Origin of the sequence: Streptomyces sp. PA03-3a (assembly GCF_033792735.1) — a bacterium.
Lineage (GTDB): Bacteria > Actinomycetota > Actinomycetes > Streptomycetales > Streptomycetaceae > Actinacidiphila.
Genome location: NZ_JARAVM010000030.1, coordinates 1 through 57,671, shown reverse-complemented (window position 1 = coordinate 57,671; position 57,671 = coordinate 1). Strand labels below are relative to the sequence as shown.

33 protein-coding genes and 1 pseudogene are annotated in these 57,671 nt (G+C 73.3%); 21 read left to right on the top strand and 13 right to left on the bottom strand.

The window, feature by feature from the left end; all coding sequences use genetic code 11:
• Nucleotides 1-214: 214 nt before the first annotated feature.
• A complete protein-coding gene (locus PV342_RS30480) occupies nt 215-1,561 on the top strand; it encodes an outer membrane protein assembly factor BamB family protein (protein WP_500319492.1) in 1,347 nt (448 codons plus the stop codon).
• 23 nt (nt 1,562-1,584) lie between these two features.
• Here the strand turns inward: PV342_RS30480 and PV342_RS30475 are convergent, their stop codons facing one another.
• Both PV342_RS30475 and PV342_RS30470 read right to left on the bottom strand, forming a co-directional pair.
• The gene (locus PV342_RS30475) at nt 1,585-1,812 is read right to left on the bottom strand and encodes a hypothetical protein (RefSeq protein ID WP_406261192.1); all 228 of its coding nucleotides are present in this window, start codon (nt 1,810-1,812) and stop codon (nt 1,585-1,587) included.
• Between the two features lie 83 nt (nt 1,813-1,895).
• Entirely contained in the window at nt 1,896-2,561 is a 666-nt protein-coding gene (locus PV342_RS30470) for a DUF1707 SHOCT-like domain-containing protein (protein ID WP_500319490.1), read from the bottom strand.
• A gap of 218 nt (nt 2,562-2,779) precedes the next feature.
• Between PV342_RS30470 and PV342_RS30465 the strand changes: the two genes are divergently transcribed.
• The gene (locus PV342_RS30465) at nt 2,780-3,187 is read left to right on the top strand and encodes a cupin domain-containing protein (RefSeq protein WP_026251689.1); all 408 of its coding nucleotides are present in this window, start codon (nt 2,780-2,782) and stop codon (nt 3,185-3,187) included.
• Between the two features lie 232 nt (nt 3,188-3,419).
• Here PV342_RS30465 and PV342_RS30460 read toward each other — a convergent pair whose 3' ends face one another.
• Complete coding sequence (locus PV342_RS30460; protein WP_500319488.1) at nt 3,420-3,662, bottom strand: universal stress protein; 243 nt, start codon at nt 3,660-3,662, stop codon at nt 3,420-3,422.
• 208 nt (nt 3,663-3,870) lie between these two features.
• Nucleotides 3,871-3,984, bottom strand: a pseudogene (locus PV342_RS30455) (hypothetical protein); the annotation flags it as partial.
• 236 nt (nt 3,985-4,220) lie between these two features.
• Between PV342_RS30455 and PV342_RS30450 the strand changes: the two are divergent.
• The 5 genes from PV342_RS30450 to PV342_RS30430 all read left to right on the top strand — a co-directional run bounded on the left by PV342_RS30450 (nt 4,221) and on the right by PV342_RS30430 (nt 9,820).
• Complete coding sequence (locus tag PV342_RS30450; RefSeq protein ID WP_400803735.1) at nt 4,221-4,631, top strand: SAV_915 family protein; 411 nt, start codon at nt 4,221-4,223, stop codon at nt 4,629-4,631.
• Between the two features lie 13 nt (nt 4,632-4,644).
• Complete coding sequence (lysA, locus tag PV342_RS30445) at nt 4,645-5,982, top strand: diaminopimelate decarboxylase (RefSeq protein ID WP_500319486.1); 1,338 nt, start codon at nt 4,645-4,647, stop codon at nt 5,980-5,982.
• Between the two features lie 188 nt (nt 5,983-6,170).
• Nucleotides 6,171-8,315, top strand: a complete 2,145-nt coding sequence (gene kdpB / locus PV342_RS30440; protein WP_500319485.1) for a potassium-transporting ATPase subunit KdpB — start codon at nt 6,171-6,173, stop codon at nt 8,313-8,315.
• Between the two features lie 125 nt (nt 8,316-8,440).
• The gene (locus PV342_RS30435; protein ID WP_500319483.1) at nt 8,441-9,226 is read left to right on the top strand and encodes an alpha/beta fold hydrolase; all 786 of its coding nucleotides are present in this window, start codon (nt 8,441-8,443) and stop codon (nt 9,224-9,226) included.
• Between the two features lie 150 nt (nt 9,227-9,376).
• Nucleotides 9,377-9,820, top strand: coding sequence for a VOC family protein (locus PV342_RS30430; RefSeq protein WP_018562813.1), 444 nt, complete (start codon nt 9,377-9,379; stop codon nt 9,818-9,820).
• Nucleotides 9,821-9,877: 57 nt separating this feature from the next.
• Here PV342_RS30430 and PV342_RS30425 read toward each other — a convergent pair whose 3' ends face one another.
• Nucleotides 9,878-10,498, bottom strand: a complete 621-nt coding sequence (locus tag PV342_RS30425; protein WP_386995923.1) for a TetR/AcrR family transcriptional regulator — start codon at nt 10,496-10,498, stop codon at nt 9,878-9,880.
• Nucleotides 10,499-11,043: 545 nt separating this feature from the next.
• On the opposite strand from PV342_RS30425, the gene PV342_RS30420 reads away from it, so the two are divergent.
• From PV342_RS30420 to PV342_RS30405, 4 genes are all read left to right on the top strand, one after another.
• Nucleotides 11,044-11,958, top strand: a complete 915-nt coding sequence (locus PV342_RS30420; protein WP_329189981.1) for a LysR family transcriptional regulator — start codon at nt 11,044-11,046, stop codon at nt 11,956-11,958.
• A 103-nt stretch (nt 11,959-12,061) separates the two neighbouring features.
• Nucleotides 12,062-12,775: an SDR family NAD(P)-dependent oxidoreductase gene (locus PV342_RS30415; RefSeq protein WP_400803743.1), complete on the top strand. Its 714-nt coding sequence runs from the start codon at nt 12,062-12,064 to the stop codon at nt 12,773-12,775.
• A gap of 136 nt (nt 12,776-12,911) precedes the next feature.
• Nucleotides 12,912-13,541 (top strand): ATP-binding protein, encoded by a 630-nt coding sequence (locus tag PV342_RS30410; RefSeq protein ID WP_500319479.1) that lies wholly within the window; start codon nt 12,912-12,914, stop codon nt 13,539-13,541.
• A 78-nt stretch (nt 13,542-13,619) separates the two neighbouring features.
• Nucleotides 13,620-14,123 (top strand): hypothetical protein, encoded by a 504-nt coding sequence (locus tag PV342_RS30405; protein WP_400803747.1) that lies wholly within the window; start codon nt 13,620-13,622, stop codon nt 14,121-14,123.
• Between the two features lie 61 nt (nt 14,124-14,184).
• On the opposite strand, the gene PV342_RS30400 is transcribed toward PV342_RS30405, so the two are convergent.
• A complete protein-coding gene (locus PV342_RS30400) occupies nt 14,185-15,459 on the bottom strand; it encodes an MFS transporter (RefSeq protein WP_500319478.1) in 1,275 nt (424 codons plus the stop codon).
• A gap of 172 nt (nt 15,460-15,631) precedes the next feature.
• Here PV342_RS30400 and PV342_RS30395 point away from each other — a divergent pair, with 172 nt between their 5' ends.
• Entirely contained in the window at nt 15,632-16,390 is a 759-nt protein-coding gene (locus PV342_RS30395; RefSeq protein ID WP_400803752.1) for a site-specific integrase, read from the top strand.
• A gap of 42 nt (nt 16,391-16,432) precedes the next feature.
• On the opposite strand, the gene PV342_RS30390 is transcribed toward PV342_RS30395, so the two are convergent.
• A complete protein-coding gene (locus tag PV342_RS30390; RefSeq protein ID WP_500319476.1) occupies nt 16,433-17,266 on the bottom strand; it encodes a class II fructose-bisphosphate aldolase in 834 nt (277 codons plus the stop codon).
• Between the two features lie 132 nt (nt 17,267-17,398).
• On the opposite strand from PV342_RS30390, the gene PV342_RS30385 reads away from it, so the two are divergent.
• Entirely contained in the window at nt 17,399-18,187 is a 789-nt protein-coding gene (locus PV342_RS30385; protein WP_018562805.1) for a DeoR/GlpR family DNA-binding transcription regulator, read from the top strand.
• A gap of 165 nt (nt 18,188-18,352) precedes the next feature.
• Complete coding sequence (locus PV342_RS30380; protein ID WP_400803757.1) at nt 18,353-19,300, top strand: SIS domain-containing protein; 948 nt, start codon at nt 18,353-18,355, stop codon at nt 19,298-19,300.
• Nucleotides 19,301-19,389: 89 nt separating this feature from the next.
• Here PV342_RS30380 and PV342_RS30375 read toward each other — a convergent pair whose 3' ends face one another.
• Nucleotides 19,390-20,382, bottom strand: coding sequence for a ricin-type beta-trefoil lectin domain protein (locus tag PV342_RS30375; protein ID WP_400803760.1), 993 nt, complete (start codon nt 20,380-20,382; stop codon nt 19,390-19,392).
• A 178-nt stretch (nt 20,383-20,560) separates the two neighbouring features.
• Between PV342_RS30375 and PV342_RS30370 the strand changes: the two genes are divergently transcribed.
• The 3 genes from PV342_RS30370 to PV342_RS30360 are packed head-to-tail and all read left to right on the top strand — an operon-like array spanning nt 20,561 to nt 26,818.
• Nucleotides 20,561-21,148: a sigma-70 family RNA polymerase sigma factor gene (locus PV342_RS30370; RefSeq protein ID WP_361010787.1), complete on the top strand. Its 588-nt coding sequence runs from the start codon at nt 20,561-20,563 to the stop codon at nt 21,146-21,148.
• Nucleotides 21,145-22,302 (top strand): hypothetical protein, encoded by a 1,158-nt coding sequence (locus PV342_RS30365; protein WP_500319474.1) that lies wholly within the window; start codon nt 21,145-21,147, stop codon nt 22,300-22,302. The genes PV342_RS30370 and PV342_RS30365 overlap by 4 nt, the downstream gene beginning before the upstream one ends.
• 19 nt (nt 22,303-22,321) lie before the next feature.
• Nucleotides 22,322-26,818: an FtsK/SpoIIIE domain-containing protein gene (locus PV342_RS30360; RefSeq protein WP_386995946.1), complete on the top strand. Its 4,497-nt coding sequence runs from the start codon at nt 22,322-22,324 to the stop codon at nt 26,816-26,818.
• Nucleotides 26,819-26,924: 106 nt separating this feature from the next.
• Here the strand turns inward: PV342_RS30360 and PV342_RS30355 are convergent, their stop codons facing one another.
• Both PV342_RS30355 and PV342_RS30350 read right to left on the bottom strand, forming a co-directional pair.
• Entirely contained in the window at nt 26,925-27,224 is a 300-nt protein-coding gene (locus tag PV342_RS30355; protein WP_158689870.1) for a hypothetical protein, read from the bottom strand.
• A 49-nt stretch (nt 27,225-27,273) separates the two neighbouring features.
• Nucleotides 27,274-28,140 carry a hypothetical protein gene (locus PV342_RS30350; protein ID WP_500319472.1) on the bottom strand — a complete coding sequence of 289 codons (867 nt, stop codon included), beginning with the start codon at nt 28,138-28,140 and terminating at the stop codon, nt 27,274-27,276.
• Between the two features lie 182 nt (nt 28,141-28,322).
• Between PV342_RS30350 and PV342_RS30345 the strand changes: the two genes are divergently transcribed.
• Entirely contained in the window at nt 28,323-47,561 is a 19,239-nt protein-coding gene (locus PV342_RS30345; protein ID WP_500319470.1) for a hypothetical protein, read from the top strand.
• Nucleotides 47,562-47,573: 12 nt separating this feature from the next.
• On the top strand, nt 47,574-50,108 hold the full coding sequence (locus PV342_RS30340; RefSeq protein ID WP_500319468.1) for a right-handed parallel beta-helix repeat-containing protein: 2,535 nt from the start codon (nt 47,574-47,576) through the stop codon (nt 50,106-50,108).
• Between the two features lie 171 nt (nt 50,109-50,279).
• Here PV342_RS30340 and PV342_RS30335 read toward each other — a convergent pair whose 3' ends face one another.
• Nucleotides 50,280-52,049, bottom strand: coding sequence for an MOSC domain-containing protein (locus PV342_RS30335; protein WP_500319466.1), 1,770 nt, complete (start codon nt 52,047-52,049; stop codon nt 50,280-50,282).
• A gap of 195 nt (nt 52,050-52,244) precedes the next feature.
• Between PV342_RS30335 and PV342_RS30330 the strand changes: the two genes are divergently transcribed.
• The gene (locus tag PV342_RS30330; protein ID WP_500319464.1) at nt 52,245-52,988 is read left to right on the top strand and encodes a GNAT family N-acetyltransferase; all 744 of its coding nucleotides are present in this window, start codon (nt 52,245-52,247) and stop codon (nt 52,986-52,988) included.
• A gap of 102 nt (nt 52,989-53,090) precedes the next feature.
• Here PV342_RS30330 and PV342_RS30325 read toward each other — a convergent pair whose 3' ends face one another.
• The gene (locus PV342_RS30325) at nt 53,091-54,143 is read right to left on the bottom strand and encodes a sulfite oxidase (protein ID WP_500319529.1); all 1,053 of its coding nucleotides are present in this window, start codon (nt 54,141-54,143) and stop codon (nt 53,091-53,093) included.
• Nucleotides 54,144-54,243: 100 nt separating this feature from the next.
• Nucleotides 54,244-55,554, bottom strand: a complete 1,311-nt coding sequence (locus PV342_RS30320; protein ID WP_500319462.1) for an AfsR/SARP family transcriptional regulator — start codon at nt 55,552-55,554, stop codon at nt 54,244-54,246.
• A gap of 173 nt (nt 55,555-55,727) precedes the next feature.
• Between PV342_RS30320 and exaC the strand changes: the two genes are divergently transcribed.
• Entirely contained in the window at nt 55,728-57,251 is a 1,524-nt protein-coding gene (gene exaC, locus PV342_RS30315; protein WP_400803785.1) for an acetaldehyde dehydrogenase ExaC, read from the top strand.
• Nucleotides 57,252-57,671: the final 420 nt, after the last annotated feature.

The window sequence follows — 57,671 nt, the reverse complement described above, 5'->3', positions numbered from 1 at the left end:
GCGCGTGTTCGGAGACGGGCCGTTCGCCGAGATGGGAGAGCCCGCGTCGGCCGTTGTCGACGACACGTCGCGGCTCGTGGCCGTGGGCGGGGACCTCGGCGCCCTTCAGTGGAGGGGCAGCGGGACCGGGAATTCCAGATGGACGGGGCACCGGGTCGGCGTGTACGAGCGGGACGGCCTGCGGTGCAGGCATCTGGTGCGGTCCCGTCACCCCGTGCGAACCCTCGCGTTCCACCCCGTGCTTCCCCTGCTCGCCGTCGGCACCGGCCGTTACGACGGCGGCTACTGCTTCGAGGGCGAGCTGCTGCTGATCCACCTCGACACCGGTGACGTCGTGTCCGTCCTGCACCACAGCCGGGAGGTGCTCCACGCGGAGTGGCTCAGCGGAACGGCACTGCGGCTGGTCCTGGCGCCGTCCGACGACTGGGACAACCCGCGCGCACACGAGCAGGGGCATGCGGTCGTCGTCACACGCGCGGACTGGGGCTCGGTCGGGCGGAGGACGGTCGGCGCCGACGAACTGGCCGCCCCCGCGGTGCCGGCGCCCAGGCAGGACCACCGAGCGGACGCCCGCCGGCTCCTGGCCGACCTCGCGGCCGCCGCCGGCCGCACGTGGTTCGTACGCCGAAGGGTGTGGGCCGTCGAAGGGCTGGAGGACGGCCGCGTCCTGGCCGCGCTGGACGGGGTGCTGGCGGAGGCGTGGCTGCCCTCGGGCGAGCGGCACTGGGCGGTAGAGGACGAGGAAGGAGGCCGGCAGCTGCTCATGGCCTCCGGCGGCGCGTCCGTGTGGGCCAACGCCGAACGCGGAGCTCGTCGCAGGGGAGGACGCCGGGAGACGTCCGCGCCTCGCCTCGCCCGGATCTCCGCGGACACGGGGCAGGTGCTGGAGACCCTGAGTACGGGCGTGTTCTCGATTCTCGTCGCCGGCGGCGGCCGGGCGGTCCTGCGGCCCGTGGAGGACCGCCGCAACAGTCGCAGCCGGCTGACGATGTTCGACCTCGAGGGTCCGGCCGACGGCCCGGAGGCCGGCCCCTTCGACCTCGTCAACCACCCGTTCGCGGTCCGTGGCGCGAGCCGTCCCTACGTCCTGGTGGGCACCGACCCGGACAAGCCCCACAGGGACAAGTGGGTCGCGGCCCTCGGTGCCGACGGGGAGTTGCGGCGGCTCTACCCGCACTCCTGGGTGCCGGCGGAGCATCACTTCGGAGGTCCCGCGGTCGAGATCGGGCAGTCTCTGGTGTACGCCGGGGCCGTCCACCACGGCCATGGGCTGCAACCCGGTGGAGCCTACGTCGTACGCAGGTCCCCGAACGGAGCGGTGCGGTGGCAGCACCGGAGCGATCACCCCGTCACCGCCCTGGAAACCGACGGGGACACCGTCTACGCCGCCTGCAACTCCGGTGCCCTCACGGCGCTGGACGCCGGCGACGGTACGGTGCGATGGCACACCGACCTCGCGGTCGACGGCGCGCCGACCGCCGCCCTGTCCCTCGCGGTGACGCCCCTGGGACGCCTGCTCGTGGGGACCGTCGACGGCCGTGTACTCGAGTGCGCCCTCTGAACCGCACGCTCTGAACCGCCGGGTCAACGGCGGTGGCGGGCCCGGCGTTTGGGGGAGCGGCGGTCCGTCACCAGGAAGAGGACCAGCAGCGCCGCGACGACGCAGATCGCCACCGTCTCGGCCGTGAAGAGCAGTTCGCCGATCCCGCGGTCCCTCGCCTCCACGGGAGGGACGTAGACCTCCCGCGACGGGCCGCCGGAGGGCGCGCCGTGGGGCAGGAGGAGGCGCGGGGGCGCCGTGCGGAGGCTCATCGCCGACCAGTATCGCGGCTTCGGTCCCGCCGCGGGACGAGTCGGCCGGCAAGGGGGCGCCCGGGCCGGCGCCGCGCGCCGGGTCAGTCGGTGAGCGCCGGGTGCGCGGCGGGGCGGCGCAGGAGCCATCGCAGGAAGGTCCGCCGCGGCGGCCGCGCCCGCACCTTGCCGAACTCCAGCCCGCCCGCCAGTTCCACGCGCAGTCCGACCGGTGTCGCCGGGCCTGCCGCGGGCCGGATGTCCACCGTGCCGAATGCGACGGTCAGTTCGTCGGCGTCCACCACGATGCCGGGCCGGGTCACGAGCACCAGGGAACTTCCGCGGACGTCCATGTCGATGCGGAGGGTGTCCTGAGTGATCACTGCGTGGGTGAAGTCCAGCACCACCTCGCCCCACTCCGACCGGACCTCCATGCGCCGCGGCACGACCCACCGGTCGACGCGGCGGTACGAGCCCCCGCGGTTGTCGACGCGGACCACGTCCTTGACGTCCGGGGCGGCGGTACGCGGTGTCCCGGCGGCGGCCGGCAGGTCGGCGGTGAGCGGGGCCAGTTCGTCGAGCGTACGGGCCGACAGGGCGGCCTCCAGGCGCTCGTCCAGCTCGGCGGCGGACAGCAGCCCGTCGCCCGCGGCCACGGTCAGGACGTCCACGACCCGGTCCCGGTCCGCGTGCGAGGCCCGCAACGGGGGCGGCCCGGGCGGGGCGCCCGTAGCGGACGGCACACCGGTGGGCCGGATCTCTCCCGGCATGTCCCCACCCCGTTCCGGTCGGCGCCTCCGGGGAGACGCGATACACCATTCGCGAACTAACGCTATATCGCGTCATGGGCGCACGCCAAGCCCGCACCCCGCTCCACGCCGGGAGGGGGAACACCGGTGCGCCCGCGGCGGGTTTGCCGCCTGGGAGATGTCACAGACGGGGCGGCCGTCTTGTCCTTCCTGTGCACAGTCCCTGTTTGGAGGAACGCATGAGCGCTGAGCACGCACACTTGCCCCCGGGCGTCGAAGTGGTCGCGACCCTGCCCGAGGCGGCGGGCCGGATCCCGGCCGGCGCCGAGGCCAGGACGATCCGGGTCACCCTGGCGCCCGGTGACCCCGGAGCGCCGCCGCACCGCCACCCCGGGCCGGTCTTCGGCTACGTCACCGAGGGCGAGATCCTCTTCGAGCTGGAGGGGCAGCCGCCCCGGGTGCTCAAGGCCGGTGACGCCCTCTTCGAGCCCGGAGGCGACGTGATCCACTACCAGGGCGCCAACAACCTTCCCGATGCGCAGTCCCAGCTGGTGGTGATGATGTTCGCGCCTCCCGGCAGCCCGGTGCTGACCGTGGTCGGCGAGGAGGAACTGGCCGAACGGCGGCACCTGCGCGTCACGTCGTGAGGTTCCGCCGCTGAGTAGTCCTCGGCGGCGGGCCGGGTACGGGAAACCGTGAGGCTCCGGGTGGACCGGCCGTCGACCGAGTCCGGCTCGTCCGCCCGGAGCCTTTCATGCCGTCCGGGCCGGCTCGGGCCGATCGCCTTCGCTCATCCGGCACGGCGTTCACGGCGCCGGCGGCCGTCACCGGGCCGCCACGACGGACCGCGATCCGGGCGACGCCGGCAGCGTGCGGCAGTCAGGGGACGACGAAGCCGGGCCCGCGCCTCCCGGCGCCGAACCGCCGGCCGTCACCGCCACCGCGGCCCGGGCCGCGGGCCGACGAAACGCCCGGCGGCACGGACGGCAGGGACGGCACGGCCAGGACCGGGCAGCGGGCGTACGCGAAGCAGTGGGCCGCGACCGACGGCGCGAAGAGCCGCTGCCAGGGGCCGTGGGAACCGGCACCCACCACCAGTAGCGCCGCCCCGTCGCCGGCCACCTCCACGCGCCGGGCCCGGCCGCCCCAACGCCAGGACCGGGCGCAGCGACGGGTCCAGGGGCAGGTCGCCCTCGAAGACGGCGTCCAGGGCCACGAGCAGCCGGCGCCGGGCGAGCCGCCGCCACCGGTCCGGCTCCGGAGGGACAGGCGGCCATCGGCTCCGCGTCCCACCGGCACCGTCCCACGCCGCCTCCCAGGCGGTGACCACGGTCAGCACACACTCCCGGCGCCGGGCCTCCGCCGCGGCACGGCGCAGTGCCGCCCGGCTCCCGGGGGAGCCGCCGACGCCCACCACGACGCACTCTTCACGGACCTCGTTCATGCCTCCATCGAACTCCCCGGAGCGCGCGGACCGGAGGCCCTTGTCGCGATCCTGACGCCCCCCGCACGACCCGGGCGACCCGCGCCGTTAACGTTCGCGCGCTCACCGTCAACGTCGCGTCAGGGAGCACGGTCACCCCCCGGACCCCGGGCATAGCGTCCCTGATGCGTCCCGGACCGCCGGCCCCGGCCGGGGCGCCCCAGGAACCGCAGCGGGTGCCGCACCAGGAGGAAGCCATGACAGAGCTCACGTACGGGGACGACCCGGAGCCTTCGGATCCGTCCCCGGCCGGACGACACCGGGAGACGTTGTACGTTCCCGTCCGGCCGGGACCCGTGGGATGCGTCGCGCGCATGTTCCGCACGCCCCTGGGCGGCCGTACGGCCGTCGGCTTCACCACCGCGGAGCGTCTCGCGGAGACGCTCGGCCCCGACCAGCAGTGGATCCCCCTGTCGGAATCCGCGCTGCGGTCGCTGGCCCGCCCGCTCGGCGTCACGGCACTGACCGTGGACCCGCAGCTCGCCGCACCCGCCGTGTCGGACGTGCCGGAGGAGACCGGTCGCCGGCTCGACCCCCAGACTCTCGGGGTCCTCAGGGTCACCGGCGCGGTCGCGCTGGTCGACGCCCTCGCCCTGTGGATCGGCTGAAAGGAGCGCCGTCATGACTGCCGTCACCGAGCACTTGGAGACCGCGTACCCCGACGCCGACCTGTCGGTGTGGCCCGCGTCCGCCTCCTCCGCCCCCCACGGTGAGGTCACCGTGGGCGGGGTCGCCCTGACCGAGGTCGCCGAACGCTTCGGCACCCCGGCGTACGTCCTGGACGAGGGCGAGGTACGCGACCGCTGCCGCGCCTACCGCGCGGCCTTCCCCGACGGCGACGTGCTGTACGCCGCCAAGGCCTTCATGTGCCGTGCCATGGCCCACTGGGTGGACGAGGAGGGCCTCGGCCTCGACGTCTGCTCGGCGGGGGAACTGGAGCTCGCGGTCGTCACCGGCTTCCCGCCGGAGCGCATCCTGCTCCACGGCAACGCCAAGAGCCCCGAGGACCTGGCCACGGCACTGCGCCTGGGCGTGGGCCGGATCGTGATCGACAGCACCGGTGAGATCGCCAGGCTGGCCGCCCACGTCCCGCCGGGGGACCGGCAGAAGGTGCTGCTGCGCATCGTGCCAGGCATCGCCGCCGGTCACCACAACGCGGTGCGCACCGGCACCGACGACCAGAAGTTCGGGCTGTCCCTGGCCGACGGATCGGCCCAGCACGCCATCACGCGTGTGCTGGAGCAGCCGCGCCTCGAACTGGTCGGCCTGCACTGCCACCTGGGCTCGCAGATCAGCAGCGTCAAGCCGTACCTCGCGGCGGTGCGCCGGCTGGTCGGGCTGCTGGCCGCCGTGCGCAGGCAGCACGGCGTCACACTGCCGGAGCTGGACCTCGGCGGCGGGCACGCGGTCGCCTACCGTCCGGGTGAGGCGGCGATGGACCTGACGACGCTGTCCGCGCGGATACGCGCCGAACTCGCCGAGGGCTGCGCGGCCGCCGGGCTGCCGGTGCCGCGGCTGACGGTGGAACCGGGCCGCGCGATCGTGGGCCCCGCAGGTGTCGCGCTGTACCACGTGCTGTCGGTCAAGCGCACCGGCGGCCAGACCTTCGTCGCGGTCGACGGCGGCATGAGCGACAACCCCCGGCCCGCGCTGTACGGGGTGCGCTACACCCCGCGGCTGATCGGCCGTCACTCCACCGAGGAGCCGGTGCTGGTGACCGTGGTCGGCCGGCATTGCGAGGCCGGTGACATCCTCGCCTCCGCGGTGCCGCTGCCCGCCGACGTCCGGCCCGGGGACCTCCTGGCGGTGCCGGTCGCGGGCGCGTACCACCTGTCCATGGCGTCGACGTACAACCTCGTCGGCCGTCCGCCGGTCGTCGCCGTCCACGAGGGGCGGGCGCGACTGCTGGTCCGCCGCGAGTCCCTGGCCGACTTCCGCAACCGCGACATCGGGCTCTGAGCCCGCGCGTCGTCCGACGCCCCCCGAGCGCCCTCCGGGCAGGTGATGTCCCCGCGTCCCCCTGCCCGGAGGTGCGACATGCCCGATTCCGGTGCGCGAGTTCCGGTCCACGAGTTCCGATCCACGAGAAGAGAGAGTCCGGTGAGTGTGGAGCACACCGTCCGCCCGAGCGTCGCGGAGGGCATCAGATGACCTCCGCACCCGCACCCGTCAGGCCGGACCGTGAAACCCCCGCCCTTCCCCCCGAGGCCGGCGGGCAGCGCGGTGCGGGCACCCGCCCGCTCGCCCCGGTCCAGCTGTGGCTCGCCCTCCCCGAGGCCCTGCGCAAGCTCGACCCGGTGACGCTGGTCCGCAACCCGGTCATGTTCGTCACCGGGATCGGCGCCGCCCTGACCACCGGGCTCGCCGTCGTCCACCCTTCCGTGTACGGGTGGCTCATGACGGTCTGGCTCTGGCTCGCCGTCGTCTCCGGCAACCTCGCGGAGGCCGTCGCCGAGAGCCGCGGCAGGGCCCGGGCCGACGCCCTGCGCCGCGCGCGCCGGATCACCACGGCCCGCCGGCTGACGAAGGACGGCGAGAAGGACGTGCACGCGATCGCCCTGCGCCGCGGCGACACCGTCGCGGTCGAGGCCGGGGAGACGATCCCTGGTGACGGCGACGTCGTGCAGGGTGTCGCCGCCGTCGACGAGTCGGCCGTCACCGGCGAGTCCGCACCCGTCATCCGCGAGGGCGGCGGCGACCGTTCGGCCGTCACGGGCGGCACGAAGGTGCTGTCCGGCCGCCTCGTCGTGCGCGTCACACGGCAGTCGGGGGAGAGTTTCATCGACCGCATGATCGCCCTGGTGGAGGGCGCCGACCGCAGGAAGACACCGCACGAGATCGCGCTCAACCTGGTGCTCGTGCTGCTCACCGTCGTCTTCCTCGTCGCCGTCGTGACCCTGCGGCCCATGGCGATCCTCTCCGAGGACCCGGGAAGCGCCGCCCTGACCGCCGACGGCGCCACCGCGATCGCCCTGGTCTCGCTGCTGCTCTGCCTCGTCCCGACGACGATCGCCGCCCTGCTGTCGGCCGTCGGCATCGCCGGCATGGACCGCCTGGTGCAGCGCAACGTCCTGGCGGCCTCCGGCCGGGCCGTCGAGACCGCCGGGGACGTCAGCACCCTCCTGCTCGACAAGACCGGCACGATCACCCACGGCAGCCGCCGGGCCGGTGCGTTCCTGCCGCTCGGGGACGTCGATCCGGAGTGGTTCGCCCAGTCCGCGCTGCTGTCGAGCCTCGGCGACGGCACCCCCGAGGGGCACTCGATCGTCGCCCACGCCCGCGAGCACTACGCGCTCTCCCACCACAAGGCCGACGAGATCGACCTGCCCGACGCCCGGTGGGTGCCCTTCAGCGCCACCATCCGCATGTCCGGGGTGGACCTCCCCGGCGGCAGGCGGCTGCGCAAGGGCGCTCCCGCCGCCGTCGCCGCCTGGGTCCGCGAGCGTGAGGGCACCGTCCCCGCCGGACTGGACGTCTACGTCGAGCAGGTGTCGTCCGCCGGCGGGACACCCCTCGCGGTCGCCGAACTCCCGGCCGCGGGCGGCCCCGCGCGCGTACTCGGCGTCATCCACCTGAAGGACGCCGTCAGGCCCGGACTGCGCGAGCGCTTCGAGGAGATGCGCCGGATGGGCATCCGCACCGTCATGGTCACCGGCGACCATCCGGTGACCGCCCGCGCCATCGCCGAGGAGGCGGGCGTGGACGGCTTCCTCGCCGAGGCGACCCCCGAGGACAGACTGGCCCTGATCAAGCACGAACAGGCCGGCGGCCACCTCGTCGCCATGACGGGCGACGGCACCGACGACGCACGGGCGCTGGCCCAGGCGGACGTGGGCGTCGCCATGAACACCGGCACCTCGGCCGCCAGGGACGCCGGGAACATGGTCGACCTCGACTCCGACCCCACGAAGATCGTGGAGATCGTCAAGGTCGGCAAGCAACTGCTCGTCACCCGCGGCGCGCTGACGACCTTCTCGATCGCCAACGACATCGCCAAGTACCTCGCGGTCCTCCCCGCGGTGTTCGGCGGGGCGTACCCGGCGCTGGACGCCGTCGACGTCCTGCGGCTGCACTCACCGGCGTCGGCGATCCTGTCGGCCGTCGTCTTCAACGCCGTCGTCATCCTCGCGCTGATCCCGCTCGCCCTGCGGGGCGTCCGTTACCGGCCCGGCAATGCCGCCTCGCGCCTCACCCGCAACCTGTGGGTCTACGGCCTCGGCGGGGTCGCCGCGCCGTTCCTGGCGATCAAGCTCATCGACCTCGCCCTCGCCCGGCTCGTCCCCGGGATCTGAGGACGCTCCGCACCGCGACGCCGCCCGCGCGCCGGCCCGTGGTGCCGAGGGCGGCCCCCCGGCGGAGGGGGCCGTCCGTGCGAAATGCGCGGGCGCGCTCTGCGGCGTCGTGCGAGCATCTGCGGATGCTCACACTCGCCGACGAACTCGGAAGTCTCGCCTGCACGGTGACGGGGGACGGGCCGCCCGTGGTCCTCGTGCACGCCGGTGTCGCCGACCACCGCATGTGGGACGACATCGTGCCCGGCCTCGCCGAACACCACACCGTCATCCGCTACGACATGCGCGGCTTCGGCCAGTCCCCGCCACCGGCCGGCCCGTTCAGCGAACACGACGACCTGCGGCGCGTCCTGGACCACTTCGGCCACGAGCGCGCCCACCTGGTCGGCGCCTCCTTCGGAGGCCGTGTGGCGCTCGACTTCGCGCTCGCCCACCCGGCGCGCGTCCGCTCCCTGGCCGTGTTCGCCCCGCCGTGGCCGGGGTACGACTGGTCGCCGCAGATGATCGCCTACGACGCCGCCGAGACCGAGGCCCTCGCGGCGGGGGACCTCGACGCCGCGGTCCGCGTCAACCTCGGCATGTGGCTGTACGGCCCGGCCCGGGGACGGGACGACGTACCCGCCGCGTCGGCCGACCGGCTGCGCGGGCCGATGCGGACCGCGCTGAGCCACCAGGGCGCGGTCGAGGCGCACTCCCGCGGCCGCGCGGACGGCGACGTCGCCACCCTGTCCGTACCCACCCTGGTCGGTGTCGGCCTCCTCGACGTGCCGGACTTCCAGGACATCGCCCGGCGCTACGCCGTCACCATCCCCGGCGCCACCCTGGTCGAGTTCCCGGCCGCGGCCCACCTCGTCGCCGTGGACGCCCCCGCCGACCTGACCGCGGCGCTGCTTCCGTTCCTCGCCCTGTAGAGCCCTTCGGGCGCTCGCACCGCCAACGCGGTGGACCTCCGGTCCGCACCGACCGCGCGCCGGGTCGCTGGGGTATGGATCCTCCCCACGGACCGTGGGCGTCCGACGTGCCACGCACGCCGGACGGGGCTAGGGACAGGAGCAACGCCTGTGGACATGAAACTCGAGGTCGTGGTGGTGCCCGTCGCCGACGTCGACCGGGCCAAGGACTTCTACACGGGCCTCGGCTGGCGGCTCGACGCGGACGTCACCACCGGCGAGGACTTCCGCGTGATCCAGGTGACCCCGCCCGGCTCGCTCTGCTCGGTCATCTTCGGCACGGGGGTCAGCGCGACCGAACCGGGCTCGGCCAGGGGGCTCCACCTGACCGTGGAGGACGTCGTGGCCGCCCGGGAGGAGCTCGTGGGCCGCGGGGTCGAGGTGAGCGAGGTGTTCCACGACGCCGGCGGGGTGTTCCACCGCGCGGAGACGGAAGGACGTGTGGCCGGCCCCGACGCCGAGCGGCGCAGCTACTGCTCGTTCGCGTCGTTCAGCGACCCCGACGGCAACGAGTGGGTGTTCCAGGAGATCACCGAGCGGCTTCCGGGCCGCTGACCGCCGCCCCCGGCGGCGCGGGCGCACCGCAGGCGGTGCGCCCGCGGTGCGGCACCCTCACGCGCCGGCCATGGCCTCCGGCAGCGCGGTCACACCGAGGATGGCGAGGCAGTTCGTCCAGAGCGGGCTGAGGCGACCGGTGTCGTTGTACAGCTTCGCGAAGAGCACCTGCCCCTCGAGCTGCGCGACGATCGACGCCGCGGCCGCGTGGGTGTCGGCGACCGTGACCTCGCCGCGCTCGCGGGCCTCGGTGACGACCTCGTCGATCATTCCGACCTGCATGTCGAAGATCTCCTGCAGCCGGCCGCGGATGGACTCGGTCTGGTTGCTCATCTCCAGCGTCAGGTTGCCGAACATGCATCCCGACACGGTGCCGCACGACTGCTGGCCCGCGTGCTGGATCTCCTCGGTCGCCTCGAACAGCCGGCGCAGCCGCTCCAGGGGTGCCGCGTCGGCGCCCAGGATGCGGGTCCACTCACGCCTCTGCGCCGCCCAGTGCTCGTCGACGACAGTCAGGGCGAGGGCTTCCTTGGACTCGAAGAAGTAGTAGAAACTGCCCTTGGGCACCCCGGCCGCCTTGCAGATCTCGGCCACCCCCAGGGCGGAGTAGCCGCGCTGCTCGATGAGCGTCTGCGCGGCAGTGATGATCTTCTCCCTGGCATCACTCGTGCGTCCCATGGCACCAGTATACGACCGATCGACTATTTTCTCGTCGACCGGCCGGGACCGCTGCTCCACCAGGCCGGGAATCCCGGCCGGCCCCCATGGTGGGTCGGGGGGCGGCGCGCCCGCCAGGACCCGTTTCCTCCCTGCTGCGAGGCGGGGACTCCCACCCGCTCTGCGAGCGTGGCCGCGGATCTCCAGGCGCCGTCCGGCGACGGGCAGGGGACGCGCCCGCGCCGGGAGCTCCGCGGCGTCTCGGAGATCCGGGCCAGGCCTCAGGCCGTGTCGTCACGTGCCCTCCGCCGACCTTCGGCCGGGGGTGCCCCCACCCAGCGGCGCCTGGCAACGGCGCTCCCCCAGCTCCGCTGGGCCCCCACGCTGCGTTGCCGAATCGTCCGAGCAGCCCACTACGAGGACGATCCTCCGCCTTGCGACGCACCGCAGCTGGGGTTCCCTTCGTGCGTCAGATGGGGGAGCCGCTGAGCCCCCCTTCGGGCGGTGGGGCCCCTCCCAGCGGTAGCCGGGGGAGGTCATCCGACGACAAGGCCTAGCATGGCGGCGTGGAGCTGCGTCAACTTCGGTACTTCGTCGCGGTCGCCGAGGAGCTGAACTTCGGCCGGGCGGCCGAGCGGCTCCTGATCGCCGGGCCCTCCCTGTCCCAGCAGATCAAGGCGCTCGAACGCGACCTGGGGGTCCGGCTCTTCGATCGCGACCGCCGCTCGGTGTCCCTCACCCCGGCGGGCTCGGCGCTGCTCCCGCACGTCCGGGCGCTGCTGGAGCGCGCCGACGACGTGGGGCGCAGGGCGAAGCAACTGGCGGGCTCGGAGGCGGTGCGGCTCGGCTACGCCAACTGGCTTCCCACCGACCTGGCGGCCCGCGCGTCGGCGGTCGCCCGGCTGCACGTCGACGCGTGGATCGCGCCGTCCCACACCCAGGCGGCCCGGGTGGCCGACGGCAGCCTGGACCTCGCGGTCTGCTGGGTGCGGACCGAGGACCTGCGGCGGCAGGGCCTGCGGTCCCGGCTCCTGGGCGCGGACCTGCTCTACGCGGTCTCGACCGGCGACGACACCGGACCCGTGCGGGCCGAGGACACCGCCGTCCTCCTCGACGACGACAGCACCTCCTGGCTGTCGTGGAACCTCTACGCGGAGCGGCTCGCCGCCGACACGGGAGCCCGAGCGGTCCGCATCTCCGACGGCGGAGTCACCGGCAGCGGGTTCTTCGACCACGTCCGCCGCTGCCGGGGGCCGGTCGTCAACTGCCCTAAGGGCCAGACCGCCCCTCTTCCGCCCGACCTGGTCAAGCGGCCGGTGCTCGGCCCCGAGGTCTACTGGACCTGGTCGCTGGTCTGGCGGGCCGACGAGGTCCGCGGCACGGTGCTGGCCGTCGTGGACGCCCTCACCGAGGGCGTGGGCGACCTCGGACTCCACCGTTCGGACGTCTGGCTACCCGACGGCGATCCCTACAAGCGATAGATTGCGGCAATATGCCGGAATTGTCGTCAGGTCGTCCATGTTGTAGCTGACCGGTCGGCTACAACGCCGGAGTCCGTTCACCCCCAGTCATCGGGAGCAGGTCATGAGCGTTCAGGGTCAGAAGGTCGCGGTCGTCACGGGTGCCTCGCAGGGCATCGGCGCGGGGCTGGTCGAGGGGTACCGCAAGCTGGGGTACGCCGTGGTGGCCACCTCGCGGAACATCGGCCCGTCGACGGACCCGGGAGTGGTGGCGGTCCCGGGGGACATCGCCGAACGGGACACCGCGGAGCGGGTGATCGCGACGGCGGTGGAGCGCTTCGGCCGGGTGGACACGCTGGTCAACAACGCGGGGATCTTCGTGGCGAAGCCGTTCACGGAGTACACCGAGGAGGACTACCGCGCGGTCCTGGGTGTGAACCTGGACGGGTTCTTCCGCATCACGCAGCTGGCGGTGGAGCGGATGCTGCAGCAGGGCGGCGGCCACGTCGTCCAGATCTCCAGCAGCCTCGGTGACCAGGCGGACGCGAAGGTGACGTCGGTGCTGGCGTCGTTGACCAAGGGCGGTCTGCAGGCGGCGACGCGGGCGCTGGCCATCGAGTACGCGAAGCAGGGGATCCGGGCGAACGCGGTGGCGCTGGGCACCATCAAGACCCCGATGCACCCGGTGGAGACCCACGAGGCACTGGCCGGGCTGCACCCGGTGGGCCACATGGGGGAGATCGACGACATCGTCGAGGCGGTGCTCTACCTGGAGCGGGCGCCGTTCGTGACGGGTGTGACCCTTCCCGTGGACGGCGGCCAGAGCGCGGGCCGTTGACATCCCGCGACCTCCGCCGTGGTGGGAGGCATGGCCTTCCACCACGGAGGACGCCGGTCGTGGCGTGCGCCGGTCCCCGGGCGCACCGTTGAGGCCAGGTCGCGCCCCCTCCCTCCCGCACTCCACCGAGGTCCTCATGTCGACGTACGCACCAGCCCGGCCGACGGGCCGTCCGGTCCGGGACGGCCTGGAACGGCTCCTGGGCGTCCTGCCCGCGGTGCCCTGCCCGTGGCGGGCACGCCGCACGGAGGCACCCGGTGTGGATCTGCGCCTTCCCGTCCCGCACGACCCTCGCCAACTCGGCCCCCTGCGCCGCGAGGTGCGCCGCGCCCTGGATCGGTCGGCGGTTCCGGAGCACGCGGCGGACGAAGCCGTCCTGGTCGTCTCCGAGCTGGTCACCAACGCCGTCACACACGGCACGTCGCCCGCCGAGCTGCGCCTCGTCCTGGGGTGGGAGAGCCACGGCCTGCGCGTGGAGGTCACCGACGCCGGGCCGGCCCCGTGCGGCGACCGGGAGGGCGTGCCGCCGGACGAACACGGGCGCGGACTGCCGATCGTGGCAGCCCTCGCGTCCGACCACGGCGTGAGCGTCCGGCCCGGCGGCACCACCTGCTGGGCCGACCTGCCCCTTGACCGGCCCCTTGACCGGCCCCGGCGGCACGGCGAAGACGCCGGCCCGATCGCCTTCGTCGTGCCGGCGACGGCCTTCTCGTTGCTTCTGCTGGTCGCGGTGTTCGCGGCGGCCTGTCTGCTGCGCCTTCCCTGAGCCGGGCCGGCAGGACCGCCCAGCCCGGACCGGTGCCTCACGGGCCGGACCCGCCAGGGTATTTGGCATCATGCCCGGATGGACCTCGACCTCCTTCCACCCGTCGGCGTCGGCCGCCTGCGGATCGGAATGGCCCGCGAAGCCGCCGACGACGCCCTGGCATCCTTCCGCGACCCGGCCGCCGTCTCGGAGTCCGACCGGCCGGGGCAGCACGTGTTCCGGCCGAGCGGGCTGATGGTCGCCATCCAGTGTTCCCGAGGCGTCCTCGAAGCCGTCGAGCTGGGCCGACCCGTCACCTCGGCGGATCGCGTGCTGTTCCGGGGCCTGGACGTCTTCGCCCTCCCGGCGCGCGAGGTCGTGCGGCGGATGCGCGAGCACACCGCGATCGTCGAGGACCCGGACGAACCCGCCTCGTTCGTCGCCCCCGACCTGCTGCTGGGCTTCTGGCGCCCCTTCGCGGCGGACGACGAGCCGGACGAGCAACAGGGCCATTACTTCAGCTCGGTCCTCCTCGCGGAGCCGGGCCACTACGACACTCCCGCCCAGGCCTTGGAGCGGTCCCGCGCGTCGGCCGGACGGTGAGCGCGGCGCACGAGCCCCGACCGCACGACGGGCACGGCCTGATCCGACGGCGTCGTGTGCCTCAGGACGCGGGGGACGGGCTGCTCGCGTCCCGGTTCCCGCCGGGGGCCGCGGCCGACGTCCCGGGGCGCGGGAGGGCGGCCCGTACGGCGGGAAGCGCCAGGACCACGGCCACCGCGGCGAGTTGCCACACCGCGCCGAAACCCAGCACCCCGCCCACACCGACCATGACGGACACCGGCCCGGCCGCGGCGAGCCCCACCGGCCCGAGCGCGAAGGCGCCGAAGGTGCCGTACGCGCTGACCCGGGCGAGCGTCCCGGGCGGCACCTGCGACTGAGTGACGGTCGCGTAGAGGGTGCCGCACACGGCCGAGCCGGCACCGGCCGTCAGTGCGGCGGCGCAGATCCACGGCAGCGGCAGCCCGGCGGCGAGGGCGGCCGACGGCATCGCCCAGCCCAGGGTGGCGGCGGTGCCCGCGAACAGCGGGCGGCGGGGCCGGCGTCCCAGCATCGCCATGCCGCCCGCCACCGCGCCCGCCCCGTACAGGGCCATCACCAGGCCCCAGGAAGTCGGACCGCCGAGGTCCCGCTGGGCCACCAGCGGCCCGAGGACGAGGAACGGCGCCCACACGAGGAGGTTGAACAGGCAGACGTGCACCGAGGTGACCCACAGCCAGGTGCGGGAGCGGAACTCCGTCCAGCCCTCGCGGAGTTCGGCGACGAAGGACGAGGCAGGCCCCGCGTCCCTGACGGTACGCGGCAGCAGGAGCAGCGCGATGACGCTCGCCCCGTAGCTGACGGCGTCCACCGCGAGGACCGCCGAGGCGCCCGCGGCCGCCGTGATGACGCCGGCGAGCGCCGGACCCGCGATCGAGGCCGCCGAACGGGCCACGCCGAGCAGCGCGTTGCCGTCGGAGAGCGCGTCGCCCGGGACGATGCGCGGGACGAGGGCGTCGAGGGCCGGGGTGAACAGGGCCTCGGCCGCGCCCCATACGACGACCAGCGCGATCAGCGTCGCCATGTGCGGATCGCCGCCGAGCAGGGCGAGGGCGAGGCCGGCCTGGGTGAGACACCGTGTGACGTCCGCGGCGAGCATCACCTGCCTGCTGCCCCAGCGGTCGGTGAGGACGCCGCCGGCGAGCAGCACCAGCACCAGCGGCAGGATCCGGGCCGCCAGCACCAGGCCGAGCTCGGTGCCGCCGCCGCCGGTCTCCAGGACGGCGAAGGCCAGCGCGACGGACGCCATCGACGATCCGAACAGCGAGGTGGCGTAGCCGATGAAGAAGCGACGGAAGTCGCGTTGGCGCAGGACGGGGGGACGCAGTACGAGTGCCATGGGCGCAGCGTGCGGGCGGCGCGCCGCGACACGCCAGGCCCGCGGGGCAAATTATTGAGTCCGGTCGAATCAACTTATGATGGGCGAGGTTCACGACACAGATGGATTTACTGCGGTCGACAGGTTGACCGGATCGCCGCATCGCCGGGGGAGGGGGAGGGGTGGGCTCCGTATGACCCAGCCGGTGGAGTACGCCGTCGCCGTCGACCGCTTCCTGGCCGCCTCCGGCCTCGGTGCGGGTTCGCGGCGGGTCTACCGGATCGCGCTGGCCACCTGGGCGTGGGGGCTCGTCGACCGTCCACCGCCCGTCGGCGGGGGGCGCCGCAACGCCGAACCCCCGGCGGTCCCGCTGGCCCTGCTCGACGCACCGGGCACCTCGGAACGGCTCCGTGAGGCTTTCGCCGCACGGTCCGCGGCCGTCGGCGCCCGTACCGCCAACCGCGAACTGTCCGTCCTCAGCAGCGCCGTGACGTGGTGGCGCGCGGCGGGCTGGCTGTCCGGCGATCCCACGGACGGCCTGCGCGCGCTGCCCGTGCCGAAGGCGCGCGGGGCCGAGGCCGCACTCGCCGCCGACCAGGTGCGCGAGGTCCTCCGGCTGGCGGCGCCGCTGCGGGAGCAGGCCTTCTGGCATCTGCTCCACGAGACCGGGGGGTCCATCGAACGGCTCCTCGCGCTCGACGTCGACGACCTCGACCTGCCCGGCCGCCGCACCCGCGAGCGAGCGGGGGAGCCGCTGCGCTGGGGCGACGGATCGGCCCGGCTGCTGCCGTTGCTCGTGCTCGGGCGGGTGGACGGGCCGCTGTTCAGGACCGGCCGGGGGCGGCTCTCCTACCGGCGCGCTGCGGAGGTGTTCACCGCCGCCACCCGCCCGCTCGAGCCGGGGGGACGCGGCTGGACGCTGCGGCAGCTCCAGGCGGCGGCCCGGCGCTGACCGTTCAGCCGGCGTCGGCCGATGGCCGTCGGCCGTCCGCCGTCAGCCGAGGACGCGCAGGGCGCTCTCCACTGCCGCGGCCATCCGTGCGCGGGCGGAGGACAGGTAGCGGCGCGGGTCGACGACGACGGAGTCGGCCGCCAGGAAGTCGCGCACCGCGCCGGTGAAGGCGATGTTCAGCGCCGTGCCGATGTTGATCTTGACCATGCCCCCGGCGACGGCCCGGCGCAGTTCGTCGTCGGGCACGCCGGTGGAGCCGTGCAGGACCAACGGGACGGTCACCGCACCGCGGAGACGGCCGATCAGCTCGTGGTCGAGCCGCGCCGTGCGCGTCGTCATGGCGTGCGAGCTGCCGACCGCCACGGCGAGGGCGTCGATCCCGGTGGCCACCGCAAAAGCGGCAGCCTCGGCAGGGTCGGTACGGGCGCCCGGGGCGTGCACACCGTCCTTGCCGCCTATCTCACCGAGTTCCGCCTCCAGCCAGAGTCCGCGGTCGTGCGCCCAGTCCGCGGCGGCACGGGTGGCGGCTACGTTGCGGGCGTGGGGGAGGGCCGACCCGTCGTACATCACGGAGCCGAAGCCGCAGTCCGCCGCGCGGCGCAGCAGATCCTCGTCGGTGACATGGTCGAGGTGGAGACCCACGGGGACCGCGGCGGACTCGGCGACCGCGGCGGTCGCACGGGCGATCGGGGCGAGGGAACCGCCGTGGAAACGGACCGCGTTCTCGCTGATCTGGCAGACCGCGGGCAGTCCCGCGGCCTCCGCACCGGCGACGACCGCCTCCGCGTGCTCCAGGGTGATGACGTTGAAGGCGCCGATCCCGCGGCCGTCGGCGTGCGCCGCGCGGACGAGTTCGGCGGTGGGGACCAGCGGCATGACGCGACGACCTCTCGATGGGATGATGTTGCGTGAACGTGATGGTTCGACCCGGAAACACGGCATAAACGTGCGCCGCCCCGCAAGGGCACGGCACCCGGGCCGGCACACCCGACGACAGGGGACGAGGAGATGGCGGGACCACAGGCCCGATGGAGCGCGCTGCTGGAGATGCTGACCCGGGACGGGAGCGTCGAGGTCGAGCCGGCCGCCGCCGAACTGGCGGTCTCCGCCGCGACGATCCGGCGCGACCTGGACGAACTGGCCCGGCAGAACATGGTCACCCGCACCCACGGCGGCGCGGTGATCAACGCGATCGCCTACGACCTGCCCCTGCGCTACAAGGCCGCCCGCAACGCCCCGGAGAAGGAGCGCATCGCCCGGGCGGCCGCGGCCCTGGTGAAGCCGGGCACCGTGGTGGGCCTCAACGGCGGCACGACGACCACCGAGGTGGCCCGGGCGCTCGCCGCACGCCCCGACCTCGCCGGCGACGGGGCGGAGCCCGCGCTCACGGTGGTCACCAACGCGCTGAACATCGCGGGTGAACTGGCCGTCCGGCGACACGTGAAGCTGGTGGTGACCGGCGGCGTCGCCCGCCCGGCCTCGTACGAGCTGATCGGGCCGCTGGCCGCGGAACTTCTCGCGCAGCTCACCCTCGATCTGGTCTTCCTCGGCGTGGACGCCGTCGACGTCACCCAGGGGGCGGCGGCCCGGCATGAGGGAGAGGCGAGCATCAACCGGGCGCTCGCCCGGCGCGCCGAGCGGGTCGTGGTGGTCGCCGACGCGTCCAAGCTGGGGAAGCGGGCCTTCGCGCGGATCTGCCCGGTGGAGGAGGTCGACGTCCTGGTGACGGACGGGGACGCCCCGGCCTCGCTCGTCGAGCCCTTCACGGCGGCCGGAGTCGAGGTCCTCCGGGCCTGACCGGGCCTGCCGTCGCACCGGCCACCTGCCTTTCGTCGTCCCGCCGACCATGAAGCAGCATGCAATTTTCTGCAGGAAAATTGCTAGAGTCGAGCAACTTCACACATGATGCTCGACCGGGCGTGCTCGGTGTCAAGGGCCGCCGGACAGGGACGGAGTCCATCGATGAGTCAGAGTGAGACCCGGAACGAGAGCCGGAGCGGGACCAGGACCGAGACCGAGACAGCGACCCAGCCGGACTGCTGGCGCCGCGCCGTCGCGCTCGCGGACGACCGGGAAGCGCCCTGGCGGGCCGCGATGCCCCGGCCCGGCGAGCGGGTGGCGGTCGTGGGCTGCGGCACCTCGTGGTTCATGGCGCACGCCTACGCGGTGCTGCGCGAGAGCGCGGGCCAGGGCGAGACGGACGCCTTCGCCGCGTCGGAGATGCCGGCCGGCCGGTCCTACGACCGAGTCCTCGCCCTCACCCGGTCCGGCACGACGACCGAGGTGCTGGAGGTGCTGGCCCGGCTGCGCGGCACCACCTCCACGGTGGCCGTCACCGCCGACCCCGCCACCCCCGTCATGGAACTGGCCGACGCGGCGGTGGTGCTGGACTTCGCCGACGAGACCTCGGTCGTCCAGACCCGCTTCGCCACCACCGAACTCGTCCTGCTGCGCCGGCTGCTGGGGGAGGACCTCGCCGGTCTGCCCGCCCAGGCGGAGGCCGCGCTCGCCGCGCCGCTGCCCGAGGGGCTGCTGGAGACCGAGCAGTTCACCTTCCTCGGCCGCGGCTGGGCCTACGGTGTCGCGCAGGAGGCGGCGCTCAAGATGCGGGAGGCGTCCGGCGCCTGGACGGAGGCGTACCCGGTCATGGAGTACCGGCACGGCCCGATCAGCGTCACCGGGCCAGGCCGGGTGGCGTGGTGGTTCGGCGACCCGGGGGACCTCCCGGCGGGGCTGGAGGGGGAGATCGCGCGCACCGGCGGCCGCCTGGTCGCCCTGGGGCGCGACCCCCTCGCCGACCTGGTCGTCGTCCAGCGGCTGGCCGCCGCGCTCGGTGCGGCGCGCGGCCTCGACCCGGACGCGCCCCGGCACCTCACGCGCTCGGTGGTCCTGGCGGACGGCCGGGGCTGACGGCCGGGCGCTTCGCCCGTACGCCGGAACGCGGAGCCGTCCCCGCCCCCAGGAGGGGCGGGGACGGCATCAGGCGGGGACCGTGACCGTCAGGCCTTGGACCACTTCTGGTTCGGCGTCCCGTAGCACGTCCACAGCTGCAGCGGGGTGCCGCTGGACGTGCCCTTGTCGAGCACGTCGACGCACTTGTTCTTGTTGGTCAGGTCGTTCGAGCTGTTGAGCCTGAACTGCTGGGCCCAGCCGCCGTTGCAGCGGGCCAGCTGTATGACCGCACCGTCGGTGAACGAGGCGCCCGCCAGGTCCATGCACATGTTGAAGGCGCGGATGGTCCCGTCGGAGCGGAAGTCCCACTTCTGCCAGGCGCCGCCGTCGCAGTCCTGGATCTGCAGCCGGGCGCCGTCGCGGCCGGTGCTGTACTTCGCACCGCTGACCGCGATGCAGCGGCCGCTCTGCACGCTGCGGATGCGCACACCGGGCACGGTGGCGGTCTGCTGCGTCTTGGTCGGCGTGGGGTTGCCGGCCGACGAACCCGATCCGGAGCCCGAGGAGCCGCCGGAGGTGGTGGAGCCGCCGGTGGCCGAACCGCCGCCGGAGCCGCCGGAGGCGGAACCGCCGCCGCCAGTGGTCCCGCTTCCGCCGCTTCCGCCGCCCCCGGTACTGCCCGGGTCGCCGCCCACGGCCGGCAGACCGCCGCCGGTGCCGCCCGAGGAACCGCCGTTGCCGGACTGCCCGAGCGACCCGGTCACGGGAGCGTTGTCCTTGCCCGTGACGGGGGCACTCTTGGCACCGTTCGCGCCGGGCGACGCCGGTACGACGCCGTTCTGCGAGGCGCTGGGCGCGACGGCCGCCACCGGGTCGCCCTTGCCGCCCCCGTCGGGCAGCACATCGATTCGCGCCATCAAGGGCACGACCAGCACCGCGCAGCCGATGACGGCCGAGGTGGTCGCCAATACACTCCACGCCCGCCGGTCCGGCAGCAGCCGCCGGTGCGGCAGGGAGGGGCGTCGGGCGAAGGTGTCCGCGAAGCGGGGCTTCGCCCCGTCGAGAACCTCGGGGTCCCGTGGATCGGGATGGGGAGGCACGTGGTCTCCTGTCGGATCGGGAATCTGCGCGGAAGCGTAGGGCGCGCGTCCGCCCATCGATTTCGGCAAGGTGAACATTAGTTTAAAATTTCACCAAGTGTGACAGCGAATGATCGAATATGCGCCAACACTGTGGTCAGAGCATCTCGTTCAGCAGCTTAATCTGTACGCCATGTGTGTGAACGAGTCCGACCGTCGTGAGGGCGGGGCGGACATCCTCGCCGGGCACGACACCGGCGACGCCGACGAACACAGTGCTGTCGCCAGCCTGATCATCGCCGAGCGGGACAGCCTGCGAAGGTTCGTCACCGGCCTGATGGGCCGCGACGTGCATGCCGCGGAGGACGTGCTGCAGGAGACCATGCTGCGCGCCCTGCAGCGCGCAGAACGGCTGGACGTGCACGAGCGGCCGGTCCGCATGTGGCTCTTCCGGGTCGCCCGCAATCTCGTGGTCGACCACCGCCGCCGCGACCGCGCCGTCCCCGTCGGCATCACCGCCGCGGACTTCGCGGGCACCGCGCTCGAGCACGCCGGCGACCACGCCGGCCTCGTCGAGGACCGCTCCGTGCTGCTCGCCGCACTGAGCGCCCTGGCCCCGGCGCACCGGGAGGCGGTCGTCCGCGTGCACGTGATGGACCAGACCGGAGCCGACGCCGCCGCCGAACTGGGCGTGCCGCGTGGCACCGTCAAGTCCCGCACCCACCACGGTGTGCGGGCCCTGCGGGCGGAACTCGCCCGCCGAGGCGTGGACGGAGTGGCCGCGTGAACGTTCCCGCAGGCTGGACGCGGCTCATCGGACTCATCGGGCTGCTGATCCTCGTCGTCGTCCTGGCGCACTGGGTCGTCCGCCGCAAGGGCGGCTGGGGCGCACTGCGCCGCCGCGTCGTGCGCGAACTGAAGACGGCCGCCCGCGCCTTCGCCACGCCCGTCCGTACGGAGCTGAGGCACCGCCGCGGTCTGCGGGTGCTCGGCCGGCTGCTCCGCGACGGCGCGGGCTGGACGGACGCCGCGACCGCGCTGCGCCGCGCCGCCGCCGCCCGCCCCGACGCACGGCCGTACGCGGCGCTTCTGGGCACCGACGTCGTCGGCGTCTACGCCGCCCACGGCCACGGCGGGTCCGCGCTGCCCGAGCCGTGGGCCCGGGACGCGGCCGACCCGCGGCTGTGGTGGATCAGCCGCGCCGACCTCGGCTCCGCGTCGGAGACCGGGCACGGCGGCGAGGCACCGGTACTCGTCTGCCTCGGCAGGTCCGGTACCGACGCGGTGCTGCTCGACCTGACGGCCGTTCCCCCGGCGGTCTCCGTCACCGGTGAACGCCGCACCGCCCGCGCGGTCGTCCAGGCCCTCGCCGCCCAGCTCGACGCCCGGCTCCCCGCGGGCCGCGTCGTGGTCGGCGCAGGGGTGCACCCCCGGCACGACGGCCCCGTCGACGTCTTCGAGCCGGCCGGTGCCGGCTACGCCGTGAGCGCCGAGGCACCCGAACGCAACCGGCCGGCCGGCATGCGCCTGCTCACCCTGGGCGTCGCCCACCACAGCACCCTGATCCTGGAGGCGGACCGGGACGGCCACCTGCGCCTGCACGGCGGCCCGCCCGCCCTCACGGTCGACGCCCTGCCCCTGGCCCGCGTCGTCTCCCGGCTGGTGCACACCCTGCCGGCCGTCCCCGGGGACGACGGGGGCCCCGGCCCCAACCCGCCGAAGACGCTCCACGCCCTGTCCGCCGACGACGACCTCGTCGAGACCGGGCTCCCGTCCACCTCCATGGCCGTCTCCGCGACCGCCCCCCGCCCCGAGCCCGCCCCGGCCCCCGCCGCCCCCGGCGCCGCAGAACCCGGCGACGAGGACGGCGACCTCGCCGAGCCGACCGCATTCGGACCGGCGGGCGTCTCCGCCGCCACCGCACGCTCCTCGTCCTCGTGACGCCCGAACTGGGAAGACCGTGAACCTCACCATCACCACCGTCGACGGCGCGGACGGCGCGCGCCGCGACCACCTCGTAGGGCTGCCCGCACGCACCACCGTCGCGGACCTTTCGGAGGCCGTGGACGGGACGCGAACCCGCGACCTCTACCTCGACGGCCGCCGGCTCGACCCCGACGCGTCCGTCGCCGCTGCGGGACTGCGCGAAGGCGGCGTCCTGAGCCTGGGCGCCCCCGGCGCGGATCCCGACCGGGTCCGCGTCGGCGCGGAGACCGGCGCCGGACCGGTGCTCGCCGAGGTCCACGTGGTCTCCGGACCGCAGGCCGGGCGCACCTGGCGGCTCGGGTTCGGCAGCCACGAAGCCGGCTCCGGACCGCTCTGCGCGATCCGCCTCGAGGGCGACGGCGTCCCCCAGGGCGGTCTGTGGGTGACGATCGGCGCGGACGGCTCCGCGCACTGGCACCGCACCGGCACCGCGCCCGGCGACGAGGTGCGCGGCCGGGTCGCCGCGCCCCCGCCCGACGACGCGGTCACCGCGCTGCGCCGCACCCGCCCGCACAAGGTCACCACCGAGCGCACCGCCGCCCAGGGGCAGTTGGTGCCGTGGCCGCCCGGCGAGGACCTGACCGTCGGCTCCGTCCTGCTGAGGATGAGCGCTCCGGTCGAGGCGGACGCCGCCGTCACCGAGTCCGCGGACGGCTTCGGCATCGACTACAACCGCCCGCCGCGCATCGCCCCGCACCTGGACGGCGAGCGGGTGCGGCTGCCCTCGCCGCCCTCGCCGCCCGCCAAGCGGCCCTTTCCCGCGGCCATGATGATCGCCCCGGTGATCATGGGCTTCTTCATGGTCGCCATCTTCAAGTCGTACTACTTCCTCGCCTTCATCCTGCTCGGCCCGATGATGATGGTCTCCAACTGGGTCACCGGCCGCCGCACGGCCCGCAAGGAGTACGAGGAGGCGGACCGGCAGTACAACCGGCGCCGCACCGTCGTCGAGGACGGTGTCCGCGAGGCCGTCGCCCGCGAGCGCCGGATACGCCAGGTCACCGCCCCCGACCCCGCCGCCGTCGCCCTGATGGCCACCGGGCCGGGCAGCCGGCTGTGGGAGCGGCGCCGCCACGACCCCGACCACCTCGTGCTGCGGCTGGGCACCGCCGACCAGCCCTCGCTGCGCGAACTCGAGGACCCCGCCCGCGACGAGAACCACCGCACCATCCGCTGGAACATCCCCGACGCCCCCATCGGCATGGACCTCACCGGCCACGGCGTGGTGGGCGTGGCCGGCCCCGCCGCCGAGGTGCAGCCGCTCGCCCGCTGGATGGCCGTGCAGGCGGCGGTGCTGCACAGCCCCCGCGACCTGCGGATCGTGCTGCTCACCGATTCCAGCCGCGCCGACGACTGGGCCTGGGTGCGCTGGCTCCCGCACGTGCGGCCCGCCGCGCCCGGCGGTCCGCTCGTCCTGATCGGCAACGACCCCGAGTCGACCGCGGCCCGCGTGTCGGAACTGGTCGCGCAGATCCAGGTGCGCAAGCGGGCCACGAGCTCCGACCGCAACGGCGTCCTCGTCGGCCCCGACGTCCTGGTGATCGCCGACGGCGCCCGGCGGCTGCGCGACGTGCCCGGCATGGTCCAGGTCCTCACCGAGGGCCCGGCCGCGCGTGTCTTCAGCCTGTGCCTCGACGAGCAGGAGCGGCTGCTGCCCGAGGAGAGCACCGGAGTGGTGCTCGCCGAGGCCGGCCGGCTCACCGTCAAGCGTCCCGGCACGCCCGAGGTCCCGGGGGTCCGCGCGGACCAGGTCACGCCCGAGTGGTGCGAGCAGCTTGCCCGCGCCGTGGCGCCGGTCCGCGACGTCAGCCCCGAGCACGACGCGGGACTCCCGCAGCGCGTGAAGCTGCTGGACCTGCTGAACCAGGAACCGCCCAGCGCCGAGAAGATCCTGGCGGGCTGGCGGTCCCGTCCCGCCGCCACCTCCTTCGTGCTCGGCAGCGGCTTCGAGGGCCCGTTCTCCCTCGACCTCGTCCAGGACGGCCCGCACGGACTGGTCGCCGGTACCACCGGCTCCGGAAAGTCCGAGCTGCTGCAGACCTTCGTCGCCTCCCTCGCCACCGCCAACCGGCCCGACGAGCTGACCTTCGTCCTCGTCGACTACAAGGGCGGCAGCGCCTTCAAGGAGTGCGCGAACCTGCCGCACACCCTCGGCATGGTCACCGACCTCGACGCCCACCTGGTCGAGCGCGCCCTGGAGTCGCTGGGCGCCGAGCTGATGCGGCGTGAACACGTCCTGGCCGCGGCCGACGCCAAGGACCTCCCCGAGTACCAGGCCAAGCGCGCCGCCGACCCCACCCTCGCGCCGCTTCCGCGGCTCCTGCTGGTCATCGACGAGTTCGCCACCCTGGTGCGCGAGGTGCCCGACTTCGTCCCCGGACTCATCAGCATCGCCCAGCGCGGACGGTCGCTCGGCATCCACCTGATCCTGGCCACCCAGCGTCCCGCCGGTGTGGTGACCGGCGACATCCGCGCCAACACCAACCTCCGGATCGCGCTGCGGGTCACCGACCAGTCCGAGAGCCAGGACGTCATCGACGTCAACGACGCCGTCGACATCTCCGCCACCACCCCCGGCCGTGCCCTCGTCCGGCGGGGCCCCAAGTCCGCGGACCCCTTCCAGACCGCGTGGGTGGGCGCCGAGCGCCCGCGCCCGAAGTCCGCCGAGGAGACCGAGGCCGAAAGCGGCGCCCGCAAGCCCGTCGTGGCGTCGGAGCTGTCCTGGGACGCGCTCGGCCGGGCCGCGGCCCCGGCGGCGTCCGAGGTCGTCCTCACCCAGAGCGTCCAGGCGCCCGCCCCCACCGACCTGCAGGTGCTGGTGGACGAGATCCGCGGGGCCGCCGACCAGCTCGAGGACTACACCCCGCAGCCGAGTCCCTGGCTGCCCGCGCTGGAACGCCGGGTCCTGCTCGACGACCTCGACGCGATGAACCCCGTCCGCGAGGGACGCCTGCTCATCCCGTACGCCCTGGAGGACGTGCCGCAGCTGCAGCAGCGCCACGTGGCCGCGGCCGACCTCAGCAGCTTCGGCCATCTGTACGTCATCGGCGCCCCCCGCTCCGGCCGCACCCAGGTGCTGCGCACCCTGGCCGGTTCCGCCGCCCGCCATCAGAGCACCGCCGACGTGCACTTCTACGGCATCGACGCGGCCGGCGGCGGCCTGGCCGCGCTCACCACCCTCCCGCACTGCGGCGCGGTCGTCCCCCGCCACGACACCGAGCGGCTGGAACGGTTGCTGCGCCGCCTCAACCAGGAACTCGTCCACCGCCAGGAACTGGCGCAGCAGCACAGCGCCACCGGCATCGACGAACTGCGCAAGGTGCTCCCGAAGGCAGAACGCCCCGCGCACATCCTGCTGCTCGTCGACGGCTGGGACGCCCTGTCGGCCATGCTCGACGAGCACGAGTACAGCCACATGTACCAGGACATGGTCCGCCTGGTGCGCGAAGGCGCCGGCGCCGGCATCCACTTCGTCGGCACCTCCGAACGCTCCCTGCTCAGCGGCCGCATGGCCGCGCACAACGACCACCGGCTGCTCCTGCGGCCCGGCGACCGCTCCGACGTCCAGGCCGTCGGCATGAAGCCCGGCAAGCTGCCGGCGGAGATCCCGCCCGGCCGCGGCTGGCACGTCCTGACCGGCACCGAGACCCAGATCGCGCTGCTCGCCCCTGGCGGCGGCACCGAGCAGGTCGAGGCACTGCGCAAGATCGGGGCCGCGGCGCTCAAGCGCGACGCGCGGGTGCCGCAGGCGCGGCGCCCCTTCACGGTGGCCTCGCTGCCGCGGTCGGCGGAGTTCGCCGACGTCTACGACAAGGTGCCCGCCGGGCAGCGGCGGCCCCTGTGGGGCCTGCTGGGCATCGGCGGCGACGGGGGACAGCCGGTCGGCGTGGACTTCGCGGGCGCGTCCGCGGTGTTCGGCGTCATCGGCCCCACCGGGTCCGGACGCAGCAACACGCTGGCCTCGCTGGCGGTCTCGCTGCTCGCCGGGGGTACCTCGCTGGTCGTCCTCACCCCGCGCGAGTCCCCGCTGCGCGGACTCAGCCGGCACACCACGGTCCGCGTCATCACCGACACCGAACCGACCGAGGAGGCGGTGCGCTCCGCGCTCGCCGCGCTGCCCGGCCCGCGGGTGGTGATGGTCGACGACGCCGACCTGCTGGCGATGTCCGGCGCGGACAAGCTCCTCAAGGAGATCACGGTCTCCGGCCGCGACCAGGGCCTCGGCCTCGTCTACGCCGCGACCGCCGACGGCGTCCAGGGCGGCATGAGCGGCTGGATGTCCAGCGCCCGCAAGGCCCGCCGCGGCCTGCTGCTCGGCCCGAAGAGCACCACCGAGGGCGACCTGATCGGCGTGCGGCTGCCGCACGCCGTCACCCGGGTGGCACCCCACGCGGGCCGCGGCTGGACCGCGGGACCGGGCAACGAGGTGATGGCGCTCCAGGTGCCGCTGACCTCGCTCCGCACGGAGTGACGTCCGTGCCGTGGCCCGCACCGCGGTGCGGGCCACGGCACGGACCCCGGACACCACGAAGGGCCGGGCGGGAGACGACTCCCGCCCGGCCCTTCGCGCGCGTCCCCTACTTCTTGTTGAAGTTGTTCGCGACCTGGGTGTCGAAGTCCTCGGCGCCCTTGGCGATCGAGGTGAACGCCTCACCGAAGTTCTCCAAGCCGTGGATGGCCTGGGTGAGGCTTCCCGTGAACTGCTCGTAGGCGTCACGGATGGCCGGGCTGGCCTGGGGCAGCACCAGCTCGTCGTTGAGCATGCTCTCGACCTGGCCCTTCAGGCTCCCGAGCCGGGTCATCCACTCCTGGCAGGTGGCCGCGTGAGTCGCCGCCCGCTGCCGGACGTCCTCGGGAACGATGTGAATCGCAGGCATTGCGTCGCCTTTCTGTTCTGATGACCGGCCTGGGGGGGGGTGTCCCCGATCAGGCGAGTCTGGGGTTGGTGCCGCCGTGGGTACCCGGACTCTGCGGATGAGTGTCCGGGTTGTTGGGGTTCTTCGGGTCGTCGGGGCCGCCGCCCGGCTTGTCGCCGCCGGACCACGTCCACTCCGGCGCCTTCCCGTCGGCGCCCTTGGGGCCGCGGGTGTACTCGGTGTGGCTGCCGTCGCTGCCGGTGACGGTCATGGAGCCGCTGCCGTCGCCGTTGATGTTGGCCACCGTGTCCGAGGTGCTGCCGTCCGGGTACGTGGTGTGCGTCGTGTAGCTCGGACCGTTGTAGTTGGTGGTGGAGGTGTACTCGCTGCCGTCGTACTTGACGGTGGTCACTTCCTTGATGACGTTGCCGTCCTTGTCGACCTCCACGTGGGAGTCGATCGAACCGTTCGGCGTGTCGACGTGGAAGTCGGGCGGCGTGTCACCGGGGTCCGTGGCGGAGCAGAAGTCCGGCAGTTTGCCGGGCCCCTCGCACTCCTTGAGGTGGCTCTGCTTGTAGTCCCACAGGTCCTTCTGCTGCCGCCAGTTCTGAACGTGCAGATTGGCGCTCATCACACCCATCTCGGCGCCCAGCTCGCGGTCGAACTCGCGGAACGCCTCGCCCACGCCGCCGAAGGCGCCGGCCAGCTCCTTCAGGCCCTTGTCGGCGCGTTTCATGGTGCTGCTCGCGTTGGTGTGGAAGAGCGACATCGCACTGGCGACGCCCTCGTGCCCGAGGATCGCCTCCGCCTCACCGCTGCCCGAGCCGAGGCGGCCGAAGACGCCCTTGTTGATGAGCGGGTCGATCTCGCCCGCCAGGGCTTCCAGGTCGCGCTTGGCCGCGTTGAGGACGTCGTAGTCGATTTTGATCTCGGGCACGGGGGACCTCCGGTCGGTCCTTGGAGAATCCGGTCACCACGACCACGCACCACACCCCCCGCCGGTTCACCGCCGCGCGCGGGTTTGACCCACGTCACATGAACCGCAGGAGTGTGCCGCGCGTGGTCCTCGTGGAGAGCTCCGCCGTGCTCCTCCGCACCGAACTGGGAGGGATCCCTCACATGCCTCGCCCGAGCGACTGGAACGTTCTCGGCCTCCACGGGGATCCGACCCCCGGGGACCCGGTCCAGATCCGTCTGCTGGTCGATGACCTGGTCAAGATCGGCACGCAGGCGAGGTCCATCGCGCAGGCCATCGACCAGGTGATGAACACGGCGGACAGCAGTGTCTTCGCAGGGAAGACCGCCGACGCGTTGCGGGGCAAGGTCGACGAGAGGCTGCGCAACCACATCCACGACGTGGCCGACTCCTTCTGGGAGGTCTCCCAGAACCTCAGTGCCTGGGCGAACCACATCGAGGATGCCCAGCGGCAGGCCGACGGCGCCCTGTCGGCCGCACGCGGCCTGGCGAAGGACGACCCGCAAGTGGAGGTCCACCGGCAGACCGCCCAGAACGCGGGCACGCATCTCGCCGACGTGGGCAACACCACCGCGAATGCGATCAGAAACGCCTCCGACATCCGGCTGCCGATCTCGGACTGCCAGGTCTTCTGGGAGATGTTCCAGATCCTGGCGATCATCCTCATCGTCCCGGCGCTGATCTTCGGCGGCCCGGTCGCCCTGCTCGCCCTCGGCGTCAACATGACGCTGTTCGTGAAGGCGGCCATCGACTTCGCCCGTGGCGACATCGGTTTCCTCGACCTGTTCCTCGCGGGGCTCGGCATCATCGCCCCCACCACGAAGGCACTGCCGATCTTCGCCATCGGCGGCCTCCTCAAGTCCGGCTTCAAGGCCGTCCTCCAGTGGGGACGCAACGGCTTCCTGTCCCTGAAGGACCTGGTCAACGGGTTCCGGTTCGCCACCGTCTTCACCAGCCTGCGGGACGTCGCGCGGATCAGCCTGAGCTGGGTGCGCGAGGGCGGACTGTGGGTCATGCAGAACTTCCACAACGTGCCCGCGCTCGCCGGCTCGGTGTTCGTCAAGGGCGGGCTCGTCGTCGTGCAGGGCGTCCGCTCCATCCCCGTGGTGGTGCGCGGGTGGGGGTCGGCCGTGAGGGCCGGCGCCCCCGGGGCGTGGCAGAACTTCCGGATCTTCGCCCAGGAGACCTGGAGCAGCCAGATGGCCGGCGGCAAGTGGACGCGCCTGATCCTGCCCGTGACGCACACCGACATCGCGGAGTACGGGCTGAAGGGCGCCCTGCGCATGGGCTTCTGGGACCGCGGCGTCATGGGCCGCGGCGTGTGGGACCTGCCGGTGGGCGGCACGATCGCGCACACCGCGAGCGCCGTGCCGATGGGCCCGCACGGCGCGACCCCGCACCTGGACCTCGGGCACACCGGCATCAACATGGCCCGCATGGACCTGGAGAACGTGCGCTTCGGCAACTTCGCCGACACCCACACCTCCGTCCGCCCGTCCTCCTTCTCCGTGGCCCCCGTCAGCACCGTCGACCTGACGGGGCTGCGGGTCGGCACGGTCAACCCCGTCGCGGTGCACGGTGCGAACGCCGTCTTCGACAACTCGACGGCGGGTTTCCGGGCAGTGCGCCACATGGACGACGTGGTCGACATCGCCGGCACACAGATGAGCCGGATGAGGATCGACGCCATGGACGCGGCGCCCGGCCAGATGAGCGGGGGACTCGGGGTGAGCGCGGCGGCCCCGGGCGGCCATGTGACGCACTCCTCCGGCCTGTACGTGCCCGGCTCCGCCGGGACCCCGGTCGTGCACGAAGGCGTGGACGTCGCCGCCCTCGTCGCCAAGGGCAACGGGGGCAACCTGCTCGCGCAGGGCCCGACGGGCGTCCTGACGGCACCGCCCGGCGGGACCGGCGCGGTGCACACCGCCCTCACCGGAGTGCCCGCTCCCGCCCCCGGCGCCACGGGGCTCCACGACCTGCTCGCCGCCCCCGGCGCACCGGGCGCGGGGACGGGCGCCGCGCACACCGCGCTGACCGGCGTCCCGGCGCCGCCGAGCGGAGCCGGGGTGCACGACCTGCTCGCCGCCCCGGGCGGAACGGGCGGCGCCCACGGCCCGCTCACCGGGGTCCCCGGGCACCAGAGCGGCACCGGCGCCGCCGGAGGGTCGGCGTTCGACCTGCTGTCGGGCGGCGCCAAGGGGACGCCGAACAACCCGGTGCCCTCGCACATCGGGTCCGACCTCGGCGACAACGTCGCCGGGGCCGCACGTGCCAACCAGGCTCATATGGCCCTGGACGAGATCGTGCGGCCCGCCGGCAGCGGCCGTCCCGGCTCCGTGGCCACCGATGCCGTGCCCGGTTCCACCCCCCACGGCGTGCCCGCTCCCGGCCTGCCCAAGGGCGGCGTGCACGGCACACCGCCCAAGGACGCGGCCCGCTCCGCGCTCGACCTCCTCGACGATGGCCGCGGCGTCCGTCCCGTCGACGGCCCCGCCTTCGCCGGCGCTCCCGGAACCGGGAAGGCCGTGGACGCCGACACGGGTCACGCCTTCGCCGGCGCGCCCGCGCGCAGCACCGACGACGTGGTCACCACCCCGAGCACGCACGGCAAGGCGCCCGTCACCGGCGACGGACACGTCGCCGTGCCGCTGCGCCAGGACCCCGCCCCGGCACCGGCGACCGGGTCGGGCGGCGGGCGCGTGCACTCGCACCAGGCGGAACTGTTCCACGAGGTCAACCTGAAGCTGGGCAAGATGGGATCCGGCGCGGTGACGGTGGAGACCGTCACCGCCGCACGCCAGGTGCTGGAGGACCTCCGCGGCGCGGCCTTCACCAAGGTCGACATCCGGGCCCAGGCCGACCAGTTGGCCGTGCACCTCGCAGGCCCGGAACGCGGGCACCTCCCCGGCGGCGTCAGGGACACCGACCTCACGCACGACGCGCCCACCAGCCCCGGGCCCGGCGGGCACCACGCACCGCCCGTCCCGCCGCGGCCGCCGCGGCCCGAGAGCGGCCTGCTCGACGGGCTCGACGACGTGGACCTGGACGCCACCGGGGCACCGCTGGGTTCGCGCTTCGACTTCGACGACGACTCGGTGCCGGGCACCCCGGTCAGCGAGCACGGGACGGAGGACCTGGACGGCTTCTCGGAGTTCGTCGACCTGATCCGCCCGTTGCGTCAGCACGTGGAACAGGCCATCGACAACCCCGCGGCGAACATCGAAGTGGCCCTCGTGGCCAGCCCCGGAGGCCGTACCTGGCGCGAGTTCTCCGACGACGTCGGCCACGCCATGGTGGCCGTGATGCTGCCGGGCGAGCGCAAGCCGCTCACGATCGGCTTCTACCCGGAGGAAGGACACCTCTTCGGCAACCCGGGTGCCATCGTCAACGACGCCGAATACCTCGTCTCCGGGCACGTCCGCGTACTGGGCACCTACCGGATCACGGCGGCGCAGCTGTTCGACGGGTACCGGTACGCGATGGCCAACTCCGGTGCCGTGTACGACCTGTTCCGCTACAACTGCGTGCGCTTCGCGGAGGGCTTCGTGTCCGCCGCGCTCGGCAAGTCCGTCGCGGACCTGTGGGTGGCGGCCCCGTACCGTCTCGTCGACACGATGCTGCGCCGCGACGGCGCCTGGCACTGGGCGGACGGCACGTCGCCCGTGGCCAAGCTGACCGCCGACGACACGATCCGGTACCAGGACGCCTTCGGGGAGGTGGAGGACTGGCGGCGTGTCGACCCGGACGGGGTCCAAGGCGCCACCGACCAGGCGAAGACCTTCGTGCTCTTCGACCACCAGCGTCCCCTGATCGACGGCAATGTCAAGACGGTTCCGCAGCGGGAACGTCTCGAGATCCTCGAGCAGTTCGAGAAGATGATCACCCACACCATCCTCAACTCGGGCGACGACGCGGGACGCCAGCTGTCGCGTCAGCTGGGCGAGACGTACGGCACGCTCCGACCGGGGCTGTCCGATCTGCCGGGACCCTCGGTGACGGTGCCCGCCGCCGACGGCTCGCTCTCCGGGATCGGGAGGGGCTCCGTGGACAGCGTGCCGGAGCCTGTGCCGAGTCCCGTCGGGTCGGCCGCGGGGGACTCCGCCGGCCACCTGCCGCCGTCCTCGGTGCACTACCCGTCCGACGTGCAGCACATGTTCGGCGAGATAGACGACATGCTGCAGGACATGGGTCTCTTCCGGACCTCGCTCGACGACCTGCCCTCTGGTCCCCCCTCACCCGTGCACCCGGGGACCGGAGGGGGCGACGTCCACGTCGGCACCGGCGGGGGCGACGTCGCACGGTTCATGGACGACACTCGGCCGGTGCGGCAGCACCTGGAGCACGCGATCGCCGACCCCGCGGCCGACATCCGGCTGGTCCTGGGGACCGACGGTTCGACGGGCGCCCGTTCGCTGACGGTCTTGCTGCCGGGCCGGGACGCGCCGGTGCCCCTGGGCCCGGGTGCGCCGGGCGAACTCGGTGCCGTCCGCGGCACCGCCGACGGGGCCCCGGCGGGCGGGACGCACGTCCTGGAGGAGCACCGGATCACGGCGGCACAGCTGGAGAACGCCTATCTGTACGCGGCCCGGAACCTGCCGCTGTGGCACACCGACGCGGGCCGGTTCACCGACGGGTTCATGAACGCGGTGCTCGACGCGCGGCCGGCGGTGCCCGATGGCTCGGCCGGCAGGGCGGTGCGCGACGTGACGGCCGATGTCACGGACGCGCCGCCCGTGGTGGGGGACAAGGGCAAGGGCAAGCCGCCCGGCGGCACCCTGGACACCACCGGCTCCGGATCGGACCACGGCGGCGTGCGCGGGAACTTCGCGGACGACCTGTCGGAGATCGACGCGTCGGCCGCCATCACCGACGCCCGCCGCGAGCTGATCAACGCCCGGACGATCCGCGACGACCTGCAGACGCGCTACGTGGACGGCGTCGGCACCTCCGCCGAGGTCGACGGCGTCCGCTACCTCGAGTCGTGGCAGCAGGTCAGGCAGGCCGACGCCGCACTGGCCCAGGCCGAGGCCCACTGGAACGACCTGACCGGCGGAGCACCGCTCCCCGAGGTGCAGTCCTACACCGGCCACGGCCTCGGCGGCGGCGCGCCCCGCCTTCCGGACGGTCTGCGTTCGCTGCTGCACCTCAAGGGCCGGGGCGACGCGGTGCCCCCGGCTCCCGAGGGCATCGTGCAGTCCGTCGACCACGTCCCGTCCGCGACCCACGTCGTCACCCCGCTGGAGGGCGGGAAGTTCAGCCACGCCCTGGTGCCCAGCGGCCAGGACCTGACGGTGGCCCACTGGCTGAGCGAGCCCCAGTCGGCCCACGGCTGGCCCAAGGGCCAGGGCAAGGAGGCCTACGAGGGCGATCTCAACGCCCACCAGGAAATCCTGACCAAGGGGCTGGCGCGCGCGGAGCACGACGACGCGCTGAAGTCGGTGCTGCTGCAGCAGCAGAAGTCGTTCGACGAGAACACGCGGCTGTTCCAGGCCCTCGAAGGCCGTACGGAACTGCGCGACCTGCGCATGCCGCAGCTCGCCGCCATCGTCATGGCCGAACGGCGCGCCCTGCGCACGCTGGCGGCGGACACGGACCTGCTGACCACGAAGCTGCGCAGCGACGAGTGGGAGTGGGCGAAGGGCTACCGGCTCGACGGGGCGGAGGCCGGTGAGCTCATCACGAAGGTCCACAAGCATCTGCAGGACGAGCTCTCGCTCACGGTGAACCTCAAGCTCGGCAACCAACTGCCGGGCGGCGGCACGCTGCTGGACGCGATGACAGCGGACCAGCAACTGCTCCGCAACGCATGGGAGATCGACAACGCCGGCGCCGGGTACTACGTCACGCGCGGCAACACGGAAGAGGCCCTCGGCCTGCCGGCGTCCGTGAAGCGGACGACGGACGCCTCCGGGATCTACCCGGGCCAGGGCGGCAAGGCGTTCGCCCCGACCGCGGCCGACCTCGCGGACCTCCCGAACTACGCCGCCCTCACCTCCAAGTACCGGCCCAGCGGCGTGAAGATGTACGGGCAGGCGGTCTTCCACCTCAAGCCCAACCTGATGGAACGGGCCACGTTCACGCCTGCGGACAGCTTCGGCCAGGGCTTGGAGGGCGCCCTGAGCGTCACCGGGCGTGGCAATATGCTGCCGCTGCTCAACCACGGCCCCGAGGTGCTGGTCCGGCTCGCCTTCGCCGAGGCGACCGACTTCCAGTACGACAGCGCGTTCCGCGGCCTGCGCGATGCGGGGAAGCTCGAGGGGAAGCTCAACAGGTACTTCGAGGCCCAGCTCCACGGTGGCGTGAAGTGGGACGACCTCGACCGCGTCGTGCTCGTGAACGACGGCTTCAACCCGGCTGGGCTGCAGGCGCAGAAGCTGCAGCTGGAGCAGTTCGCCAAGGACAAGGGGCTCTCGTTCACGGTCGAGGTCCACAACGCGCGACCGGGCGCCGCGACCTCCGCCCCGGGAGTGCACCCCGCGCCCCCGGCGCCCCCCGGATCCGGTGGCGCCCACCCGGGCGGTACCGGTGGTCCGGGGCCCTCGCCGGCCCACGCGCCGGGGCCGGTGAGCGGCCACCCGGGCGGTCCCGACACGCCGCCAGCGCCCGGCGGGAGCAAGTCCGTCGGCGCGGCCGACGAAGTGCACGACAACTACGAGGACCTCCGCTTCACGGCTTCGCTCCTCGACGAGAGCGGTGCGCCCAGGGCGGACCTCTTCACCGGAACGGCCTTGCGCGTCGAGCGGTCCGGCGACGCCTCGTTCGTCTCCCCGGCGGCACCGTCCGCCTCTGCGGGCTCCGCGAAGCTGACCGATGACCAGATCCTGAACGTCGCCGTCGGCACGGGCGGCCGCAACGGTGACGAGCGCCGTACGCTCGGCGGGTTCGAGTTCGGCGCGGGCACCCGTAGCAACGACGGCAAGAACCTCGTGTCACGGCCGATCGTGGTCACGGTCAAGGACGGCGGGACGGAAGCGGAGGTGGCCGTCCATCTGAACGTCATGCTCAGCTCGGGCAACGAGGCCGACGTGACGGTGGCGGGCAAGAAGCTCGCGAACACGACGGAAGTCACCATCACCGGGAGCAAGTACCACCTCACCGCGCGACCGCACACCGACCAGAACCTGATCGACCTGCACGGCCCGTCCAGCGACACCGCGTCGAAGTCCATCCACGTGGGGCCGAGCAACGCCAAGTCCGGCTGGAACAGCAGGCCGGGCAACACCAGGAACCTCGCACAGGCCCTCGGCGTCTCGGAACAGAAGCTCATCGAGGCACTCGACAACCGGTTCCCGCCGAGCGGACTGGTCGATACGATCCACCGGTTCCAGGACGACGTGGAGCGCGCCGTCGTCCACGGCTCCGGCGCGGAGGACGTGCGGGTCCACTTCCAGGGCGACAAGTCGTTCCCCGTCCGAGGCGACTCCAATGGCGTGTCGCCCAGGGGCGTTTCCGTGCCTGCCGGTGTGGTGGACGACGTCGTGCATGGTTCGGTTCCGGGTGCGGGGCGGGTGGATCTGACGCTGGATCCCGGTTGGGATGTGGCGCGTGGTGCGGCGGTGCCGAACACGGTGAAGCATTCGTGGGTGGATCCGGTGTCGACGCCGCGGGGTGGTGGTGCGCATGCGCCGCGGTATGAGGTGCGTGCGGGTTATGACGTGCGTAGGTTCGAGTTGGGGGACCGTTCGGTCACTGATCTGACGGTGAGGGTGCGGCTTGCCGACGACGGGCTTTCAGCGACTCAGGTCGACGCGTTGTGGGATCGAGCGGTGTCCGGTGTGGAGCGGGTCTTCAACCGTCCTGGTGAGACGCTGCGTGACGGCAGTGTTCTGCACGTCACGCTGGAGCGGGTCGCGGGCAATGCCGCTGACGCTCATCTGAATGTGAGGGTGGGTCGTCCGCAGGGGGCGATGAACCAGCACCAGTGGCGGGTCGATGCCACGGAGCAGGATCTCGCGCATGAGTTGGGCCATCAGCTGGGTCTGCGGGACGAGTACCGGGACACCACGGCCGGGCATCGCCCTGAGGTCGACGGCAGCCTGATGGGCAACTACCACAACGCCGCCCCGGAGGGCCTGTCCCAGGGCGGACTGCGCGGCCGTTACCTGGACCTCATCCACTCCCAGGTGGCGAGCCACGACCACGTCCACGTGCCGCACGTCGGCGTCGACGCGGTGGACGCGGTCGCCCCCCACGCACCCAGCAAGAGCAAGGTCAAGGCGGGGACATCGCGGGTGGCGGTCGACCCGGCAACGTTCACGCGGCAGACGGACGCCGGGCGCTTCAGCGAGGGCTTCAGCCAGGGCTTCAGCGACATCGTCGAGAATTACCGGTTGACGCCGGTGGCCCAGTACGACGGTGCGGCCAAGGGCGCGCTCCAGGGCGGTGAGGGGACGCGCTTCGTCGCCACGGTCATCGCGACTCCGGACACCGATCTGCTGAAGCTGGCGCAGACGTACGGGACGGCGTTCGGCAAGCAGTCCCTCGGCGAGCGGCTGGGCCTCGTGATCGGTGTGAACGGACAGGTCGGCAGAGACGCCGACATCGTCGACACCGTGCGGAAGTTCGCTCAGCAGTGGGAGAAGGAGGGCGACTTCTCGGTTTCCGTCAGCGGTTTCACCTGGGAGCAGCGGAACCCCCAGCTGCTGAAGGACGGCGGCCAGAAGATGGTGCCGTACGGTGCGCTGCGTGAGGCGGTCATCCGTGACGATCTCACCCGGGGCATGCTCGACAAGCTGAAGCTGAACGCCAAGGGACAGGTATACCTGCACGTCGGTGACGCCGACGTCCAGAGCATGGTCATTGGTGGGAAGCCGCTCTTCGAGCGTGCCGCCGCGAAGATCGAATCGCTGAGCGCCGACAACAAGCTTCCTCCGGAAGTGGTGAGCGGCGGTTACACCCTCCCCGGGGGTGCCGCGAAGAACGCCGCGGATCTCGACCTGGCCGTGCGCGACGCGATGGCGAAGACCGACACGCGGGCGGTCTACTTCCCCGAGCCCAACACGTTCGTCCGTGTCGACCCGGAACACGGCCTGGAGAAGGACATCCGGTTCGGCGAGGTCTCAGGAAAGGCCATCAGCTACGAGGCCAGGGAAGGGGAGCGGCTCCTCGACAGCTCCCTCAAGAACCGCGGTTACCTCTGGGAGGGGCGGGAGAACCAGGGCTTCGTCTTCGATTCGGAACTCGCTCTGGTCACGGACGGGGAGCGGATCGCCAAGGAAGTGGGGGACGACCCGCGGTCGATCCTGAGCGGGCTGACCCAGAGCCACGCGAACTCGAAGACCTGGACCGAGCAGATCGAGCGCTACATCAAGCTGCACCACCCGGACGTGCTCGTGAAGGACGCGAACGTCGGGAAGAGCCTGGCGACCATCGCCTTCCACGGCATCGGGACGGATGGCATCTCGGCCCTCAAGTCGATGACGCGCAGGGAGCTCGGAAAGGCACTTCCGGCAGAGGCGAGCGCGATCATGAAGCTGGGCGAAGATTTCCCGGCGCCCGTCAAGAAACTGCTCGACATGGCCGTCGACACCCGTAACGCTCTGGTCGACGGCCTCAACAAGCGGCTGCCGCAGTCCGTTCCCCCGTCCGCACCGAGCGCGAGCACGTCCACGGCCGCTCACGCGGGTGCCGGTACGGGCGGAGGCCGGCTGACCCCGGACGCCGTCCGGATCCTGGACAGCATCACGGGATCGAGCACGGTCGACGGCTCCCGCCGCACGCTCGGCGGTTTCGAGTTCGGAAGGGTCCGGGACACGGGGAGCACGAACCTCATCTCGCGGCCCGTGCTGATGACGGTCACCGAGGGGGACAAGTCGGTCCAGGTGGCCGTCCACCTCAATGTGATGGTCACCCCGAGCGGGAGGCTCGACGGAACGACGGTCACGCTCAACGCGTCGGACTTCCATCTGACCGCGCGGTCGAAGGCCGCTCAGGACCTCATCGACAGGTCCGGGCCGTCCGCTCTGACCGCGGACAACTCCATTCATGTGGGGCCGAGCAACGCCAAGACCGGCTGGGACAACAGGGGCGGCCACCTCAAGAACCTGGCGGACGAACTCGGCATCACGAAGGACAGCCTGGTCAAGGCGCTCGACAGCCGTTTCCCGCCGAGTGAACTGCTCGACACCGTCGCCCTGTTCCAGCGGGACGTGGAGCGCGCCATCGTCCATGCCTCCGCCTCCGAGGTCATCACGGTGGAGTTCCGGGGGGATAAGTCGTTCCCGGTCCAGGGCAAGTCCCCGGGTGTGTCGGCGCGGGCGGTCGACGCGCCGACCGGTGTGGTGGACGACTTCTTCCTCGGTGCGGGTTCTGGTGCGGGTCGGGTGGATCTGACGCTGGACGCGGGCTGGGATGCGGCGCGTGGTGCAGCGGTGCCGAACTCGGTGAAGCATTCGTGGGTGGATCCGGTGTCGACGCCGCGGGGCGGTGGCGCCCATGCTCCCCGGTATGAGGTGCAGGCCGGTTACGACGTGCGCAGGTTCGAGGTCGGTGGGCGTTCGGTCACGGATCTGACGGTGCGGGTGCGGCTGGCCGGTGAGGGTCTGTCGCCGTCCCAGGTGGACGCGCTGTGGGACCGTGCGGTGTCGGGCGTGGAGCGGGTCTTCAACCGTCCTGGTGCGGTGCTGCGCGATGAGAGCGTTCTGCACGTCACGCTGGAGCGGGTCACGGGCAACGCCTCCGACGCCCACCTCACCGTGAATGTCGGTGGTTCACGGGGCGCGATGAACCAGCACCAGTGGCGGATCGACGCCACCGAGCAGGATCTCGCGCACGAGCTGGGCCACCAATTGGGTCTGCGGGACGAGTACCGGGACACCACCGCCGGGCACCGCCCGGAGGTCGACGGCAGTCTCATGGGCAACTACCACAACGCGGCCCCTGAGGATCTGTCGCAGGGCGGGCTGCGCCCCCGCTACCTGGACCTCATCCACGCCCAGGTGGTCAGTCACGATCATGTCCCTGTGCCGCACGCCGACGTCGACGTGGTCGACGGGATCGCCCCCCAGGCGCCGAAGAAGGCCAAGCCGAATCCCGCGCGGCCCGCAGCCGTCCCGTCCACCTTCACGCGGCAGACCGACGCCGTGCGATTCACCGACGGCTACGGCGACATCGCAAGCCACTACCGGTTGAAGCCGGTGGCCCAGTACGACGGTGCGGCCAAGGGCGGGCTCCAGGGCGGTGACGGGACGCGTTTCGTGGCCACCGTCATCGCGACCCCGGACACCGATCTGCTCACGCTGGCGAAGACGTACGGGACGGCGTTCACGGACGAGTCGGTCCTGGGTGAGCGGCTGGGTCTGGTCATCGGTGTGAACGGGCGCGCCGGCAAGGAAACCGAGATCGCCGACAGGGTGCGCGCGTTCGCCCAGCAGTGGGAGCAGGAAGGCAACTTCGAGGTCTCCGTCACCGGCTTCACGTGGCGCCAGCCCGATCCCAAGCTGGTGGAGGCCGGCGCCCAGAAGGAGATTCCCTACGGTGCGCTGCGTGAGGCGGTCGTCCGCGACGACCTCACCCGTGGCATGCTCGACAAGGTCAGACTGAACGCCGGGGGAGAGGTGTACCTGCACGTCGGTGACGCCGACGTCAAGAGCATGGTCGTCGGAGGCGAGCCGCTCTTCGAGCGCGCGGCGGCGAAGATCGAGTCGTTGAGCGCGCAGAACGACGGGTTCGCCCCCGAGATGGTGAGCGGTGGTTACACCCTCCCCGGGGGTGCCGCGAAGAACGCCGCCGACCTCGACCTGGCCGTGCGCGACGCGATGGCGAAGACCGACGCGCGGACGGTCTACTTCCCCGAGCCCAACACGTTCGTCCGTGTCGACCCGGCCAACTCCCTCGGCCTGGAGAAGGACATCAGGTTCGGCGAGGTCTCCGGAAGGGCCATCAGCTACGAGGCCAGGGAAGGGGAGCGGCTCCTCGACAGCCTCGTCAAGAACCGCGGCCACCTGTGGCAGGGACGGGAGAAGGATGCCGTCGTGTTCGACTCGGGCCTGGCCCTGGTCACCGACGGCGACCGCATAGCCCTGGAAGTGGGCGACGACCCGCAGTCGCTTCTCACGGGTCTCACGCAGAGCCATGCGAGCCGGAAGACGTGGACCGAGCAGGTGGAGCACTACCTCAAGCTGCACCACCCTCACGTCCTGACGAAGGACCAGCACGTGGGGAAGAGCCTGGCGGCGATCGCCTTCCACGACATCCGGCTGGACGGCACGGAACTCCGGGTGATGAAGGGGAGCGAACTCACCACGGTCCTGAAGGGCGAGTTCACGGCGGTTCGCTCGGCCACCGGGGGCGTCAACGACACCTTCAAGCAGCTCGTCCAGATGTCCATCGACACCCGGAACGCCCTGGTCAACGGCATCAACAAGCACCTGCCGCAGTCCGTCTCGGCGGCAGCCCCGGCGGCCGCGGGCTCCACGCGGCTGACCGCGGACGGGGTGCTGGACGTCATCATCGGCGGGGGCGGCGGAAGGCCCGGGGACGCGCGTCGCACGCTCGGGGGCTTCGAGTTCGGCGTGGAGACCCGTAACAACGGCGGCCACAACCTCATCTCGCGGCCGATCGTGGTCACGGTCGAGGACGGCGGGACGCAGGCGGAGGTGGCCGTCCATCTGAACGTGGTCCTCACCTCCGGCCACGAGACGCGGGTGCCGGGCGGGTCGTCGGTCACGATCAAGGGCAGCGACTTCCACCTGACCGCCCGGTCGAAGGCCGCCCAGGACCTGATCGACGAGCACGGACCGTCCATCCTGACCGCGGACAACTCCATCCACGTGGGCCCGGGCAATGCCACGACGGGGTGGAACAACAACCGTGGTCACTTCAGGAACCTGGCGCAGGAGCTGGGTGTCTCGGAGGACAGCCTGCTCGAGGTGCTGAAGAGGCGTTTCCCGCCGGAGGATCTGCTGGACACGCTCGGGCGGCTCCAGCAGGACGTGCGCCACGCCGTGGTGCACGGCTCCGGTACGGAGACGGTGACGGTGCGTCTGGAGAGCGGCGACAAGTCGTTCCCGATCCAGGACAGCTCCAACGGTGTATCGCCCAGGGGCGTTTCCGTGCCTGCCGGTGTGGTGGACGACGTCGTGCATGGTTCGGTTCCGGGTGCGGGGCGGGTGGATCTGACGCTGGATCCCGGTTGGGATGTGGCGCGTGGTGCGGCGGTGCCGAACACGGTGAAGCATTCGTGGGTGGATCCGGTGTCGACGCCGCGGGGTGGTGGTGCGCATGCGCCGCGGTATGAGGTGCGTGCGGGTTATGACGTGCGTAGGTTCGAGTTGGGGGACCGTTCGGTCACTGATCTGACGGTGAGGGTGCGGCTTGCCGACGACGGGCTTTCAGCGACTCAGGTCGACGCGTTGTGGGATCGAGCGGTGTCCGGTGTGGAGCGGGTCTTCAACCGTCCTGGTGAGACGCTGCGTGACGGCAGTGTTCTGCACGTCACGCTGGAGCGGGTCGCGGGCAATGCCTCGGACGCTCATCTGAATGTGAGGGTGGGTCGTCCGCAGGGGGCGATGAACCAGCATCAGTGGCGGGTCGATGCCACGGAGCAGGATCTCGCGCATGAGTTGGGCCATCAGCTGGGTCTGCGGGACGAGTACCGGGACACCACGGCCGGGCATCGCCCTGAGGTCGACGGCAGCCTGATGGGCAACTACCACAACGCCGCCCCGGAGGGCCTGTCCCAGGGCGGACTGCGCGGCCGTTACCTGGACCTCATCCACTCCCAGGTGGCGAGCCACGACCACGTCCACGTGCCGCAGCTCACCGCCGCCTCGGACGACGTGATCGCACCGGGTGGCGGCACGGCGGAACGCGACCTGCTCGACCCGGCCGTCTTCAAGACGCAGACGTCCGGCTCCGGTTCGGCGATCGACGCCGTCGAACGCCGGATGGCCGAGCTCCACGACGTGCACGGGACGGACCTCGCCGGGCGGATCACGGCGCTCGACGAACTGACCGCGGCCGCTGACGACTTCCTGACCGCTCACCGTGGCGCACCGGGCGCCGCCGGCGTCGAGCGCCTGCTGGTCCAGGCCCGGGCCGAGAGCGGCGCCTACCGGCTGCTGCAGGAGCACGGCGTGTTCGGCACGGGACACGGCGGCGGCGTGGCCGCCCTCGACGACCTGACGACCCGCGTCCGTGCCGTCCTGGCCGGCGACGACCTCACGCAGGCGACCCGCCTGCGGCTCCAGGACGCGCTCACCGAGACCGAACGCCAGGCCGGCGCCCTGCGCCTGCTCGCGGGGAACGACGTACCGGCAACGCCGGCCCCCGCCCCGGCGGCCGCAGGGCGCGGCACCGACGACGTCCCCTGGGCCGAGGACTACCGCCGGGTGGAGGAACTCCTCGGCCGCGAGGGGGATCCGCGCCGGGAGGGCTGGGGCGATCTGACCCGGGCCCGGCAGGACCTCGGCAGTGCGGAGGACGCGCTGCCGCACGGCGAGGCGAGCACATCCCAGGGGCTCAGCACGATCGAGGAGCAACTGCGCTCCGACACGCTGGCGGCCCGCGACCGGGTCACGTCCGCGATCGACGGCCTGCGGGACCAGGGGATCGACCCGCACCAGGTCGAGAACCGGATCCGGGGCTTCGACGAGCGGGCCGCCGTCGACCGCGGTGCGACCCCCGGCGCCGGCAGGCTGAGTGAACTGCTCGGGAACCCCGAAGGGAGCGTCACCCGGGTCGAGTTGAGCGACTCCGGCATCGAGGGGAACAACGGACTGGTCATCGAGCGCGTCGAGGCCGGCGGCGGCAGCGTCAGCCACCGCGTCCTCGGCCGTGGGCTCGAGCTCGACGAGAGCCGGACGGTCGCCTTCCGTGACGGCGGGTTCGACGTGCGGCACACCGCGTCGGACACGGTGGTCCGCTACAACGAGTCGGGCGTCAGGACCGCCCAGGAGGTGCCGCTGCGGAACGCGGCGGAGGTCCCGAACGGCCTGCGGCTGCACACCGATCTCAACGGCCGCGGCCGCCCCGTGGCGGTCCGCCTCACCGGCCCGGACGCCGAGCACCACCTCGCGGAACCGCTGGAGGACGGGGCGGTCCGCGTCACCGACATCCGTACCGGCGGAACCACGCGCTTCCGCACGAGCGGCCGCCCGATCGACGAGGGCCTGCGGCTGCGGGGAGCGGGCGGGGCGCCGGCCGAGGGAGACCTCGTGCTGGTGCGTGAGGACGGCACCACCCGCGTCACCGACGTCCAGGGGCGCGACGTGCCCCGCACGGTGACCCCCCTGGGCGGCGGCGCCGGTTTCCGGATCACCGACGACGTCAGCGGTGCGTCCGTACGCCACGACGGGGCCGGCCGGCTCCAGGAGAGCGGAGTGTCGCTCACCCGCGCGGACGGCGGACGCGGTGACCTGTTCCTGGCCCGCGACGGTGCGGGCACCCACACGCTGACGAACGCCCTCGGCGTCCCGCAGCGCGGCGACGTCACCGCCCTTCCCGGGGGCGCCGGTTTCCGGGTCATCGACGACGGGACCGGCGCGACGTCCCGCTACACCCCGGACGGCCGCTGGCAGGACGCCGGGACCGCCCTCGCAGACCCGGCGGACGGGACCCGCGGGGCCAGGGTCGCGGTCGCGGACGGCTCCGGCGGGCTGCGTCTCACGGACGGCCTGGGCAATCCGCTGACCGAGCGTGTGACGGACGTCGGCGGCGGCCGGCTCCGTACGATCGACGGCACCACGGGGCGGACCGTGCTCCACGACGCCCAGGCCCGTCCGGTCGAGACCGGGACGGCACTCGCCGATCCGGCGACCGGGCGCGGCGCCCGCTTCGTCGTCCCGGACGCCGCGGGCGGCCACCGGCTCACCGACGCCACGGGCGCCGCCCTGCCCGAGCGGGTCCAGGCCCTGCCCGGCGACGGCGGTTTCCGTGTCACCCACGCCACCGGCTACCGGACGTTCGCGGCCGACGGCGCCTTCACCGGCGACGGCCTGCGCCTCACCGGCCGCGGCGGCGAACCGGTCGGCCACCTGGACCAGGCCGCGGGCGGAGGACCGCGGTGGCTGGACGACACGTTCGCGCCCGACCCCCAGCGGGCCGTCACCGTCCACGGGAACGGCCACATCGAGATCGCCCGGCCCGGGGGCGGCCACCAGGTGTTCCACGGCACGACCGGGGAACTGGTCCAGGAGGTCACCCCGCTGCCCGGCGGCGGCCACCAGGTCACCGCGGCCCACGGTTCCTTCGCCCGCCACGACGCGGCCGGCGTCCTGACCGCCCACGGCACCCCGCTGCCGGACGGGGCGGGCGGAGGCGTCCTCGTCACGCGGGCACCGAGCGCGGACGCCCCGAACGGCGCGCACTGGCTGGAGGACCCCGCGGGCAACCGCCTGCGGCACTGGAACGCCACCGGGCAGCCGACGGGCGGTGTGCGGATCGAGTGCACGCTGCCCGGCGGCCCGCGCCGCGGGGAGTTCCTCGAGCTGGACCCGAACGGCGTGGTCGTCCGGCAGGGCTTCAACGTCCTCGACAAGGGCAGGACGACCCCGTACCAGTACGTCCTGGACCACCGGAGCGGCACGTGGGCCCGTACCGGGGGGCCCGACGGCGCCCCCCGGGGTGTCTTCCACCACGGCGAGGCCGATCTGACGGGTGCCGCGAACGGCAGGGTGGTGCTGCTCAGCGCGACCGGGGCTCCGGTTCCCGTCTTCGAGCGCCGTGTGCTGCCCGGCGGCGGGCTCCTCGACTCCTTCCGCCGCACCGACAGCATCGCGTTCGGCCGTACCAACCCCCGTACGAGCTGGGCGCGCTGGGGCGACGACGCGACCCTGTCCGGTGCGGGGATCCGTGAATACGACACCGCCGGCTCCGGCTGGCGCGACTTCCACGGGCGCAACGTCGTCCACGAGTACCAGGCCGGCCTGCAGAAGCACGCCAACGGCACGGGCCACACGCTGGCGCTGCGGAACGGGAACGGCGAGCTGCGCTGGCACCGCTACGACGGCGCCGGCGAGGAACTCGCCGAGGGCCCCCGGATTCCGGACCGGTTCGACTCCGGCTGGACCGACCTCGCCGACGACGGGCGGACCCTCGTCCAGCGCAAGTGGGGCATGGGGCGCCTGCCGGAGCACGCGGGCCAGTACGAGGAGCACAGGCTCGTGCAGGACGCCGGTGCGCCCGGTGGGTGGAGGACCGACGGGACCTGGCAGCGCCAGTCCCCGCACGGCAAGGAGGTCGGCAAGGCCGAGGTCGTCGACGGCCACCTGCTGGTCACCGAGCGGTGGCGCGAGCAGCGCCCGCCCGTCTGGGTCCGCAACGGCTTGCTGCCGGGTGCGGGCCGCGCGGAGGGCGCGTACGCCCATGTGCTCGGCAACAACGCCCACCAGCTGTTCACCTGGGAGAAGCGGCCGATCGGCACCGCGACCGGCGAGGGGACCTCGGGTGTGCGGTACGTCGGCCTGGACGGCGGAATCCTCGACCTGACCGCGAACGGCGACTTCGCGCGCCTGACGACCAAGCTGCACGACGGCACGACGATCAAGGTCGGCGACCACGCCGGCCGTCCCGCGTACGAACCCGCGGCCGCGGCGCACCAGCCGTGGGAGGCCGGGCAGTCGCGGGGCTACCGCGTGCCGCAGGACCCGGCGGCCACCGGCCTGCTGTGGACGGACGAGTTCCGCGACGCCACGGGAGCCCGCCACGTCGCCCGCGAGGGCCTCCCCGGCGGGGTGGTGCGCGAGTACACCACCCCGCGGGCCGTGGACACCCCCGCAGGCCACGGCACTTGGGTCACCCGCGACGCGCACGGCAACCTGACCGGGATGCGGCAGCCCAACCCCGACGGCGCCGCGAACAGCTTCATCGAGGGTGTGGGACGGGCGGACTCCGCGAAGTGGACGTGGCGGGAGGTGAACGCCGAGGGCGCCCCCCTCGGGTCCTCCGGCACCAGGGAGTTCTTCCGCGGCTCCAACGACCCGAGGCTGTCGTGGGACGACTCCTTCCGGGACCTCGACGCGGACCGCAGGCTGGTCCGCGAGCGCCGCATGCTCGACAAGGGCCGCTACGTGGAGGCCTGGCGCGACCCGGACCACGACACCGGCTGGCTGACGGCGGCGTACGAACGGACCGGGAACCGGATCGACCCCGGCCCCGGGCTGCAGGTGCGCAGCTGGTGGAACGGCACGTCCTGGCAGGACCAGTGGTCGCGCGGCGCGCGCCACTTCCGTGACGAGCTGCGGCCGCTGCCCGACACCGAAGGCGCCACCGTCAGGCTCCGCGAGGTCCCGGTGGGCCTCGGCGGTCCGCTGCGGGTGCGCGAGTACGATCCGGCGGCCGCGACCCCGCACTCGGTCTGGAAGGAGTTCGACCACGAGTCCGTCGTCCGTGAGCGCAAGGCCGAAAGGGGCGCCGACGGCACCGTCACCGGCTACCTGGAGACCGACGCCTGGCGCGGTCAGTGGAACCGCTACGACGCCGACGGCGGACTCGTCGCCCAGCGCACCGACAGCGGCCTGGTCTGGGAGCGCGGTCCGCTCGGTCAGATGAGGCTGGTGGGCAACGAGTACGACTACCGCGGGGCGCTGACCGAGATCCGCGGCTGGGGACGCCGGATCCGCGAGGCCCAGCGCATGCCGTGGTCCGGCACGGTGGTGCCCGACGGCGCCGGTGCCGCGCTCCGCGAGGCCCGGTACGAGCCGTACTGGCGGACGCTGGCGTACAAGGCCGCCGTGGAGTTCGGCCAGGAGTTCGTCCTGGAGTTCGGCGCCAACCTGGCCGTGAACGGCATCGTCGCCGCGGCTCAGGACAAGCCGTTCACCGGTAAGGACGTGCTGAAGGCGTTCGCCAACGCCGCCGTGTCCTCGGGCGTCAAGACCGGTGTCGGCGTCGCGGTGCACGAGAACCGGGCAGCCGGGTTCCGCGAGCTGGGCAACCTCAAGACGACCCTGGCCAACGTGGACGGCGGCAAGCACCCGCAGCGCAGGCCGTTCAACCACGACAAGACCTGGACCAACGAGTGGGCCGGGAACGAGACCCCGACCCGCTGGCGCGGCGGGATCTACGACTTCACCTTCAGCGCGGGCACCAGCGTGATCTCGGGGTGGGTCAACGGCGCCATGAACGCCGCCGTGTGGGGCGTGAGCAACGCCGACGGGACCACGGTCAAGCTCAGCGGCGCGGACGCCTTCCTGGACGGCGGCATCAACGCCGCGGCGGCGCTCACCACGTCGGCCTCCACGGCGCTGGTGAAGAACGTGGTGGTGCTGGGCGGAGGCAGCCGGCTCTTCCACCGTCAGGGCTTCGCGGACTTCTGGATCCAGCTACCCTTCAAGATCTTCGAGAAGTCGATCCAGTCGGTTTACCTGACCGGTGCGTACCGTGCGAGCATCAACCCGTCCTGGTACCAGGTACCGCCGGCGGGCACCCAGCAGAAGCAGTAGAGGATCCGGAACATGACGCGTCACACCGTGGCCCCGAAAGGACAAGGCGGCCGGGGGGCCTTCCACCGGATCGCCGACGCGGTGCGCGCCGCCGCCCCCGGCGACGTCGTGGTGATCGCCCCGGGCACCTGGACCGAGGCCGTGGTGCTGGACCGTGCCGTCGTGCTCACCGCCGAGCACGGCCGGGGGAGCGTCGTGCTGGCCGCGCCGCCGGGGGACCGGCCCGCGCTGACCGTCGACGGGCCGGACTGCGCCGTGCACGGCGTCACCGTGTGGGGCGCCGACGACGGGGCCCCCGCGATCGCCGTCTCGCCCGGTGCCGGGCTGGTGCTGGAGGACTGCGCCGTCGAGGGGGGACGCGTCCAGGCCCGCGGTCCGGAGGACGAGGAGAGCGGGACGACCGCCCTGATCATGCGGCGCTGCCGCCTCGAGCGCGCCCGGCTGGCCGGCCTGCACCTGGCCGGGGCGGTCCGCGCCCGCGCCGAGGACACCAGCGTCACCGGCGTGGACGGCACGGGCGTCGTGCTCTCGGGAACGGCCCGGCTGGAGGCGGCACGCCTGCGGCTGGACCGTACGACCGGTTCGGGCATCCGGCTGCGCGGCAGCGCACGTCTGCGGCTCTCCGACTCCTCGCTGACCGGCACCGGACGGGCCGGGCTGCTGCTGGAGGAGGCCGCCGAGGCCACGGCCGGCGAACTGCGGATCGAGTCGCCCGGCGCGGCCGGTGTGCACGTCACCGGCACGGCGCGCGCCGAGCTCACCGACTGCCGGATCCGCGGGGCGTCGGCCAGCGGGGTCGTGGTCCAGGACAACGCGGTGCTCGACGCCAACGGCTGCGCGGTCGCCGACGCCGGGGCCAACGGGCTGCTGGTCACGGGCGCCGCGCAGGCCCGGCTCGCGGACTGCCGGATCGACCGCAGCGCCTTCAGCGCGGTCCACCTTTCCGGCTCCGCCACCGGACGGCTGACCGACTGCCTCGTCCGCGACGGGGCCGAGCACGGCGTCCACGCGGCGGGCGAGGCCCGTCTCGAACTCGCGGACTGCGGGATCAGGAACGTCGCGATGACCGGCGTCGCCGTGGCCGAGCAGGCAGTGGCGACGGTCACCGGCTGCCGCATCGACGAGGTGGCGACGGGCATCGGTGTCGGCTCCACCTCGGAGAGCCGGGTCGAGCACACCACGGTCACCGGCACCAGGGACATCGGGGTGCAGGTCGCGACCGGAGGCACCGCGGTCCTCACCGGCATCCGGATCACCGGGGCGGGCGCGGCGGGCGTCGTCGTCGACAAGGGCGCCGAGGCCACCGTCGACGGCGGCTCGGTGGAGGACTGCGCCGGCTCCGGCGTCGTCGTGTGGACCGGGGCCCGCTCCACGGTCGTGAACCTGCGCATCGACCGGCCCGCCAAGAACGGCGTCTTCCTCGCCGAGGGCTCCACCGGCACCTTCACCTCCGTCGAGGTGTCCGGCTCCGGCTTCCCCGCGCTCCACGTGGGCACCGGCGCGGACCCCGTCTTCCGGCACTGCCGGATCCGCGACTGCGCGGACGCGCTCGGCACCGACGAGGGCGCGGCCCCGGAACTGGACGACTGCACCGCCGACGGCGTCCCGCTGACCCTCGGGGGACCCGCGGCCGCCCCGGTGGCGCCCGCGGCCCCGGGCGCTCCCCCCGCACCGCCGGCCGTGGGCACGCGTCCCGCGGCCGGCGCCGACGACCGGGACGTGCCCGAGGAGAGCCTGGAGGACCTGCTGGGCGAGCTGAACGCCCTCGTCGGCCTCGACCGCGTCAAGCACGACGTCGGCTCGCTGGTGAAGCTGATGCAGACCGTCCGCCGCCGCGAGGAGGCCGGACTGCCCGCCCCGCCGCTCAGCCGGCACCTGATCTTCGCGGGCAACCCCGGCACCGGCAAGACCACCGTGGCCCGCCTCTACGGCAGGCTCCTGAAGGCCCTCGGACTGCTGCGCGAGGGTCACCTGGTGGAGGTCGACCGTACGGCCCTGGTCGGCGAGTACGTCGGCCACACCGGCCCCAAGACCACCGCCGCGTTCAACCGCGCTCTCGGCGGTGTGCTCTTCATCGACGAGGCCTACACCCTCGCCCCCGTCGGCGCAGGCAACGACTTCGGCACGGAGGCGGTCGCCACCCTGGTCAAGCTGATGGAGGACCACCGCGACGACGTCGTCGTCATCGCCGCCGGATACCCCGGCGACATGGACCGCTTCATCAGCTCCAACCCGGGCCTGTCCTCCCGCTTCGGCCGCACGCTGCTCTTCGAGGACTACGCGGCGGACGAACTGGTCTCGATCGTCGAGTACCAGGCCGCGGAGCACCAGTACGAACTCACCCCCACCGCCCGCGAGGAACTCACCCGCCTGTTCGAGGTCCTCCCGCGCGGGGAGGGCTTCGGCAACGGCCGCTCCGCGCGCCAGATGTTCCAGGAGATGACCGAACGGCAGGCGCAGCGCGTCGCCGAACTCGACGACCCCACCGCGGACCAGCTCATGGCCCTGGAGGTCCACGACCTCCCGCGGCCCGCGGTGCACGGCTGACCGCCCGGCCCGCGGGCGAGCGTCGCGGCGGGCTCAGTCGCCGGGGGCGGGAGGCGCGGCAGTGGTCAGGCGCGCCTCCATCGCGTCCCGCCCCTGAAGTCGTGCGCCCCGATCGGGGCCGCACCACTGTGTGACATGAGAACGCGCACGTCAACGCGGATTCGGGGCGTCCTACAGATCCAGCACCAGGTCGGTGCGCGGCTGCGAGCAGCAGATCAGGGCGTTGCCCGCGGCCGGTTCGTCGACGGGCTCGGGGGCGTACCCGACGCCGCCGGTCAGGACCGGGGTCTCGCAGGTGTGGCAGACCCCGGTGCGGCACGACCAGCGGGTCGGCACGTCGCACGCCTCGGCGAGTTCGAGGAGCGAGCCGTACCCAGGGTGCCAGGGGACGCTGAGGCCGCTGCGGGCGAAGGACACCGACGGCCCGGTCGGCTCGCCGGGCGGGGCGGCGGGCGGGTGCGGGGCGCGGGCCGCCGCGCCGACCACGCCCGGGTTGATCGAGGACAGCGCGCCGAAGGTCTCCATGTGGATGCGGTCCTCGGCCAGTCCGCCCGCGGCCAGCGCCTCCGCCATGTCGTCCATGAAGGCCTGCGGCCCGCAGACGTAGGCGTCCGCGTCCGGCGGCAGTTCCAGCGCGGCGATGCGGGCCGCGTCGAGCCGGCCGGCCCCCGTGTAGTCCGCGCCCGCGCGGTCGCTCTCCCGGGGCCTGCTGTACGCGATGTAGGCGTGCGCGCCCGCCAGCCGCCCCACCAGGGCCCGGGACTCCGCGGCGAACGGATGGCTCTCGCCGTCGCGCGCCACGTGCAGCCACCACACCTCGCGCCGGCCGCAGGCGTCGGCGAGCGCGTACAGCATCGCCATCACCGGCGTGGCGCCCACTCCCGCGGACAGCAGCACCACCGGCGTGTCGCCCTCCCCAAGGACGAAGGTGCCGCGCGGCGCGGCGACGTCCAGCAGGTCGCCCTCCCGTACGTGCCGCCGCAGGAAGCCGCTGCCCGCTCCGTGCGGCTCCTGCTTGACGCTGATGCGGTACTCGGCCGCGCCGGGCCGCCCGGACAGGGAGTAGGTGCGGATCAGCGGCGGCCCGTCCGGGTCCGGCCGCATCCGTACGGTGAGGAACTGGCCCGGCATCCCGGCCGGCAGCGGGCTGCCGTCCTGCGCGGCCAGGGTCAGCGAGAAGATGCTGCTGCTCTCCTCCCGCACGCGGGCCACCCGCAGCGGGCGGAAGCCCGGCCATGCCGGGGGAGGGGCCGCGGCCCCCGTCAGCCCGGGGTTGCCCGCGGTGCCGCCGCCCTCCGCCGGGCTGTCGAGCAGCGCCCGCATCGACGCCTGCCACCCCGGGCTCAGCGCGGGGATGCGCAGGGCACGCTCGACCTGGTCGCGGGGGTGCCCGGGCAGGTACAGCAGCGCGTCGATCTCGGCGACGGTCATGGCCTCCGGCCCCGTCCCGAGCTTGACGATCTCGTCGCCCGCGGTGACCTCGCCCTCCTCGAGCACCCGGAAGTAGAAGCCGGGGCGCCGGTGGGCCACGAGCAGTGCGGCCATCCGGGGCTCCGCCATGCGCATCCCGACCCGGTAGCAGGTCACCCGCGGCTGCGTGACCTCGAAGACTGCGCCGCCGATGCGGTACCGGTCGCCGATGCACACCTCGTCGTCGGGCAGCCCGTCCACCGTGAAGTTCTCGCCGAACTGGCCGAAGGTGAGGTCGTCCCGGCCCAGCTCCCGCTGCCAGTGGCGGTACGAGTCCAGCTGGTACACCAGCACCGCCCGCTGCTCGCCGCCGTGACCGCCGAGGTCACCCTGGCCGTCGCCGTCGATGTTGAGCCGCCGGACCATGCGCGGACCCGAAACCGGGTCCTTCCAGACACCCGTGTACGTCGTCCGGCCCTGCCACGGCACGTTCTTGGGCTTGCCGACGCTGACGGCGACCAGTGTGGCCATGCGCCATCTCCCTCGTAGCGCGACCCCCGCCTCCCGGCCACGCTATTACGCCCGCCGTGCCGCGCAACCCGGCCGGTCCCGGCGGGCCCACCGCCCGGCGCGAGAAATCCGGCCCCGAGCGGGATTGCGGGCGGGCACGACGGTGTTGATCCACGCGACAGCGCCGGACCCGATGGACGGAGACCCGCACCACCCATGTCCACCACCGTTGATCACGCGCATCCCGCGGAGGCCGGGGGCGAGCCCGCCCGGGACGGCGTACCCGCCCTGGACAACCCCGTGTGGGGAGCCCTCACCGGCCCGCACGCCCGCTTCGCCGAGGTCTGCGGCCGTGCCGCCCGCTACCGGTCCGACGTGTCCCTCTTCGCGGGCCTGTCCGACCCGGCCGACCCGGCGGACTGGGCCGATCTGGCCAAGCTGCTGGGCCCCGGCGGCACCGCCCTGGTCACCGGTTCACCGGTGATCCCCGACGAGTGGGAGGTCATGGAGGGCGGCGAGGGCGTGCAGATGGTCGACACCGCACTCCGCGCCGAGCACGCCCCGGAGGCCGTGCGGCTCGGCGCCGGCGACGTCGACGACGTCATGGACCTGGTCGCCCGCACGCGGCCCGGGCCCTTCCTGCCGCGAACCCTCGAACTCGGCACGTACCTGGGCATCCGGGAGAACGGCCGGCTGATCGCCATGGCCGGGGAGCGCCTACAGCCGCCCGGCTGGACGGAGATCAGCGCCGTGTGCACCGACCCGGACCACCGCGGCCGCGGTCTGGCGACCCGGCTGGTGAGCGCCGTCGCCGCGGGCATCAAGGAGCGCGGCGACACCCCGCTGCTGCACGCGGCCGCGAGCAACACCAACGCGCTGCGGCTCTACGAGTCGATCGGCTTCACTCTCCGCCGCCGGACCCTGTTCCTGCTGGTCCGCGCGCCGGGGGCCCGGGCCTGAACGGCGACGGTCCGCTCCCGGTCCTCGCCGTCAGGGGCGGGGCCGCGGGGCGGGCCGGTACGCCTCCGGCCCGTGCGCCCGGCGACCCGGCGGCCCCGGACCTCAGGCGTCGGCCGCCAGGCACACCACCGGCACGCGCTGGACGAGGTTGTTGGCGAAGCCGCCACGGTTCCAGGGCTGTTCCAGCGGCTGGGTGTGACCCTCCGCGTCGGTGGCGCGGACGCTCAGCACGTGGTGGCCGGGCGTGGCGTCCCAGGTGGTGTGCCAGTGCCGCCAGGCCCAGGGGTGGCCCTCGTCCCCGAGTTCGGCCGCGTGCCAGGTGCGGCCTCCGTCCGTGCTCGTCTCCACGCCGGTGACGGGCGCCCGGCCGGACCACGCCCTGCCCTCCAGCCGCTGCGGTCCCGGCCGCACGACCCGGGTGCGCGTCATGAAGTCGGGGAAGCCGGGCGGCACCATGAGCGCGCGCGGCGCGATGCGGGTCACCGGCTCACCGGGCTCGTCGGGCTCCTGCCGAAAGCGGTAGGCGACGGCCTGCTGGAAGCCGGTGAACAGGGTGTCCGTGAGCGTGATGTCGCACAGCCACTTCACATGCGCCATGCCGTACCAGCCCGGGACGACCAGGCGGACGGGGTGGCCGTGCTGGGGCGGGAGGGGCGCGCCGTTCATGGCGTACGCCACCAGGACCTCGGGGTCCTCGGCGGTGGCGTCGGCGACCGTGAGCGAGCGCTGGTAGTCCTGCTCGACCCCGCGCTCCACGCCGTGGTCGGCGCCGGTGAAGACCGCCTCGACGGCCTCGGGCGCCACGCCCGCCTCCCGCAGCAGCGTGCGCAGCGGCACACCCGTCCACTCGGCCGTGCCGACCGCCTCGTTCAGCCAGGGCTGGCTGACCGGGCGCGGGGTCAGTCCGGCCCTGCCGTTGCCGGCGCACTCCATGGTGACCCGGTGCGTGACCGCCGGGTAGCGGCGCAGGTCGTCCACGGACAGTTCCAGCGGCGTGCGGACCTTGCCGCCGACGGTGAGCCGCCACGTCGCGGCGTCGGCCGGCGGGATGTCGAAGTGGACCAGCACATAGTGCAGGCCGGGTGGTGTGACGTCGTAGCGCAGGGCCTCCAGGGGCAGTGCGTGGTTGCGGGCCGCCAGGCCCAGCTCGTCCATGCCGATGCCCTCGGCCGGTTCGGCCAGCCGGGACGCGGCGCTCACATGCGCGATGTTCGGATCATCCACCCCACCAGTGTGGCGGGCGGTTCCCGCCAGGTCACCGCCGGGCACGGTCGAGCAGTGCCCGCAGCACCGGGCCCCGCGGCGACTCGCGGGGCAGCGCGCGCAGCGCCGCCCGCAGCAGTTCGACGTCGTCGTGGTTGCCGGGCCGGTCCAGCCAGTCGAGCAGCAGCCGGGCGTCGCCGCGGTCGCGCAGGGCGCGGCGCAGCGCCCAGTCGAGTTCCTCGCGCGCGTCGACGATGGCCGGGGCGTCCGAGCCGGGCAGCAGCGCCCCGGGGTAGCGGGCCAGGGCCCGGCGGTGTGCGCCGCGCGCGAGGAGGGCGCGGACCTCGTCGGCGTCCGTGGCGGCCGGCAGCAGCAGCCGGTACGGGCGCGAGCCCAGCACCTGCGGGCCGAGCAGCCTGCGCAGCCGCGACATCTCGGCGCGCATGGTGACCCGCGCCGACTCGTGCTCGTGCAGCCGCGCCGCGAGCGCGTCGGCGCCCAGCCCCCGCGGATGCCGGGCCAGCAGGAAGACGATCTCCGAATGCCGCGGACTCAGTTCCACCGTCCCGTACGGAGAGGTCAGGCGCGCCCGGTCGCGCGCCAGCACCTCCAGGCGGGCCCCCGCCCCCGATGTCCCCGAAGCGCCAGGCGCCCCCGGTGCCGGGGCCGCCGGCAGTACGCCGCGCAGCCGCAGCAGCCGTAGCTCGGCCTCCGCCGCCGCCACGGTGGCCCGTACCAGCGCCAGGGCGTGCGGCGCCGCGATGTCGTCGCCGCCGGTCAGGTCGAGCACGCCGATCACGGCGCCGGTGTCCGGGTCGCGGACCGGGGCGGCGGAGCAGCTCCACGAGTGCACCGGGCGGATGAAGTGCTCGCCCGCGTAGATCTGCAGGGGCCGCCCGAGCGCGACCGCGGTGCCGGGTGCGTTGGTGCCGGCCGCGTCCTCCGCCCACTGCGCGCCCTCGACGAAGCCGATCCGTTCGGCCCGTGCCGCCAGCCCCGGCGTGCCCTCGACCCACAGCAGCCGAGCGTGCTCGTCGCCGACCGCCACCAACTGGTCGCTGTCCTGGGCCGGTTCGACGAGCAGGCTGCGCACCACGGGCAGCACGGCCGCCATCGGATGCTGCCGCCGGTAGTCCCGCAGTTCCGCGGCGCCGAGCCCGGGCGAGCGGGGCCCGTCGGCCTCCGGGTCCACGCCGCCCCTGAGCGAGCGCTGCCAGGAGTCACGCACGACGTCGCGCACCGGCCGTGGCGGACGCCCCGTCGACAGGAACTCCTCGTGGGCGCGCGCCACGTCCCGCCGCAGGAGGTCCGGATCGGTCCCCGGCGGCCAGGCCGCGTAGGACGCCGCGTACGTGACAGTCATGGCCGTCCCCGGGAGTCGGCACGGACCGGTGCCCGGCGGCACCGGGTGGGGTGCCGCCGAGTGTAGTTCCGTGGTGGCGCTCCGCCGCAACCCTGTTGCAACCTTGTGCCCCCTACGGTCCCCCCAACCGCCGTCCGCGACGGAGCGGGCGGCTCGCAATGGGAGGCCGCCCCATGACCCGGTACGCCAACCCCGGTTCCGACGACGCGATCATGAAGTACCAGTCCCGCTACGACCACTGGATCGGCGGCGAGTACGTGCCGCCCGCCCGCGGCGAGTACTTCGCCAACCCGACCCCGGTCACCGGCGAGATCTTCACCGAGGTCGCCCGCGGCACCACCGAGGACGTCGACAGGGCCCTCGACGCGGCCCACGCCGCCGCGCCGGCCTGGGGCCGTACGTCGGTGACCGAGCGGGCCAACGTCCTGGGCAGGATCGCGGACCGCATGGAGGCGCACCTGGAGGAACTGGCCGTCGCCGAGAGCTGGGAGAACGGCAAGCCGGTCCGGGAGACCCTCGCCGCCGACATCCCGCTGGCCATCGACCACTTCCGCTACTTCGCGGGCGCCATCCGCGCACAGGAGGGCAGCCTCGCCGAGATCGACGAGGACACCGTCGCCTACCACTTCCACGAGCCGCTGGGCGTCGTCGCGCAGATCATCCCCTGGAACTTCCCGATCCTGATGGCGACGTGGAAGCTCGCCCCGGCCCTCGCCGCGGGCAACGCCGTCGTCATCAAGCCCGCCGAACAGACCCCGGCCTCCATCCACTTCTGGATGAGCCTGATCGCCGACCTGCTGCCTCCCGGCGTGGTGAACATCGTCAACGGCTTCGGCGTCGAGGCCGGCAAGCCGCTCGCCGCCAGCCCGCGCGTCGCCAAGGTGGCCTTCACCGGTGAGACCACCACGGGCCGGCTGATCATGCAGTACGCCTCGCAGAACCTGAAGCCCGTCACCCTGGAACTGGGCGGCAAGAGCCCCAACATCTTCTTCGACGACGTCTCCAGCGCCGACGACGACTTCTACGACAAGGCGCTCGAGGGCTTCACGATGTTCGCCCTCAACCAGGGCGAGGTCTGCACCTGTCCGTCCCGCGCGCTGATCCAGGGCGGCCACTACAACGCCTTCCTCGAGGCGGCCGTCACCCGCACCGAGAAGATCGTCCAGGGCCACCCGCTGGACGTCTCCACCATGATCGGCGCCCAGGCCTCCAACGACCAGCTGGAGAAGATCCTCTCCTACTTCGACATCGGCCAGCAGGAGGGCGCCAAGGTCCTCACCGGCGGCGAACGCGCCGAGCTGGGCGGCGAACTGGCGGGCGGCTACTACGTCCGGCCGACCATCCTCGAGGGCGACAACCGCATGCGCGTCTTCCAGGAGGAGATCTTCGGCCCCGTCGTCGCCGTCACCTCCTTCGGCGACTTCGACGACGCCATCGCCACCGCCAACGACACCCTGTACGGTCTCGGCGCCGGTGTGTGGACCCGCGACGGCAGCACCGCCTACCGCGCCGGACGCGCCATCCAGGCGGGCCGCGTCTGGACCAACTGCTATCACGCCTACCCGGCGCACGCCGCCTTCGGCGGCTACAAGCAGTCGGGCATCGGCCGTGAGACGCACAAGATGATGCTCGACCACTACCAGCAGACCAAGAACCTCCTGGTCTCCTACTCCCCGAGGAAGCTCGGCTTCTTCTAGGCCGCGCCTGTCTCGCCGGCCGCCGTCGCGCGGGCGGACCTCGCCGGTGTCGGGCCGGCCGGCGAGGTCCAGGCCGCGGGCCGGGTCGCGGGTCCACACGGACGCCGCGGCGGCCTGCGGGACTCCGCCTGCCGGTGCCACGACATCGTCCAGGTCTTCGGCCCGCGGCACGGCGGGCGGCGGGCCCGCGCGCCGACGCGCGGCCGAACGGCGGGTGGACGCACGCCCGTTGACCGGGGCCGGGGGGCTCGTCAGGCGTGCGTGCGGCGGACGCAGGCGGCGGCCATGTCGCGGAGGCTTCCGGTGCGCCGGAGCAGGTCCCGCTGGATCTGGGCGCCGTTGCCGGTCTTGAGGAGTCCGGCGAGGGCGTCCTGCGCGGGGACCAGGTCGCCGTTGTCCTCCAGGGCGTCGCGCACGTGG

What these genes read in the sequence shown, in the direction of transcription:
- PV342_RS30475 (WP_406261192.1), bottom strand. Translation starts at nt 1,812, where the DNA reads ATGAGCCTCCGCACGGCGCCCCCGCGCCTCCTCCTGCCCCACGGCGCG.
- PV342_RS30470 (WP_500319490.1), bottom strand. Translation starts at nt 2,561, where the DNA reads ATGCCGGGAGAGATCCGGCCCACCGGTGTGCCGTCCGCTACGGGCGCC.
- PV342_RS30465 (WP_026251689.1), top strand. Translation starts at nt 2,780, where the DNA reads ATGAGCGCTGAGCACGCACACTTGCCCCCGGGCGTCGAAGTGGTCGCG.
- PV342_RS30450 (WP_400803735.1), top strand. Translation starts at nt 4,221, where the DNA reads ATGACAGAGCTCACGTACGGGGACGACCCGGAGCCTTCGGATCCGTCC.
- lysA (WP_500319486.1), top strand. Translation starts at nt 4,645, where the DNA reads ATGACTGCCGTCACCGAGCACTTGGAGACCGCGTACCCCGACGCCGAC.
- kdpB (WP_500319485.1), top strand. Translation starts at nt 6,171, where the DNA reads ATGACCTCCGCACCCGCACCCGTCAGGCCGGACCGTGAAACCCCCGCC.
- PV342_RS30435 (WP_500319483.1), top strand. Translation starts at nt 8,441, where the DNA reads ATGCTCACACTCGCCGACGAACTCGGAAGTCTCGCCTGCACGGTGACG.
- PV342_RS30425 (WP_386995923.1), bottom strand. Translation starts at nt 10,498, where the DNA reads ATGGGACGCACGAGTGATGCCAGGGAGAAGATCATCACTGCCGCGCAG.
- PV342_RS30415 (WP_400803743.1), top strand. Translation starts at nt 12,062, where the DNA reads ATGAGCGTTCAGGGTCAGAAGGTCGCGGTCGTCACGGGTGCCTCGCAG.
- PV342_RS30410 (WP_500319479.1), top strand. Translation starts at nt 12,912, where the DNA reads ATGTCGACGTACGCACCAGCCCGGCCGACGGGCCGTCCGGTCCGGGAC.
- PV342_RS30405 (WP_400803747.1), top strand. Translation starts at nt 13,620, where the DNA reads ATGGACCTCGACCTCCTTCCACCCGTCGGCGTCGGCCGCCTGCGGATC.
- PV342_RS30400 (WP_500319478.1), bottom strand. Translation starts at nt 15,459, where the DNA reads ATGGCACTCGTACTGCGTCCCCCCGTCCTGCGCCAACGCGACTTCCGT.
- PV342_RS30395 (WP_400803752.1), top strand. Translation starts at nt 15,632, where the DNA reads ATGACCCAGCCGGTGGAGTACGCCGTCGCCGTCGACCGCTTCCTGGCC.
- PV342_RS30390 (WP_500319476.1), bottom strand. Translation starts at nt 17,266, where the DNA reads ATGCCGCTGGTCCCCACCGCCGAACTCGTCCGCGCGGCGCACGCCGAC.
- PV342_RS30385 (WP_018562805.1), top strand. Translation starts at nt 17,399, where the DNA reads ATGGCGGGACCACAGGCCCGATGGAGCGCGCTGCTGGAGATGCTGACC.
- PV342_RS30380 (WP_400803757.1), top strand. Translation starts at nt 18,353, where the DNA reads ATGAGTCAGAGTGAGACCCGGAACGAGAGCCGGAGCGGGACCAGGACC.
- PV342_RS30355 (WP_158689870.1), bottom strand. Translation starts at nt 27,224, where the DNA reads ATGCCTGCGATTCACATCGTTCCCGAGGACGTCCGGCAGCGGGCGGCG.
- PV342_RS30345 (WP_500319470.1), top strand. Translation starts at nt 28,323, where the DNA reads ATGCCTCGCCCGAGCGACTGGAACGTTCTCGGCCTCCACGGGGATCCG.
- PV342_RS30340 (WP_500319468.1), top strand. Translation starts at nt 47,574, where the DNA reads ATGACGCGTCACACCGTGGCCCCGAAAGGACAAGGCGGCCGGGGGGCC.
- PV342_RS30335 (WP_500319466.1), bottom strand. Translation starts at nt 52,049, where the DNA reads ATGGCCACACTGGTCGCCGTCAGCGTCGGCAAGCCCAAGAACGTGCCG.
- PV342_RS30330 (WP_500319464.1), top strand. Translation starts at nt 52,245, where the DNA reads ATGTCCACCACCGTTGATCACGCGCATCCCGCGGAGGCCGGGGGCGAG.
- PV342_RS30325 (WP_500319529.1), bottom strand. Translation starts at nt 54,143, where the DNA reads ATGGACGAGCTGGGCCTGGCGGCCCGCAACCACGCACTGCCCCTGGAG.
- PV342_RS30320 (WP_500319462.1), bottom strand. Translation starts at nt 55,554, where the DNA reads ATGACTGTCACGTACGCGGCGTCCTACGCGGCCTGGCCGCCGGGGACC.
- exaC (WP_400803785.1), top strand. Translation starts at nt 55,728, where the DNA reads ATGACCCGGTACGCCAACCCCGGTTCCGACGACGCGATCATGAAGTAC.